Source organism: Bombella favorum, assembly GCF_014048475.1.
Classification (GTDB): domain Bacteria; phylum Pseudomonadota; class Alphaproteobacteria; order Acetobacterales; family Acetobacteraceae; genus Bombella; species Bombella favorum.
Window position 1 is genome coordinate 57175 of the sequence record NZ_NWUS01000003.1, and the last position, 57671, is coordinate 114845.

Here is a 57671-nt window from a genome sequence, read left to right on the forward strand (position 1 = left end):
ACGAGACTGCCCTACCCTACCGCCAACTAGCAGCGTTCCTGCCCGGCGAAGGAGTCGGCGGGGCTGGGCTGCATTGGTCGGGTTGCCACTTCCGTGTCACGGAGGATGACCTCCGTCTGCGTAGTGCCACCATCGAACGCTACGGGCAGAAGTTCATCCCCAAGGACATGCATCTTCAGGACTATGGCATCAGCTACAAAGAGCTAGAACCGTTCTTCGACAAAGCAGAAAAGGTCTTTGGCACCTCTGGAGAAGCCTCTTCCGTTCAAGGGAGAAAAACCGGGCAAGGCAACATCTTCGCACCAGACCGTTCCGACCATTTCCCCTTACCAGCCATGGCAGACACCTTCTCGGCTAGTGTCTTCCGCAAAGCAGCCAGTGAGGCAGGCTTCCACCCCTATAGTATGCCTGCTGCCAATGCATCCCAACCCTACACCAACCCCTATGGCTGCCAGATGGGCCCCTGCAATTTTTGCGGCTATTGCAGTGGGTATGCCTGCTACCTCTACTCCAAAGCCTCACCCAACGTGAACATCCTGCCCGCCCTGCGGCAGGATAAACGCTTCACCCTTATTACGCAGGCGCAGGTGCTGGAGATCATGCTGGATGATACCCGCAAGAGAGCCACCGGTGTGCGGTATATCGACCTGAAAACTGAATCCGAGCAAGTTATTGAGGCTGATCTGGTCATTCTCAGCGCATTCCAGCTGAATAATGTTCACCTCATGCTGACATCTGGTATTGGCAAGCCTTACGATCCAGTCAGCCAAACCGGGACCATTGGCCGCAACTTCACCTACCAGACTATTACTTCGTCCCGTGTCTGGCTGCCTGAAAATCGCTTTACCAATCAGTTTGTCGGTGCTGGTGGCGGTGGTGTAGCCATTGATGATTTCAACCATTCCGGGCTTGATCGTGGCAAGGCCGGTTTCATTGGCGGCTCCCCTATCTGGGTGAATCAGGCGGGCCTAAAACCTATTACAGCAGCACAGAACAGTGGTGGAAAAGGCGCACCTCGCTGGGGCAGTGCTTACAAAGCCGCCATGATCGACCAGTACAAACATTCCCTCGCTATTGATGCTCACGGTAGCAACATGGCCTATCGGGATGTCTATCTCGACCTAGACCCCACATGGCGCAATGCTTACGGCCAACCCATGCTGCGGATGACCTTCACCTGGAAGGACAACGACATCCGCATGAACCAATTTGTCGTCAACCATATTGGCGACATTGCTCAGGCCATGGGGGCCACGAAAACCAGCCTGAACAGCCTCCACCCCGGCCAACCCTTCGATAGCCGTGTCTATCAGACGACCCATCTCAATGGGGGGGTCATTCTAGGGAATAATCCAAAAACTAGCGCTCTGAACCGGTATCTTCAAAGTTGGGATGTCTCGAATCTGTTCGTCATCGGCTCCAGCGCCTTTCCTCAAGGGATGGGCTACAATCCGACCGGGCTGGTGGCGGCGCTGGCCTATTGGTCTGCCTACCATATCCGCCAGACCTACCTCCGTAATCCCGGCCCGATGGTACATGCCTGATGTCCTTGCTTCTCCCTTCCACCAGCACGAAACGCATGTTCTCCCTCCGCCCCCTGTTAATGGTAGGGTTAGGTTTGCTGGGCATCATGGCGACCGCCCTGCCAACCCGGGCTGCACGGGCTGACGATGCCCCTCTGCCTGCTGGGGTGATTGAAGAAGGCCATTATCAAGCCATTCTGGGCGACTGCGCTGCCTGTCATACCCAGCCGGGCCGTCCTGCCTATAGCGGCGGAATGCCCTTCAAACTGCCTATGGGGACCATCTACTCCACCAACATCTCGCCGGACCCCGTTCACGGTATCGGCCATTATTCCGAGGCAGAATTCGCCCGGGCTGTTCAGCTCGGCATCCGCAAGGATGGCAGTGCGCTCTACCCGGCCATGCCTTATCCATCTTACGCACGTCTAAGCAAAGCAGACATCCACGCCCTCTATGTCTATTTCCAGCGGGGCGTTACGCCGCAGCCGGTTGACCCGCCCGCCAATGGAATCATCTGGCCGCTCTCCATGCGCTGGCCGTTGCATATTTGGCGATGGCTGTTCTCTCCCTCCGTCCAGTCTGCCCAGCTACGCACCAACAACCAGTTTTCCGACCCTGTGCTTGCCCGTGGGGCCTATCTGGTAGAAGGCCCTGGCCATTGCGGCGCCTGCCACAGCCCCCGTAGCATTACCCTTAATGAGAAAGCCCAGACCGCCAAGGATGGGCCACTCTTTCTCTCCGGCGGCGGCGTGGTGGAGCAATGGGTTGTTCCCTCCATCCGGCAAGAAAACCGCACAGGACTGGGCCGCTGGAGCGAAGAGGATATTGTGGAGTTTCTCCGCACAGGCCGGGCACGAACAGGTGCTAGCTTTGGGGGTATGACACCTGTCATCCTTCATAGTGCCCATGCCTTTAAGGACGCCGACCTACACGCTATCGCCCGTTACCTCATGCTGCTGGCCCCCGCCCAGAAGGAAACACCTTGGGTCTACGACCCTTCAACAGCAGCCATGCTGCGCCGTGCCGACATGTCCCAGCCGGGTGCACAAATTTACATGGACCGCTGCGCCGCCTGCCATCGTACCGACGGAGCAGGCTATGGGACGGTCTTCCCCCCGCTAGCCGGGAATCCAGTCGTCATGACGGCAGATGCCACCTCGCTCATTCATATCGTCCTGGCAGGTGACAGCACTCACGCCCTACATACATCGCCCTCTGCCTTCACCATGCCGGGTTTTGCAGACACACTTTCCGACAAGGACATAGCCGACGTTGTCAGCTTCATACGGAAGAGCTGGGGCAATAACAGCAAGAGCGTGAAAGACAGTGCCGTACGGCGCATTCGCCGCTCCATGCCACAACCGGCAACTCCCGAGCAGCGTCCTAAGAACTGACACCCGAACAAACAAAACAACAGCCACGATCAGCCTCCTGCCGCTATGGTTGGGGGCTGGTTTGTTTTTGTGACCTTTTTGTAATCTGCAACACATGTCAAAGACTGCCTCACAAGAGCCTTCACCAGCAAGAAAAAGCCGCCTTGCAAGAGCCACAGCTACCCGTGGAATTCCTTACAGGGATGTCATAAAGCAGACTAAAACAGTATTTAATTCGCCTTATCGCCCTTTTTGCCTAAGTTGTTCCAACTTCCTTCTGCCTCTGGAATAAAACTGGAACAGTCAAACCCATGAATGCCATTGTCATCACCGCCCTGAAGCGGCCTCTGACCTTTGTGGTACTGTCCATCCTGATCGTGATGTTCGGGGTGATGTCAGTCTTCAAAACACCGACTGACGTCTTTCCGAATATCAAGATCCCGGTGGTCTCTGCCGTCTGGACCTATGGCGGGATGCTGCCTGAGGAATTTGCAGGCCGTATCATCTACAACTACGAGCTGATGGTGACCTCCACTGTGGAGGGCATCGAACATATGGAATCCAACTCCTATTATGGGCGTGGGATTGTAACCATCTTCTTCCAGCCCGGGTCTGAGATTGGCGAAGCAGAGGCGGAAGTAACCGCCATTTCCCAGACCGTCATCAAGCAGCTACCGGTGAACATCCCTGCCCCGATGATCATGCGGCTAGATGCATCTTCTGTTCCGGTTATCTCGTTGCAGATCACCTCGGACAAGCAGACACCGTCCGACCTCTACAAGCTGGCGATGATCCGTGTCCGCCCGCTTCTCGTCACTGTTGAGGGGGCCGTGGTACCGCACCCCTATGGCGGGATGGATAGCTTCGTGATGGTCACGCTGAATCAGGACCAGCTCCGGGCGCACCACCTCTCGGCCATGGACGTGCAAAATGCCATGCATGACCAGAACATCGTCCTCCCTGCTGGTGACCAGAAGATCGACGCTGTGGACTGGATGGTGCAGACCAACGCCACCCCCAAAAGCATGAAGGCCATCGGCAATATTCCGGTCAAGCGGGTGGGCAATGCGGTAATCTACGTTCACGATGTGGCGGATGTTTACCGAGGCGGCCATCCACAAACCAACCTTGTTCTCGTCAAAGGGCGTCAGGGTGTTGAAGTTGTCGTCATGAAGAGTGGCGAGGCCTCCACGCTGGATGTTGTGGATGGCGTGAAGAAAGCCCTCCCCCGCTTGCGGGCCGTCCTGCCGGATGACGTGAAAGTCAGCATCCTGACCGATGCCTCCATCTTCGTGAAAGATGCCATCAAGGACGTGGTGCGGGAGATGGTCACCGCCGCCTTCCTGACAGGTATCGTGGTGCTGCTCTTCCTCGGGTCGTGGCGTTCTACCGTCATCATTGCGACCTCCATCCCGCTGGCCATTCTATGCTCGGTCATCGGGCTGGGCTGGGCTGGTGAATCCATCAATGTCATGACACTCGGCGGGCTTGCTCTGGCCGTTGGTATCCTCGTAGATGACGCCACGGTGATGATCGAGAACATCGACACCCACCTGGAGATGGGCAAAGCACTTGAGCCTGCCATCATTGATGCGGCCAACCAGATCGTGACGGCAACCTTTGTCTCCACCACCTGCATCTGCATTGTCTGGCTGCCCCTGTTCGAACTGGACGGCGTGGCAGGCTATCTCTTCCGCCCTATGGCAGAAGCCATCATCTTCGCCATGATCGCCTCGTTTGTCCTCTCCCGGACGCTCGTCCCGACAATGGCAAAGTATCTGCTGGCCAATCACAGTCACGGCCAGAACATCCCCGACAAGGAGCAACACATCGCTGATGCCAACAATGCAGCGGCAGCAGCAGGGCACCCTATCCAGCGTGGGGATGGCACGGACAGCCACAACCGCCCCGCCCCCCTGCCGACACACAGCGGTGTCATGGGCTTCTTCATCCGCTTTCAGCAAGGGTTTGAAAAACGGTTCAACAGCTTCCGGGATAGCTACTACGCCCTGCTGGTCCGCTGTGTAGAACAGCGCAAAATATTTGTCGGCGTCTTCCTTGGCCTCTCGATCCTTTCACTAGGGTTATACTTCACGGCTGGGCGGGACTTCTTCCCAGAGACGAAGTCTAATGCGCTCCAGATGCATATGCGTGCTCCGCTAGGTACCCGTATTGAGGTTGCCGGACGCATTGCCGCTCTGGTCTCCGACCGCATCGAGCATGATCTACCCGGGCAGGTCGAAGAGATCGTCAGCAACTGTGGCCTGCCAGAAGGGGCGCATAACCAGGCCTTCATCCCCACTCCGACCATCGGAACACAGGATTGCGACCTGACAATAGCCCTGAAGGATGAAGCCTCCCCTGTTTGGGATTATCGTGCCCTACTGCGGAAGGACCTATCCGCCCGCTTCCCCGGCACGGTCTTCACCTTCCAACCGGCGGACCTGACAGCCAAAATCCTCAACTTCGGCTCTCCCGCACCGATCGACATTCAGATCAACGGGCCAGATATTGCGGATAATTATGATTATGCCCGCAAGATCATAACGCGTCTGCGCCATATTCCGGGTGCTGCCGATGTCGTCATCCAGCAAACGATGAAGACACCAACCCTGATGATCCGTGGCAACCGGACCTTCAGCCAGGCCACCGGCCTGACCGAAGCCGACCTCGCCAACAACCAGCTGATGACGCTTTCTGGCTCCAGCACGGTGGACCCACAGTTCTGGCTCGACCCCAGCAACGATGTCACCTTCCCGCTGAACACCTACGTCTCGCAGGACCAACTAACGCATCTGAGCGACCTGCTGACCATTCCGGTGGATAAGGGCGATGGCAACCCAACCGGGACGGGCGACCAGCTTCTGGGAAGCATCAGCACTGTCGTGCCGACTGGCACGCCGGGTGAGGTCTCTCACTTCAACTCCATGCCGGAGGTGGACATCTATGTCTCCACCGAAGGGCGAGACCTTGGTGCTGTCCTAACGGACGTCAAGAAGGTCATCAACGACACGAAACCCCTGCTGCCCAAAACGGCTGCGACGGAGATTCACGGGGCCGCCGTGACCATGTATGGGGCCTACAGCCAGCTTGTTATCGGGCTGATGGTTTCTGTCGTGCTGATCTATCTGCTGATTGTCGTCAACTTCCAATCCTGGATGGATCCATTCATCATCATCACGGCTCTGCCGGGTGCGCTGGCAGGGATCGCCTGGGCCTTGTTCCTAACCGGAACACGCCTGTCCGTCCCGGCCCTAACGGGTGCCATCATGTGCATGGGGACCGCCACAGCGAACTCCATTCTTGTGGTGTCCTTCGCCAGAGAGCGGATCGAAATGCATGGCGATGCCCTCCGGGCGGCAACAGAAGCCGGACGGGAACGTATCCGCCCCGTGCTGATGACCGCCCTTGCCATGGTGGTGGGGATGATCCCCATGGCTACCTCCAACTCCACCAATGCCCCACTGGGCCGGGCCGTGATTGGCGGGCTGATTGTCGCCACGCTTTCCACACTGCTCTTTGTTCCCTGTGTCTATGCAATCCTTCACAACCGTAATGCGCGTCATAAGGAGACCGTCTGATGGCCAGCATGTCCCGTAAACATAAATTACTGCTTGGCCTGATCGCCCTAGTGCTTGGCCTGTACGTCGTCGTGCTTCTGCTTGGCCGCATCACCCATAATGCCCATCTGCATGATGTCGCCGAGGAAAGTGCCGTGCCTAACGTGGCCGTCATCCTTCCCCACAAGGCAGACAGCAAAGTGAGCCTCACCCTCCCAGGCACAATTGACGCCTGGTATCAAGCCCCGATCTATGCGCAGGTCTCCGGCTATGTGAAAATGTGGTACAAAGATTACGGTGCCGTCGTCCATCAAGGTGACGTGCTGGCCGAGATCAACGCCCCAGCACTGGATGCCCAATACGCCCAGGCTCTGGCTGATCTAGACGCCCAGAAGGCCAAGTATAATCTGGCCTCCGTAACAGCCAACCGTTGGCGGGCAATGGGCCACTCCCAAGCTGTGTCTGGTCAGTCTGTCTCCGTTGCCACGGCAGATGAACAGGCCGCCTATGCCAAGATGGAGGCAGCCCAGCGCAATGTGGACCACTTCGCCGCACTGGAGAAGTTCAAGCAGATCGTGGCTCCGTTCGATGGCGTCGTGACGGCCCGTTCCATCAATGTGGGTGACTACGTCAACAGCGGGGGCGGGCAGCTCAACGCTGCTGGTGGGGCCTCCGAACTCTTTACCGTTGCCGATACACACCGCCTGCGTCTCTTCATCTCCGTACCGGAAATCTTCTCCTATATACTAACAGACGGGCTGACGGCGGAGATCCACGTGCCGCAGTATCCCGACCGCACCTTTACGGCCAAGTTCCTGACGGCCTCCCTCGGCTATGACCCCAACACCAGAACGGCCGTCTCTGAATTTACGCTGGACAATGCCGACCACGCCCTCTGGCCGGGGACCTTCGCCTCCGTCTCGCTGAAGGCCAACAACAATGCCGCCCATCTGCTGAAGATTCCCACGGGGTCCCTCGTCTTCCAGGAGAAAGGAATGCAGGTTGCCACCGTGGATCAGAAAAACACCGTTCATTTCAAGAACATCCGTGTCGGCAAGATGGCGGATAGCTCCACCGAGGTTCAAGCCGGCATTACGGCGGATGACCGCATCATCAACAACCCGCCTGCCGACCTGCTGGAGGGCGACCCCGTCCATATCGTGACACCTGCCCGGGGCTACAATCAGAGTGGCTGGGAAGAATCCGGAGATGATGACTAATGACCACCATGATCTCTGAACATGTCTCCTCCATAAAGAAGGCTCGCCACAAACTGAGCCGTCTGTCCCGTCGGGCTGCCTTAGGTGGCGGCCTGCTGGCCCTGACGAGCCTTGGTGCCTGCGACCTTGCCCCACGCTACGAACCGCCGCATTTTGTCGTACCGGATAGCTGGGAAGGGCAGGCTCCCTTCGCCGTTGCCAAACCGGCTGATACAGCCCTACCCAGCGACTGGTGGACCCTCTTCCGTGACCCACTACTGAACGAGCTGGAAGATAGAGCCATTGCGGAGAATGGCGACCTTCAGGCAGCGGCGGAACGGTTCCTTCAGGCCCGGTCTCTCGTCGCCAAAGCACGGGCAGACCTGCTCCCCCATCTCAGCCTTGATGCAGGCGGGTCGGATAACAAACAGTCGGCAGATAGGCTTTTCCGTAACGGGGCCACCCTAACCCAGACGCAGGAAGAATATGCCGGTCTAGCCTCGTGGGAGCCGGACATCTGGTCCTCCATCCGCAACCGTGTCCGCATGAACCGGCAGGCTGCCCAGCAGGAGGCCGCCCGCTTTGCCATGGCAAGGCTGAGCCTGGAGGCCGAACTGGCGACCGACTATATCCAGCTGCGTGGCTATGATGCACAAATCGCCATCTACCAGCAGTCCATCGCCTATTATAACCGAGCACTGGATGTCACCCGCACCCAGCTGAAATACAAGGCCGCCCCACGGCTGGACCTCGCCCGTGCGGAGGCCCAGCTCTACACCACGCAGGCGGCCCTGTACGACATTCAAGCTGCCCGTGAGGTTACAGAACACGCCATTGCCGTTCTAACCAACAGTGCGCCCTCCAGCTTCCATATCGACCCGGTCAAAGCACTGGACTTCCACCAGCCTGCCATCCCTACGGGTGTACCCTCCGGCCTGCTCCAGCGGCGGCCTGACATTGCCAGTGCAGAGCGTGAAATGGCACAGGCAAACCGGGCCATCGGCATTGCCCGTGCCGCCTTCTACCCGCATTTCTCCCTCAATGCGGATGCCGGGTTCGAGGCCAATGGCTTCAAGCTGGCTAATCTGGCCAACTCGCTCTGGACCTACGGTGCCCGCATGAACATCCCGCTCTTTGATGGCGGCGTGCATCGGGCAGAGCTCCAGCGGTCATGGTCAGCTTACCGGGAAACACGGGACCAGTACCGCACGACCGTTCTCTCCGCCTTCCGGGAAGTGGAGGATGGTCTCTCCCGCACCAACCGCCTGAATCTGGAAAACCAAGCTCTGGAAAAGGCCGTCAATGCTAATCTGGAAACACAGAACATGACCATGACGCTCTATCAGGGCGGCGTGGGCACCTATCTGGATGCCATTTTCAGCCAGGAAAACACCCTCCACAGCCGCATCACGCAGGTGGAAGTAGCCACGAGGCTGTATCAGGCTGACGTCTCGCTAATTCGCAGCCTTGGCGGCGGGTGGGACTCTAAGAACCTTCCCACAATGGCCGAGACGCTATCGGTCGGTGCCTTCCAATATGAGGGGCTGCACCACCCCAAGCAGGTTGGCGACGTCAATGCCTCCGAACATCCTGAAGCGCATGAGGACCTAACCCATGATGCCCCGGATGCCGTAGGCCGTGGCACTAATGCCCACCTCAAGCCGCTACCTATCGGGGCGATGCCCTGAAGCAGAAAACAGCTCCACCTGCCACATCCGGCGGGTGGAGTCTTCTGGTGCGACCATCCACTTTTCTTCCCGTCATTGGTGACATCTGATACAGCCTGAGGGCAAAGTTCCATCACCTGTTAGGAAGATCATCCCAATGGCACATTCCCCCCGCAAGGGCAGCCCAGCCCGCTGGGCTGCGGTCGTGCTGCCGCCACTTTGTCTGGGTGGCCTGATGGCCTGGACGGCTGGCGTTTTCAGTCCGGCCGCCATATCTCCTTCCCACTTCATGCAGCGTTTCCAGAAAGCCGGCGCACTGGACAGAGGCTTCCGCCGTGCCCACGCCAAAGGCATGTGTGCCACAGGCTGGTTCGACCCCACACCGGAGGGCCGTGCCCTGTCCCGCTCCGGTATATTCAAGGGGGAGCACCTACCTGTCATGGGGCGTTTTTCGCTAGCCCCGCCGCTGCCCTACCTGCCAGACAACCCGGCTGCAGCCCGCAGCCTAGCCATGCAAATACGCTCCTCAACTGGGGATGATTGGCGGATGGCCCTTGTGGATGCGCCTCTCCAAGTCATGCGGGATATTGCTGATGCCTTCGCTTTCTTCAAGACGGCACGGTTGGACCCTGCAACCAACAAGCCGGACCCGGCCGCCATCCGGGCCTATGCAGCCCAACGCCCCTGGCTAAAAACAGCCTTTGAGCAGGCTAAATCTCACAAGCAGGCGTCCGACCTGACCAACGACACCTACAACAGCCTCGACAGCTTCATTCTAACGGACGAAGCGGGAAAAAAGACGCCTGTCCGCTGGGCGGCCGTAGCACAAGAACCTTTCAGCCCAGCTGAAGGCAGCAGTGCCAATGATAAGAACTATCTCTTTAAACGGCTTGTGCAGACGTTAGACCAACGGCCTCTCCGCTGGGATATCGTCGCCACGATTGCCCGTGAGGGAGACCCCATTAACGACCCCAGCCAACCTTGGGACGAAGCCGACCAAAAAGTGACAGTCGGCACGGTGACGTTCACGAAAGCTTACAGCGAGGATGAAAGCCCCTGTGGCCCCATGGTGTTTGACCCCACCATCCTGCCGGATGGAATCAGCACCTCTGACGACCCGCTGCTGGCCCTGCGCTCGTCAGTCTACATGAAGTCCTATGCAACCCGATCTGCCGAGCACAAGACGCCCAGCATGGTTACACCGGGCGACATCACCCATCCCACCCTCACCCCGGACGGAAAAGGCCAGTAATCCATGTCATTTCCACAGAATACGGGCCATGCTGCTCCCTTCCCCCGCCTCTCTATCCTGCTGCACTGGGTGATGGCGGCTCTCATCATTGTTATGCTCTTTGTCGGGCTGTTCATGGCGCATAACTCCACCGTTCACTACGCCAGTCTCTTCACGCTGCACCGCACGGTAGGTTTCCTGCTCCTACTGCTAGTGATTGTCCGGCTCATCAACCGGTTTACCAACCACACGCCACCACTACCCAATGATCTGCCCGCCCCCATGAAGCTGGCGGCGCATCTGTCCCATATCCTGCTTTATGGCTTCATGCTCGCCCTGCCGCTGGTCGGCTGGGCTATGCTCTCGGCGGGCGGATACCCGATCACCCTGTGGGGTGGCTGCCACATCCCGTCCCTCATGGGCTTCCATCCCCATCTCTGGGGTGAACTACGCTGCCTACACAGCCTGCTGGCCTATGGGCTGATCCTGCTTATCCTCGCCCATATCGGGGCTGCCCTACTGCATGGCATCATCCGGCGAGATGGTATCATGGGCTCCATGCTGGGGCGGTAAGACCTCCAGACACGAAAAAAGGCGGCCCCCATGGTGGAGCCGCCTTTTTCATGACCAGAGATATGGACCAGCCCAGTTCTTAGAACGGAGCATCAATATCCACGACGTTGATGAGCTTGTGGTTCACAAACTCCTTGATGCCTAGGGCCATTAGTTCCCTGCCAAAGCCAGAACGGGCGATACCACCGAAGGGCAGTTCAGCCTTGGTACCCGTCGGATGGTTGATGAACACCATGCCAGTACGGAGCCTGGAGGCTACACGAAGCGCATGAGCCTCATCCTTGGAGAAGATGGAACCACCCAGCCCGTAAGGGGAATCATTGGCGATGCGGACGGCATCATCCTCATCCTTCGCGCGGTAAAGCTGCGTGACAGGACCAAAGAACTCCCAGTGACGGGCCTCGTTGTTCTCATCAAGTCCGGTCAGGATGACGGGCTGGAAGAAAGCCCCCTGATTAGGCACAGGTACAGGGATCGTCTCGGCCTTCGCACCCTGCTTGACGGCCTTCTGGACCAACTCCCGCAGATCATCCGCAGCCTTCTGAGAGGACAGAGGAGCAAAGGTAGTGTTCGGGTCCATCGGATCACCGGCCTTCAGCGCGGCGATGCCCTTCTTGTACAGTTCCACGAAACGATCATAGAGGCTGTCCACCACGATGATGCGTTTTGCAGACACACAGACCTGACCAGCGTTCCAGTGACGGCCAAACACAGCCCATTTGACGGTCTTCTCGAGGTCGGCATCATCCAGAACAATGAAGGCATCGCTGCCCCCCAGCTCCATCGTTGCCTTTTTGAGGGCCTTACCAGCCGTACCAGCCACGATGGACCCGGCTCGCTCGGAGCCTGTCAGCGCAACGCCGCAGGTGCGGGGGTCTTCCAGTACCATGTCCGTGAATTTGTGCGGCATGTAAATGTTCTGGAACAGGCCCTTCGGTGCACCGGCTTCCTCAACCAATTCTTGGCAGGCCGCTGCACACTGGGGCAGGTTACCTGCGTGTTTCAGAAGAACGGCATTACCGGCAGAAAGCTGCGGGGCAACGATGCGCAGCACCTGATAGTAAGGGAAGTTCCAAGGTTCAATGGCAAGCACGATGCCCTGCGGCTCGTACACCATGGTCGCACGGCCCACCTTCGGGTCGGAGACCTTAAGCTCTTCCGGCTTCAATAGTTCGGCAAGATTCTCTGCGTAATATTCGCAGATCTCCGCAGAGAGAATCACCTCTGCCTTACCTTCGGTCAGTACCTTGCCCATCTCCAGTGCAGCTAGACGGGCCAGCTTATCAGCATCCCGCCGCAGCAGAGCACCGATATTCTTCATCAGCTTGGCACGCTCTTCGAAACTGGTTGCCCGCCATGCCTCGTAGGCCTTATGGCCTTTATCCAGAGCGGCCTTTACGTCCTGCTCGGTTGCCTCTGGGAATTCTTTAAGAAGTTCGTTCGTATAAGGGTTAATAGTGGCGAATGCCATGATACACCTCGCTCCTCTCAGGACGCCAGCGGCGGAGCCTTATGTTATCTACGGGTAATTAAGGAATATTTACCCGTAGTTAGGCAGGGGGGAATGAGATGAATACATGAATCATCCCCCCTAGGTAGATATTGGTACCTTACAGACTTCTTTCCAGAACTTTGCGGCTAATTTCTGGTGTAATGTCTGCACCTTCCCCAAGGGCGGTCATGCCATGCTCTTTAAGCTGAGCAATAATGGGGTCTATGCCGGTCTGATCAATCTCATAGGCGGACAAGCGGACGGGAATATCCAGCCCCTCAAAGAAGGCCTCAACACGGGCGATGGCAGCATCAATACGCTCATCCTCTGTGCCTTCCGTTAGTCCCAGCACTCGGGTCGCATATTGCAGCAGCTTGGCCCGCTTCTGCTCCCGGCGTTCCTTCAGCATAGCCGGGAAGACAATGGCCAATGTCCGGGCATGGTCGATCCCGTATTTCGCTGTCAGTTCGTGACCGATAGCGTGAGTCGCCCAGTCCTGCTTCACCCCGGCACCGATCAGGCCATTCAGGGCCTGTGTTGCCACCCACATCAGATTAGCCCGCAGGTCATAATCATCGCTCGGGGCCTTGGTAATGCGCGCTGCAATATCATGCAGGCTAAGCAGAAGCCCTTCTGCGTAGCGATCCTGCACCATCGCATCCTGCGGCAGTGTCATATACGCTTCCATCACATGTACGAAGGAATCCGCCACACCATTGGCCACCTGACGAGCTGGAAGGCTGAATGTCCGTGTCGGGTCCAGGACCGAGAAAACCGGGAAAACATGCGGGTTTGAGAAAGCCAACTTATCACCTGTCTCCTTACGGGAGATCACGGCAATATTGTTCATCTCCGACCCAGTAGCTGGCAGCGTCACGACCGTGCCGAGCGGCAGGGCCTCTTTCACCGTTTCACCCTGCTTCAACAGAATTTCCCACGGTTCGCCCTGATAAGGCACAGCAGCAGCGACGAATTTTGTACCGTCCATGACGGAGCCACCACCCACGGCCAGCAGGAAATCCACCTTCTCCTTACGGGCAACATCAACGGCCTTCATAAGGGTTTCGTAAGTCGGGTTGGCTTCAATACCGCCAAACTCGCAGAAGCTACGGTTCCCAAGGGCTTTGCGCACCTCGGCAAGCGTACCACTCTTCTCCGCACTGGAACCACCATAGAGGATGAGAACCCGTGCTTGCTTACCCAGCTGTTCATCCAGCTTGGCAATCATGCCTTTGCCAAAAAGAATCTTTGTCGGGTTATAGAATTCAAAATTATCCATAACATCCTCTCTTTCACTCTACGGGTCGCACCATGTAATAGACTGGTCATCTCTAAGCTGGCGTTACCACTAAACTCTCTATCCCTTATGGCCGGGGCACCTTACGGAGTCTGCCACTCGTCTTCATTGGGATCAATTAAAAATAGACCGGTCATCTCTAAAATGAAAGGCCATTCTGAAAAAATACACAAACCCTTTAAAAAAGGGCAGAAAATCAGGCCGCTACGAGCCTTCTTGTTACTGCGAACGCTTCCTCAAACGGCACCGGCTGATGCGTCACCTTCACAAGCAAGGTGGCACCAAGCCATGTCTGATACACCACAGAAGCCATCTGTCGGGCAGGCAGCCCCTTTGTGATGGAACCATCTTTCTGGCCTTCCTCGATGATGCGAGCCAGACGATCCACAATGCCGGTCGTTCCTTCCTCAAGAATCAAACGCATCCTTTCGGAAAGGTCGGACACCTCAGCTGCTAATTTGACGACAAGGCACTTCCCGCTCAAGCGTCCATTATGTTGAGCATCTATCCAACACTGACAATAGATAGACAGCTTCTCGAACCCTGTTTTGCCCTTCTGGGCAATGAGGGCATCAAGACTCTCCATATACTGTTCGTTATAGAGCTCCAGCAGGGCCGCCCCGAAATGCTCCTTCGACTCAAAATAATGATAAAAGGAGCCTTTGGGGATATTGGCTGCCTCCAGAATCTGACTAAGACCCACGGCAGAAAACCCCCTCATCCCGATGAGAGGACGGGCGGATTCTAGAATACGCCGACGGGCCTGCACATGTTTCTCTGCAACTGTCATGCTACTTCTATAGCAGAGAGGTTCTAATCTGTCCATTAAAATAGACCGGTCATTCTATTTTTGCAGCCCTCAATGGACGGCATAACGCTAAACGGATTATCCTAACCCTATTTGGGATCAGACATGCCTTGAAATAATGCCATGCTTCTTTCTTCCTCTTCTCTGCTTTCGTCCGGGCCGCCATGGCATTACTGGCGGGCCAGCCACCCCGACATAAAAGAGATGAGCATGGCACAAGGCACTACCCTCGCCTTGCCTTTACATTTTCATCAGGAAGATCAGCTCGCTTTCCTACTTTCGGGCTGCCGTCATTTTCTCATTGCGGGCCAGTCGATCCGTCTCACGGCGGGACAGGCCTTGCTCATCCCCGCTAACACGCCCCACATCTCCCGTGATGACAACCCCACACAGGCCGGGCAAACTTTCTGCCTGAATCTCTATCTTATACCCGGCCTCTACACGGATCGAGCCGACTGTGCCGGGCTGATCCGCCATCATCTTGGGGAACAAGCTTCACGCATCCATCTGGCACCACCTCTGCCCCTCCCGCTGCCTATGCAGGATGCCCCCTTGATGGGTTCTATCCAAACGCTTGCCCGTCAGGCCAGAATGAGCCGGGAGGCCTATTCCCGCCGCTTTCAACGTCATTACGGGCTAGCACCGCAGGCCTTCCGGCTACTTCAGCAACTCAATATGACCAAGGCGCAGCTCCGTTCCGGTAGCAGCAACCTACAGGCTGCCATAGATGCCGGCTTTGCCGACCAAAGCCATATGGGCCGCCTCTTCCGCCGGACATTCGGCACAACACCGGGCCGTTACCGGGTCGGCCCTGCACCGCTCTAACCACCGCTAGACCCAAGAGCCAGAAAGATCACATTCCTTCTATACGGTCCGGCCTTTTTCCCGCCATCATGCCCAGACCGTAACGGCAAGGACTGATTTCCATGACTTTTTCCTTCAAAGGGCTAAGTGCCTTCCCCATCACCCCTATGCATCAGGCAGCTCCTGATGAAGCACGCTTTGCGACACTAATTACCCGGTTGGTAGAAGCCAAGGTGGACTCTATCGGGGCTCTTGGCTCCACCGGCAGCTATGCCTTCCTGACGCGTAACGAACGTGAAAAAATCGCCCGACTAGCTGTACAGCAAGCCGGTACAACGCCGGTTCTCGTCAGCATCGGGGCCATTAATTTGCGGGATACCCTCCTCCTAGCTGAGGACGCCCAAAAAGCCGGTGCTAAAGCTCTGCTCCTGCCTCCTATGAGCTACTTTCCTCTACGGGAAGAAGAAGTTTTCACCCTGTACGAGACCGTCAATAAGCACATTTCCGTTCCGCTGGTGGTGTACGATACCCCCGGCACAACGCAGTTCCATTTCTCCGATGCGCTGATGCAGCGCATCTGTGAGCTACCGCATGTCCGCTCCGTCAAGCTCCCTAGCGGCTCCCCCACGGTAGAGAAAGCCACAGCCCGGATGAAACGCCTGCTACCAACGCTACCTAAGAGCATTTCTCCCGGCATTAGTGGTGACCCAACGGCCGCCAATGCCCTGATGCAAGGTGCCCACATCTGGTATTCCGAATGGGGCGGCCTGTTCCCCCGTCTAGCCCGCCAGCTGACAGATGCCGCTCTAGCCGGGCAAAAAGACGACGTGGCCCGCATCAATGCCATCTTCACCCCTTTCTGGGAGATGAGTGCCCGCTATGGTGGCTCCTTGCGTGTCATCGCCTCGGCGGCAGAGATTATGGGCCTAGCAGGTGCCGATGCGCTCCCCAGTCCTCTGCAAAAGATTTCCCAAAACGACATGGAAAAACTCGCCTCGCTCATCAAAACGCATCAACCGAGTTAACCCCAACTACAACAGGCCCCACATTATCGGGGCCTGTTTCTTTTCAAGCCACATGGCTTTCCCATAGGCTGAACTATGATAGCGTTAGGGGGAGTTCTTCATTCCTTTTCATCCCATGACGGCCCCATGTTATTTCATTCATCATACCATCGTCAGACATCCCGTCTCTGGGCGCATAGCCTACGTGCTGGTGCCCTAACACTTATCCTTGGTAGCCTCTCCCTCTGTCAGGCGCAGGCTAACCCGGCTGAGTGCACACCGCTAGAAGCACTCCAGCCCCCACAGGCCAACACGACAGACCCACACAAACCATTCTTTATTGATACATCCGGACTTCAGAACGGTAGCGGCGCCATGCCTGTGCACGACCCGCACAACCCACTCTACCCACAGGCGATTGATCTACCAGATGAAACCCTGCCGCCAGCGAACAAAACAGGCAATTACATTCTTGGCCCGACTCATACCCTGCCCGCCCTATGGCAGGACATACAGCCTGCCCGGGGGCGGCTCATCAGCTTTACGCTAACCTCCTCCCCCACCAGTGGCTATAATCCCGGCACCATGCGGGACGAACCGGTGCCCTGCGCCACTGGAATGAAAAATGTATCCACCAGCCAGCCGGGTGATCCTTCCATCCTGAACGTACCCGGGGCCCATCCAGCACCATGGACCCGCACGGTGGATGTTTATGTTCCTCCCAATATCCCTACTGATCGTCCTTTACCGTTCCTGATCTTCGGTGATGGCGGCAATGATGGCATTTACCCGGGCCGAGACCTGTTCGCCTTGGTCGATAGACTCATAGAGCAACACCGGATTCCTCCCATGGTCATTATTGGCGTAGGGTCAGGCGGTGGCGATGCCCAAGGCAGTGAGCGAGGACGGGAATATGACACCATGTCCGGTGCTTATGCGGATTGGGTGGAAGCGCATGTTCTACCTCTCGTGGAACAAAAGGCCAGCATCACCCTCTCCCACAACCCAGAGGAACGGGCCACCATGGGGTTTAGCTCCAGCGGGGCAGCGGCCTTTGCCATGGCGTGGTTTCGACCGAATCTCTATCACCGGGTGTTGGCCTATTCGCCATCTCTGGTCAATCAGCAATGGCCGCATGACCCAACCCTGCCTGGTGGCGGTTGGCAGCTTCATTCCCCGTGGGCAGGCACACCGCACGCTGTGCCACCCCAGCCCGGTGCTGCCCTCATACCCGCCGCACAACGGGCCCCGCTACATATCTGGTACGAAATGGGAGATCAGGACCTCTTTTACCCTGTCCGCCCCATGCCAGACGGGATGCATGACTGGGTATTAGCTGGCGAGAATCTGGCCCGTGTGCTGGGAAACAAGGGCTATGACTATCAGTTCGTTTTCTCCCGCAATGCCCAACATGTAGACGCCCCCACTATTGAGCAGACTTTGCCTGAGGCTCTGGAATGGCTATGGCGACAGCACAACTAGCCGGCTTCCCCCTCTAAAGGGCAGATAACTGCATGCTATAAATAACACGGTCTCATCCCCGCACAGGCGGGGAACAGTGGGCCGGGTAAAACGCATGATAGCCTTAAATCGGTTCATCCCCGCATGGGCGGGGAACAGCTTGGGCATGAGGGTGGTACGATATTAGGCATCGGTTCATCCCCGCATGGGCGGGGAACAGCGGAAGCAGATCAGCGTAACATTCAACATCGCCGGTTCATCCCCGCATGGGCGGGGAACAGGCACGGTACATATCTTCTGCGCTGTCACCGACCGGTTCATCCCCGCATGGGCGGGGAACAGAGCACAGGCGATTATAATCAGCGCTATAATCCCGGTTCATCCCCGCATGGGCGGGGAACAGACTGACAGCGTGACGCTGGAAGGAGCACACCGCGGTTCATCCCCGCATGGGCGGGGAACAGTCTGGTGGCTTATTCTCGCCCATCATCTGCCTCGGTTCATCCCCGCATGGGCGGGGAACAGTGGAAGAGAAACGCCTCGAGAAAGGCATGAGCCGGTTCATCCCCGCATGGGCGGGGAACAGCTTCTCTGCCAGATCATCAAGCGGCCAGCCATCGGTTCATCCCCGCATGGGCAGGGAACAGTCTTTTTATCAGTACGGCCCCTCTTTTGGTGACGGTTCATCCCCGCATGGGCGGGGAACAGGCCGGTCCCCTCTGACACGATCTCCAGCTCGTCGGTTCATCCCCGCATGGGCGGGGAACAGTGGCCTGACCCGACAGCAAACGGACCTACTCGCGGTTCATCCCCGCATGGGCGGGGAACAGCATCCACCTCATCATGAGCAACCCACCGTCCCCGGTTCATCCCCGCATGGGCGGGGAACAGTCCAGAAATCGCTCGCCATGTCCGTCAAGCAGCGGTTCATCCCCGCATGGGCGGGGAACAGAGAACTGCTTCAACCGGGCGTCCATGTTTTCGCGGTTCATCCCCGCATGGGCGGGGAACAGGTGCGGAACATCGGTCTGGTGTCGCCCCCTCTCGGTTCATCCCCGCATGGGCGGGGAACAGTCCCGGCAGAGAGGATGAAAATGAAGCGAGGTCGGTTCATCCCCGCATGGGCGGGGAACAGACACGCCGAAACAAAAAAGGAGATCAGCCAGGCGGTTCATCCCCGCATGGGCGGGGAACAGATGATGAACTCGGCTCTACAGTGGCAGTTGGACGGTTCATCCCCGCATGGGCGGGGAACAGAACGAACCATTGTTTTCCATAGGTTGTCCCTCCGGTTCATCCCCGCATGGGCGGGGAACAGTTAACGTTGCCTTTTGACTTGTCAAGATGCGGCGGTTCATCCCCGCATGGGCGGGGAACAGCCATAAATCGTGAGCGGTACTCAATAATTCGGCGGTTCATCCCCGCATGGGCGGGGAACAGCACCCCAATCAGCACGGAGGACAGCCCCGGGGCGGTTCATCCCCGCATGGGCGGGGAACAGATTGAAATGTGTGGAGAGCGTTTCAATTCGCCCGGTTCATCCCCGCATGGGCGGGGAACAGTTTGCGAGCCTGGGCGGTGTCTCGTTCGCCATCGGTTCATCCCCGCATGGGCGGGGAACAGATGGGCGTTTTCTCATCGCTAGGCAGGTAGGCCGGTTCATCCCCGCATGGGCGGGGAACAGACCGCAGGCAAGTAAAGGAAAGCATCATGGCACGGTTCATCCCCGCATGGGCGGGGAACAGATTTTCCCCTCGAGGCAGCCCAAAAATGCCGCCGGTTCATCCCCGCATGGGCGGGGAACAGCGCCCGCAATTCTGCGGCAAGAGCGGCCTGTTCGGTTCATCCCCGCATGGGCGGGGAACAGCATGGTCAGTCATCGTTGCTCCCTCCCTCGTGCGGTTCATCCCCGCATGGGCGGGGAACAGGACGCTAGTCGGCGGTATAATATCCAGATACCCGGTTCATCCCCGCATGGGCGGGGAACAGTTTTGTGTGGACGCCGGCCATCCCCCGGCGTCCGGTTCATCCCCGCATGGGCGGGGAACAGCAAGTCGGCAGATGATGGTTTTTTTGAGCCGCCGGTTCATCCCCGCATGGGCGGGGAACAGACCTGCTGGATGACGGGGCCCAGCGCAACGGCCGGTTCATCCCCGCATGGGCGGGGAACAGTGTTCCCCATGGGTTTAGAGCGTCGTTTTCATCGGTTCATCCCCGCATGGGCGGGGAACAGCGCTTCCTCAATGGTTTTGATCCGCTCTTGGCCGGTTCATCCCCGCATGGGCGGGGAACAGTACTGCCAGACCGTTCGCACCGGCCCGAAACCCGGTTCATCCCCGCATGGGCGGGGAACAGTCTTCTTTGGCATCGTAGCGGTCTTCCTCTGCCGGTTCATCCCCGCATGGGCGGGGAACAGCCAGCAGCCAGGATGAAGATGAATCGGGACCACGGTTCATCCCCGCATGGGCGGGGAACAGGTCCCTGTCCTCTGCCTGCCTGCGGATCAAGCCGGTTCATCCCCGCATGGGCGGGGAACAGCGCTCCGTTTGATCGTGAATCAATCAAGTGGCCGGTTCATCCCCGCATGGGCGGGGAACAGATCCCAGAGACAAAAATCAACCGATATATTGGCGGTTCATCCCCGCATGGGCGGGGAACAGCGTCCACGAATTCCATTAGTGGAGTTCAGCCGCGGTTCATCCCCGCATGGGCGGGGAACAGAGTTAGCGGCGTCTCTGTCTCGCCCGTTTCGTCGGTTCATCCCCGCATGGGCGGGGAACAGCACGCTATGCCGCATCCTCCAGAACCCACGGCAGGTTCATCCCCGCATGGGCGGGGAACAGGGTTGTAGTGTTGAGGTCGCCCCATCCACGCCCGGTTCATCCCCGCATGGGCGGGGAACAGCAGCCATTAACGCCGTTAATAGGGCGCATCCGCGGTTCATCCCCGCATGGGCGGGGAACAGACTTCCTGTAACCATAAGTAATATAAGTCTTTTTTTTGTTGTCAAAGAACCTACCAACTTAAATATAATTTTAATCCTTTCCCCAGCGCAAGCCTTCCTCTCTGCTTGTAGGGATAAAAAAACCCTCTCACATCATTAGCCTAGCAAGGCAAAAAATAATTTTATCCACAGAGAACTCATGAACATAAAAAAAGGGAGGACTAAACCTCCCTTTTTTCATCTCATACTTACACACCGGTCATGCGCAGTGGCATCACACAGGCAAGCTAGACAGCACACCCTCCTTACGGATCAACTCCCGGTTATGTGCAATTTCTTTCTTGAGCTCAGGTGTCAGAAGATCACGCCAGCTATCAAAAGCCGGAAGATTGATCGACTCTGAGACGTCATCAGAGGCAGCAATCTTCAACTGCTCTTCGCTCAAGAAAGGCTCTTGAAGCGCAATTTTCTCACCCTTTTCGTTCTTACCACGCAGCAGCTCCAGCAGGAGAGCCATGCAATATACGATCCGGGTACGGTCCCGGCCTCCCTCCAGTACAGCACGCACTGTTTCCGTCCAGAACACCTGTGCCTTGGACGTTGCATCAGATGCAATACGGGCTACCTGATCCGCCATAGCCGCATTGGAGAAACGGGTCAGCAGGGTGCTTTTGTATTTGTGCAGGTCTACACCCGGGGGTGCCTTAAGGGTGGGGATCACGTCCTTTTCCAGAACAGAATCCACAAACTTATGCACACGTGGCTCACCCAGAACTTCATCAACCAACTTGAGATTCAGCAACATACCCGCTGCGCTGAGAATAAGATGGCTGGAATTAAGCATCCGGATCTTGGCATGTTCATAGGCACTGACCTGATCCGTAAACTCGACACCAACCTTCTCAAAAGCAGGGCGGCCCGCTGCAAACTTGTCCTCAATCACCCACTGGATGAAATCTTCAGAGAGAAGCGGCTGAAGGTCTTTTAGCCCGCTACGCTCATTCAGCTTGGCTTTGTCTTCATCCGAGACGGACGGAGTAATACGGTCCACCATCGCATTGGGGAACGTCACATTCTGGTCGATCCAGTCGGCCAGATCAGCATCCACAGCACGGGCATATCCAACAAAAGCCTTGCGGGACACATCCCCGTTATGACGCAAATTATCGCAAGACATGATGGTCAGGCCGCCATGCCCAGCCTCCCGGCGGCGACGGAGACCTTCCACCACAAAACCGAAGATGGTTCCGGGATTCTTCGGGTCAGCAAGGTCTGCCTGCACAGCTGGCAGAGACGTGCGGAACTCCCCTGTTGTCTCATCAATGTTATAACCACCTTCCGTGATGGTCATGGAGATGATCTTGGTGGCCTTGTCCGCCAAAAGGGCAAGCACCTTTTCCGGTTCATCCGGGGCCTGAAGATAATCTTTCAGACACCCCATAACACGGATCTCAGCCTTACCATCAGCGGCGATCTCCGTCAGGGAATACAGCCCTTCCTGCGCCCGAAATTCTTCAGCCTTCCTGTCGGAATTGCCACCAGAACGCAGACCAACCCCGGTGATGCCCCAATGATGCTGGTCTGGCAGAGCCAGAACACGATCCACATAATAGGCCAGATGGGCCCGGAAAAAATTACCCACACCAAAATGCACGATACCCGACGTCACCTTGCGTACATCGTACGAAGGGCCAGCCACAGTTTCCGGTAAGGATTTCAGATCATCATATGTCAGCATAACATGTCTCCAGAAGGCTCATGAATAAAACGGGCACCATGACCGGTCCGCTCCGACACATGCAGAGCGGATGCCACCCCCCAAGAGCAGCCTTTTTCAGCCCTTTTTGTGATGCTCTTTCTGTGCAGCGATGATCGTCTTCAGCAACGGCACAAACTCATCAAGATGAGCAATGCGCAGCAGGCCCGGCCATGAAGGGGCGGGCTTGTCGAGATCGCGCAGCAATACGCAGGCCATACCTGCCCGACGGGCTGCCTCAACACCGGCATCGGAATCCTCCAGCACCAGGCAATGGGCCGGATCAACACCTTCCTGCTTCGCCCCATGCAGATAGATATCCGGGCGGGGTTTGGGCATGTTCAGGTCCCGGCCGGAATGGATGCGCTCTTCCTTCAGGATCTTATCCAGACCCGTGCTAGAGAACTTAGCCTCCATTTCCGCTTCTGAAGAGTTGGAACCAACACGGATCGGCAGGCGAATTTCATTGACGACATCCCGCAGCATCTTCGTAGCACCGGGTACTTCCTTCGCCTTTTTCCGCATCATCTCTACGATGCGGTCCTGCATGATCATGTCCCAATTATCGGGCAGCTTGTCGCCAGTTTTCTCGGCGATCATCTCGCCAATCTTGGCCAGCTCGCCACCACCAAACAGCTTGTTGCCCTCTTCATCGCTGATGTTCCAGCCGTGGCTACGGGCATCCTCGGACATCAGGGCGGTGGAAAGATGCTCCCCCCCCACCAGCACGCCGTCACAGTCAAAAAGGATCATATCAAGGCGCCCTGTGGGCAGCACGGCAGCAGGGGCCTGATCGGGGATCGGGAAATTCGTATGCTTGCTCATGAATACTCCTTCCTTGCCTGGACCGGATTCGGTCTCTGAAAATTTCGGTGCCTGTTTTCTTCTCTCAAGAGTAACAGGCAAGAAAAAGATCGCAACATCTTGAAAAGCTGTTAACGAGCCTTATAGCCTTACACGTGAGGGATTTTCCCTCCTACACGAGGGCGGTGCATCCTCTTCGAAAGCCGCTCTCCTTATTCTTCCTCGCAAGGTTCCCCTGAATGCTTCACCAACTCTTCCCGAATCTCGCTCTTAACATCTGGATGTTCCTAAAGCTGGTAACCGGCTTCGCCATCATCATCGCTTATCTCAACATCTCTGGCCGCAGCCAGGTCTCCCAGATGAACGCCATCGACCTTGTCGGTAACTTCATTCTCGGTGGGCTCGTTGGCGGGGTCCTTTACACGACTAACATATCCTTTCACGAATATGTCATCGCCCTGCTCATCGGGGTCGGTATTCTGCTAACACTGACACGTTTCTGCAGAAAAATCAACATGTTCAGAAATGTAACCATAGGCAGACAGATACCGATCATCAAAGATGGTCGTTTTCTTATGGAAAATATCCGCGATAAAAACAACAAGATCGACATGCTCAATATTGCTTCACAGCTCAATATTCAGGGCATTTACTCGTTTGATGATGTTTACTTCGCACAGATCGAACCAAGCGGTGCCATCACTGCAATTACAGACAAAAAGAAGCTTCCTGCACTTATCATCTATTATGATGGCGTCGTCCGTGCAGATGACCTTGAAGATGTCGGCCTCTCTGAAGAGGACCTCCTGGAGGATATGAAAAAACGGAACATCGAAAAACTGGAAGATATCTTCCTCGCTGAGATCAAGGACGGCCAGTTCCGCTATGTCCTCATGGATGGGAATGTCATCCCGCACACACGACACGATAATCGGGACGGCGCCCCCACAAAGGCCCCGCACAGTCCCGGCGCAGCAGCAGCCCTCGCTAACGGCCTGACAAGCCCGAAGAAGGGCGGCTAATCAGAACAGCCAGTCCAGGAAGTTTTCCCACCAGCCGCCTTTTAGCCTGTCTTTGCAGGCATCATACTGCTGCTGGTACTGCTGAGCACGGTGGCCCACCTTACGGGCCACCGTTACCAGCCAACCTTTTGAGGCATAGGTACGGCGGCGATAGCCGGTCCATCCCTCATGGTAGGCAAGATACTGCCTCGTAGCATCCGTCACGGGGATGCCATCTACCTTCCGGGTATTGGTAATGTACCAATTCATGAAATTGAGAGCATCGGCATAATCTGTCCGGCTGCCACCGGCACCAGTCTGACGCTGATAATCATGCCAGATTTCATTTTTAGCCTGGGCATAACCGTAAGCCGTGCTGATGTGCCCCCACGGGATGATCCAGAGAATATAGGTCCGCCTGGTCCGTGCATTAGCCCGGAAGCTGGATTCCTGATTCATAATAGCCATAGGGACGGAGGCAGGAATATGCCATTTTTCCTCCTGTCGCATGGCCGTATGATACCAGCCACGCTTTTCCTGAAAAATATCGCAGAGGTTATTAGGATTGCGTGGAGGCGAAGTAGCACAGCCTGCCAGCATGCTCCCGACCAACACCAATAACGCACCGGCCCGCACACACCCTTTTACAGCCTGCCTATTCGCTGCTCCGCTCATCCCTAACTTTCCCACCCTCTGGCCGTATCTTTCTATGGCCCGATGCTATGCCGCCCCACCGGGCCCTTTGTTACGACACTACCGGATCAGAAAGGAATTTCGTCATCCAGCTCCTGGCCACCATGGTTCGGTGAGCTATCCCAACCAACGTTGGAACCACCACCCATGCCACCGCCCTGCTGCGGACCACGGCTGCCGCCACGACCTGAAGACATGCCGTTACCGCCGCCCCAGTTGCTACCACCACCGTTAGAGCCGCCATCATAACCATCATCGCCAAAGCCACCATCACCACCACCGCTACGCTGGCCATCCAGCAGCACCAGATTGCCACGAAAACGGTCGATCACCACTTCGGTCGTATATTTCTCTACACCCTGCTGGTCCGTCCATTTACGGGTGCGCAGTTCGCCCTCAATATAGACCTTGCGACCTTTACGCAGGTAGCGTTCGGCAACATCACCGACACGCTCATTGAAGATGACGACACGGTGCCATTCTGTACGGTCCCGCCGCTCACCCGTGTTGCGGTCATTCCATGTGTCACTTGTGGCAATGGCCAGATTGACGATCTTGCTACCGGACTGTGTATTGCGAACCTCCGGGTCACGACCCAGATTCCCTACCAGAATGACCTTATTCACACTGCCTGCCATGCGTCTTCTTCCACTTCTCTAAAGAACTTTTCATTGCCACGGTTCGATTCTGGCACCGTGTACCCATATTGCCTATATTGCACAGATAGACCGCCCATGCATCCACCACAGCCCGCAAGGCCGTCATTGAGGACATAGCGTGACAGATACAGCCACTCCCGCCAGCACAAGCCACATCATCGTCCGTGGTGCCCGTACACATAATCTACGGAACGTCAATGTCACTATCCCTCGGGATAAGCTAACCGTGCTGACGGGCCTTTCCGGCTCTGGCAAGTCCTCCCTCGCTTTCGACACCATTTATGCCGAAGGGCAGCGTCGCTATGTAGAAAGCCTCTCTGCCTACGCTCGCCAGTTTCTGGAGCTCATGGGTAAGCCGGATGTAGATTCCATTGAAGGTCTCTCCCCGGCCATTTCCATCGAGCAGAAAACAACCTCTCGCAATCCACGCTCCACGGTCGGCACGATCACCGAAATTCACGACTATATGCGCCTGCTCTGGGCACGGGCTGGCGTTCCCTACTCCCCGGCCACCGGCCTACCCATCGAGGCCCAGAGCATCAGCCAGATGGTAGACCGTGTCATGACTATGCCCACCGGCACACGGCTCATGCTTCTGGCCCCGGTCGTGCGGGACCGAAAAGGCGACTGTGCGAAAGAACTAGCCGAGCTGACCCGCCGTGGCTTCGCCCGTGTGCGGATTGACGGCACACTCTACGAAATCAGCGAAGCCCCGAAACTGAACCGCAAGACACGCCACAATGTGGATGTCGTAGTAGACCGTGTGGTGCTGAAAGAAGGTGTGGAAACCCGGCTGGCTGACAGTTTTGAAACCGCTCTGGAACTTTCGGACGGGCTGGCCTCTGTCGAGGAGGTCCTCCGCAATGGGAAGGACCGTGAGCCGCTGAAGGCCTCTTTCTCCTCCCGCTATTCCTGCCCGGAATCCGGCTTCATGCTGGAGAGTGTGGAACCACGCCTTTTCTCCTTCAACGCCCCAATGGGAGCCTGCCCAACCTGTGACGGGCTGGGGACAGAAACACATTTCGACCCCAACCTCATCATCCCCGATGACAGCCTGACCCTGCGTGAAGGGGCCATTGCCCCGTGGCGGAATGAGCAGGACCCGCTCTTCGACCAGACCCTCGCCGCCATTGCCCACCATTGCGGGGAAACGCTGGACACGCCCTGGAGCAAGCTGAAGGACAGCTCACGCCATTTTCTCCTACATGGTGCTCCTGAGCCTGTCAGCATCCCCTATCAAGATGACAAGGGGAAGACCTACACCATCAACCGGCCCTTTGAGGGCATCATCAACCATCTGCAACGCCGTCTGGCGCAAAGCAGCAGCATCCATGTGCGAGAAGCTCTAGGCCGGTATCAATCCGCCATGCCCTGCCCCGCCTGTCATGGTGCCCGCCTGCGGCCGGAAGCCCTCTGCGTGAAGGTTAATGATAGCAACATTGCTGAAGCTTCAGAACTAACCATCAGCGAGGCTCTTGCATGGTTCAACACTGTGGAAGCCAGCCTGACACCCCAGCGGGCCGAGATCGCCCGGCGCATCCTCAAGGAAATCACCGAACGGCTACATTTCCTCGACCGTGTGGGCCTGGACTATCTCACTCTCTCACGCAGTTCCGGCACGCTCTCCGGCGGGGAGAGCCAGCGCATCCGGCTGGCCTCGCAGATTGGCTCCGGCCTGACAGGCGTCCTCTATGTGCTGGATGAACCCTCCATCGGGCTACACCAGCGGGACAATGCCCGCCTGCTCACCATGCTGGAGAGACTGCGAAATCTCGGCAATACCGTCCTTGTCGTGGAACATGATGAAGATGCCATCCGGCAGGCGGACTATCTCATCGACATGGGGCCAGGAGCTGGAACGCAAGGCGGGCATGTCATCGCCTACGGCACACCGGAAGAAGTTGCCCAGAATCCCGACAGCCTAACCGGCGCATGGCTAGCGGGCCGCCGGGGCATCCCCGTCCCCGCCACACGCCGCACAAGCAAACGCTGGGTAAGTATTCATGGGGCCAAGGGGAATAACCTCAAGAATGTCAGTGTGAAATTCCCGCTCGGCACCTTCATTGCCGTTACGGGTGTTTCCGGTAGCGGAAAATCGACACTGATTACCGATACCTTCTATAAAGCCCTGGCCCGGCAGATCATGAAATCCGCTGCTGTTCCCCTCCCTTATGGGCGGCTAGAAGGCACCGAACAGCTCGATAAGATCATCGAGATTGACCAGTCCCCCATCGGGCGGACACCACGCTCCAACCCCGCCACCTATACGGACCTCTTCGCCCCTATCCGGGACTGGTTTGCCGAACTGCCAGAAGCCAAGGCACGAGGCTATAAACCGGGGCGTTTCTCCTTTAACGTCAAAGGAGGACGCTGCGAGGCCTGCCAAGGTGACGGTGTGCTGAAGATTGAGATGCACTTCCTGCCGGATGTGTTCGTCACCTGCGATACCTGCAAGGGCGCCCGCTATAACCGGGAAACACTGGAGATCAAGTTCAAGGGCAAGTCCATTGCGGACGTTCTGGCCATGACGGTGGACGAGGCCGTGCCGTTCTTCAGTGCGGTGCCCCGCATTGCGGACCGTCTCTCCATTCTCCAGCAGGTGGGTCTAGGCTATGTAGCCCTCGGCCAACAAGCCACGACCCTCTCCGGTGGTGAGGCCCAGCGTGTGAAGCTCGCCAAGGAACTCGCCCGCCGTGCCACAGGCCGGACCCTCTACGTGCTGGATGAACCCACCACCGGACTCCATACCGAAGATGTCCACAAGCTACTAAATGTCCTTCACGCTCTGGTAGAGCAGGGCAATACGGTGCTGGTCATCGAGCATAATCTTGATCTCATCAAGACAGCGGATTGGGTGATCGACATCGGGCCGGAAGGTGGCGCAGGCGGTGGGCAGGTTGTCGCCACTGGCACACCGGAGGACATTGCCGCCTGCAAGGAGAGCCATACCGGGCAGTTCCTCGCCCCCATGCTGGCCACCGGGAAGACAGAACCGACACCAGCCACACCGCAGCAAGGTACCAGCAAGAAAGGTGGCAGAAAAAAGAAATCCTGATATAGGACATTGCCATGACGCCTTTTCTTGCCTGGCTCTTCCTATTCGGGGCTATCCTTCTGGAGGTTCTGGCAACTAGCCTGCTGAACATCTCCAACGGGTTCCGCAAGCCCCTGCCCACCATCGGCTCGCTCCTGCTCTATGGGGCGGCCTTTTTCTGTCTGGCACAGGCCCTCAAATGCGTCCCCCTCGGCATTGCCTATGCTGTCTGGTGCGGGGTGGGGATCGTCTGCATCGCTGTCATCGGCGTGACCATCTTCCGTCAGCCGCTCAATCTAACGGCTTATCTAGGAATCGGGTTAATTCTACTCGGAACGCTGCTAGCCTGCCTCTCCGGTGGGGTACGGCACTGACCCATGAAGGCCTTCCCCACCCACAGCCTGATGACCTCTACCCTGCTGCGCTGGCATCCGCTGCGCTACCTCATGGTGCTGGTCATGCTGCTGGGCTTTGGGGCACAGACTCTTCTCACAGCATCTAGCCTGCCGGATGAAAACCCCCGGGCTGCCATCCTACGGCTGACGGGCATCGATATTGCTCCCGCAGCCTTTATACAAGCTGCATCCTCCATGCCCGACATGGACCATGCCAGCATGATGCAGGAAGAACAGCAGCCCCATTACCCGCCCCAACCTTCCACTCCCCACATGAAGAGCCACCATCATTCTGGCGGGCATCATCATCACGGACTGGACTGCCCGCTCTGCCCCCTGTTGGGCCATGTTCTTCTAGCTCTGACAGTCCTTACCGTTCTGCTCAGCTGCATCCGGCTGGCTCGGCAGGTTTGGCAAGAAACACCCCCTGCACACGCCCCGCCGGAACAGACCCGGCAACGCCCCCCTAGCCGTGGGCCACCCTCATTCATCCTGAATCACGCACTCACTTGACCGATCCAGCCTGAGGAAGGCTGCGCATCGGCCTTTCCGCATGTTTTCTTCAGAATGGATGAGTTTTGTCTATTTTCCACCCTTATGAAGGCGGGCGCAGCATGCGTCCGGCCTATGTGTTTCGTCATCTACCGTCCTTCTCGGCTCTGACCACCCTGCTGCTGGGCAGCCTGATCCTGCCAACCAAAGAAACAGAGGCCCAAACCACACCGAAAAGCCATATAACCCCCGCCAGCCAGCCACAGCTCTCTCCCATCCAGCAATTACCCACCTCATCGCCTAGTACACAGCCTATTGAACAGATCAACGTCATAGCTACACGACGCCCCTTCACGCAGGCAGCCGACACAGCAGCCCTGTTTCGGGACGTACCGGGGTTCAGCAGTTACAAAACGGGAGGCATTGCCAGCCTGCCGGTCCTCAACGGCATGGCGGATGACCGGGTCGCCACCTTCGTGGATGGCATGCCCCTAATGGCGGACTGTCCCAACCACATGAATCCCGCCCTCTCACAAATCAGCCTTGATGAAGTATCCCACAGCGTAGCCATTGCCGGAATAACGCCTGTTAGCCTCGGCGGGGACAGCACGGGAGGCACCATCTCCGTAGAACGAAAAGACCCGCAGTTCGCCAAAGAAGGCAACATCCTCGTAACAGGCGATGGACGGGAAGATTGGCGCAGTAATGGGGGGGGCTCCGGTGCTGGTGGTTCCATCACAGTGGCTAACGACATGCTCAGCCTGCGCTACAGCGGCTCCTACACCCATGCCAGCGACTACACCGCTGGAGGGCGTGGGGGGCGGGTTCTCTCCAGCAACTATCTCAGCTTTAATCATGACGTAACAGCAGGCCTGAAGCTGAAAAACCATCTCTTCAGCCTAACATTCGGCCAGCAGGACACACCTTATGAAGGCTTCCCCAACCAGTATATGGATGAGACCAACAACCGCTCTACCTTCGTGAATGGCAAATATGTCGGCACGTTCAACTGGGGTACGCTAGAGGCCCGGGGCTACTGGCAACGTGTAACCCACGCCATGAACATGCTAGCCGACAAGGGTGGCCACAGTGCTACCACCGGCATGCCCATGAATAGCGATGGCCGTACGGCAGGCTACAGTCTGGTTGCCACCATACCGCTCGGGCAACGCCATCAACTCAAGGTCGGCAGTGCCTTCAGCCATGATGGCCTCAATGACTGGTGGCCGCCTGTCATGAGCAGCATGATGATGGGGCCGGGTACGTTCCACAGCCTGAACAATGCCCACAGGAACCATCTCGGCCATTTCATCCAATGGAATGCCCAATGGACGCCCCGCCTCTCCACCGAGCTTGGTATGCGCAGTGACGTCATCTTGATGAATACCGGCCCGGTCTCCCCTTATCAGGGCCTATCCCCCATGAGTGGAATGGGCAGCATGGGCATGGGAGGAATGTCTGGCATGTCCATGATGAGTATGGGCCACATGTCGGATATGGGCATGTCCGGTATGGGAATGGGGAGCATGAGTATGGGCAGCACCAATCAGGCGGCCGCCCGTACCTTCAACAGTGCCCGCCGGGGACGTACAGACGATAATTTCGATGTCACAGCTCTGCTACGCTACAAAGCCAGTGCCTACCTGAACATCGAGGGCGGCTATGCCCGCAAGACACGCTCCCCCAACCTGTATGAACGCTATGGCTGGAGCCGGGAAAGCATGACAGCCCGGATGATAAACTGGTTTGGTGATGGTAATGGCTATGTCGGTAATCTGAACCTGAAACCTGAAGTCGCCAACACCGCAAGCGTAACGTTCCGCTTCCATGATGCGGATGATCATCAGTGGGAGGCCATGATCCAGCCTTTCTACACCTACACGCACAATTACATAAACGTTGTGCGCATCGGTGCCCTGTCACGCGGTTTCAACTTGCTCCAGTTCGTCAACCACAACGCCCAGAGCTACGGCATCAACGCCTCCGGCCGGACGACCCTGTGGGACAATACGCACTGGGGCACGGGGGAACTTTCCGCCAATCTGAATTGGGTGCGGGGGCAGGACTTCAAAACCCATTCCGGCCTGTACCAGCAAATGCCGCTCAACGGGACTATCCGCTTGCATGAGCATTTCGGCCCGTGGCACGGCATGGCAGAAGTCGTGCTTGTCAAAGCAAAACATACGGTGGACTGGGTCCGCAACGAACCCCGGACACCCGGCTATGCGCTGTTCAACCTCGGGGCTGGGTATCACTGGTCCCGCTATCTTCAGCTGGATGTGAGCCTCGACAACCTGCTGAACCAGCGTTACGCCCTGCCGCTAGGAGGGCGGGCCGTCAGCACGGCGGGCAGCCCGCCCGGCCCGGTTCTGGGCATGGGCCGGTCGGTCAATCTGACCCTACGGGAACATTTCTGAACATAACAAAGGCGTCCCCCCTTGCGGGAGACGCCTTTTCCACAACACATCAGGATTTGAAAAACAGGTCAGCCCTGCGCCTCATCCCCTAGATGAGCCTGCCCTCGTTCTGCTGCTAGCTGTGCCTGACGCTGCCGCTCACGATAACGCTGTCGCTGAGCATCCGTTCTCTGTCCGTAACAGTGCGGGCAGCTCACACCTTCCTCATACTGGGGCGACTCTTTATCTTCCACACTGATGGGTGCACGACAGGCATGGCAGAGGTCATACTTGCCCAGTTTCAACCCGTGCCCAACTGACACACGCTGGTCGAACACGAAACATTCCCCATCCCACAGGCTTTCTTCCTCTGGAATCTCTTCCAGATATTTCAGGATGCCACCCTTGAGATGGTACACATCGTCCACCCCTTCCTGCCGGGCAAAGGCAGTGGATTTTTCGCACCGTATGCCCCCCGTGCAGAACATGGCGATCTTCGGTGTACGGCCCTGTGCCTCCACCTCTTTCCGCCAGTTGCGGAACCACTCGGGGAAGGCACGGAATGTCTTCAGGTTCGGGTCCACAGCGCCGCGGAAGGTGCCAATGGCTACTTCGTAGTCGTTGCGGGTATCCATCACGACCGTATCAGGGTCAGAAATCAGGGCATTCCAGTCCTTCGGCTCAACATAACGGCCAACACAGACATGGGGGTCAATATCCGGCTGTCCCATCGTGACGATCTCTTTCTTCAGCCGCACTTTCATACGCAAGAAAGGCATCGTCTTCGCACGGGACTTCTTGTAATCGAACCCGGCACAGCCTGGCAGGCTGTCGATATAAGCCAGTACGGCATCAATGCCCGCATCTGGCCCGGCGATCGTGCCGTTAATGCCCTCACGGGCCAGCAGCAAACTGCCTTTGACACCCTCCTTCTGGCATATCTCCAGAAGCGGTTCACGCAGGGCTTTATGATCCTCAAACGCCGTAAAATGATAAAGAGCGGCCACACAGACCGGCAGAGATGTTATCGTCATTCAGTCAACCATTCTCGCAAAGAAGGAACCTGACTGCCCTTCTAGCAGGCTGCCCCATAAATGACACCCTGCCGGGCATGATGGGAGGGTGGGGATGCCACCCTCATTAGTGGTTAAAGTTTCCAGTAAACTTCATGCCGATGCTCATACCCTTGCCGCCCTGCCACTTCTGCGACCTCTTTCACCCGCTCCACATCGTCAGGCCACGGCTCACCAGCCGCCACGGCGGGCGGAACAAGGTCATGATCCCGACAAAGCTTCTTAATGACAGACAACACATAAGACGTGCTGATATTCCGCGTACATTCAAAAGCACGCTCTGTCCCTTTATGACGGGGGCAGAACAGATAGTCGTTATGCTGGAAAGGCGTCCGCAGATCGTGCCAGCAGCTATTACAACCATGATTACTGAACACACGGTACGGCGTCTGGAACTCATTGATCGGGTCTGTAAAACCGCTGATCATGACAACAGGTGTTCCAACAGCCCAAGCCAGCCATGAAAGGCCGGAAGACAGGCCGACAAAAAAATCAGCATGTTTTATCCAGCGGGCCCGTTCTGCTAGCGGACGCTCCCCGGTTTCATCCTCCACACCGTTGGGCATATGGTTCCATGTGATGTTATGGCCGACCACGGGGTCCTTATCGATACAGATAACACGATAGCCCATCTTTTTCAGATACTGGACCGTATCCAGCCATCCTAGCGGGTTCTGCCACATCTTGCAGGCACAGGATGCCTGTACGGCCACCACCACATAAGGCTCCTCTATCGGGCGGGTATCGGCTTTCTCGATAGCCACCCGGGGGCGGATCTCTGTCGGGTCCACACCCATAATCCATCCGGCTGTCCGATGCAGGCCAACAGCACGGAAGTCCCGTGGCTGCCAAGCCTGTTCCTCATCATGGAAAAACAGTCCGATATAATAGCTGGCGTAAAACTCGCCTTTCACTCCGACAAACTCCGCCTCCTTCAGGAAGCGAATATGCGGGTAGGCCGGCCCCATGAGGTCGACAATCACTTCGCTCGTCACGACGGTCATGTCGCAGTCATGCTTCTGTCCGAACCGATCGATATACGGTACCCACCCCAACGGGTCCCCTAACGTCCCGGTCGGCATGATGATGGCGACTTTCTTCCGCCGCGCATCATATTCATGCGTCCAGACAAGTTCATCACCCTCAAACAGCTCGATCAACACCTGTAGAAAGTATTTCTTACGGGAAGAGACATATTCTCCTCCAGATTTACCATCATACAGGCAGGTATCTGTCTCCATATCCCAGAAGCGCACACGCCACTGCTCACCTTCTGGCATCTTGATCCGGATACCGAGGTTGAAGTCATAGCGCAGGCCGTAGGGCCCCTCCTGTGTGGGCTCCATCTCCGGTGCTGGGAATGGGAGGTTGGGCAGCCGCTCTATGCCGTCATCTTTCTTATTCAACGGCCCTTTGCCACTTGCCTCGAGAGAAGCAGACGGCAGTTCAGCCGCAGAGAAAACCATGCGGTCCTCTTGCCCTTCCACACCGGAATCCACTGTTTCTTCCGTAAAGGGTAGTATGGAGGCAGAGGAAGGTGGCCTCAGGGCGACGATATCCTGCAAGACACGTTCCGTTTTCTTCTCAGTCATTCTGTGACAGCTCCCCAAACCCCGGAATCTGCTCAATGGTTGTTTTCACCTGTGTGAAGGAAATCCCTCGGGAACATTCAAACATCTTTTCTGTCCCCTTATGACGCGGGCAGAAGAAAGGATCGCTCGGTTTCAACTCGATATTCACATCATTGGCACAGCCATTGCAGACATTCCTATTAATGATGCGATACGGCGTATAGAACTCGTTATATGGCTCGGTATAGCCGCTGATCATGACCACCTTGGCACCAGCAGCCCAAGCCAGCCACGCCAGACCGGAAGAGGTTCCCACGAAGAATTCAGCATGCTGCAACCAGCGGACACGCTCTGGCAATGGGCGGTTCCCGGTCTCGTCCTGCGCCCCATGAGGGATGGTCCGGATGGCTGTGATAGGCCCAGATACACGGTCCTTATCAATACAGACAACCTTGTAGCCTTTCTCCTTCAGGAAGCGGATCAGATCATACCAGCCGCGAGGGTTATTCCAGTATTTACTAAGCCCTGATGCCTGCGCCCCGATGCAAACGTAGGGCTCTTCCATCGGGCGGCCCCCTGGCTCAACAACGACACGGGGCTTCCGCTCCTGCGGCGACAGCCCCAATATATAGGCACCCATGTGGGAAAGACCGGTCTGCCGGTAATCATTAGGCTGGCACGTAAACTCCGTATCCCCAAAAAAGACCAGCACCTTGTAATGGGCGTAATATTGCCGGTCGCTCTGATCATCCTCATCAATAAACCGAATATGGGGGTAGGCATCCTCAAAAAGAGGAATCATGGCCTTATTTACGAAGAAACTCGCACGACAGCCATGCTTCTCCACAAAGCTAGCGGCCTGCCCAATCCAAGCGATATGGTCACCCAGCCCGCCCATATACATCGTTATGAGGACTTCACGATCCTTCAGATCGCAAACATGGGTGAAAAACTCTTCCCCATCCTTCCAAATGGTGATCTCAAAGCGGACATAATACCGCTTCAAGCTCTGCACCATGCCAGCCCCGTTGATCTCCTGAAAGAATAGGACCGTATCTGTATCCAGGTCCCGCAACCTTACTGCCCAAAGGGCTCCCTCCGGCACACAGACACGACAGCCATCATTGAAGTCATAGCGGATCCCTCCGGGACCAGCCTGCGTCAAAACAATCTTGTCATTGTCACTCACGGCCACACTCCTGCACACATGCCTCCTCTTCTCTCTCCCGGGCGAGCATGCACCCTGCACCGCAGTTTCTGCTCATAGCGGTGTTTCTCCCCATGCCAGAATCTCGACCCTCTCCAGTTCATCCAAGCCGAAGCACTGCTCCTGCACGATAGGAAGACGCCCCGCCACAAAAGCCTCGGACGTTGCAGAAAGGCGAATCTTACCACTTGGCGTACGATGCACACCGCCCTGCCGCACCAGAACACAACGCAATTTTCGGGCTGGACAGGCTTGCCGTATGGCACGGGCCATCCCAGCCAGAAGCTTCTCATGACCGGTTTCCTGCCTCACTTGCGCCAGAGACAGCTCACCCATCACACACAACTCTCCCTCGTGCCGAAACACCGTCACACCCCGGCTGCTGAAGACAGGACAAGCCTGCCGCACGGCCTGTGCCAGATCATCCGGGTCATAACGCTGCTCACCAATAAGGAGACTATTCTCCATACGGCCCGTCACGAAGAGATGTCCCTTCACGAGGAAGCCTGAATCCCGGCTGCGGAACCACTTGCGGCCCTCTGCATCGGTGCTGAAACGCTCCCGATTTTCCTGCTCCCGGTTCAGATAACCCGGTGTCACACAGGGGCCGCTCAACCACAACTCACCAACCTGACCATCCGGTAGGCTATCACCGGTCTCGGGGTCCACAACAAGGATGGCATGCTCTTCTATCACGCAGCCACAATCGGCCAGAACACGCCTGTCATGCTCATCATGCGGTGGTTCAGCACGTCCCTCCGCCAGCCCGGCCCGAGAGAATGTTGCGAAGGACACGGCCTCCTCACCATCCCGGCTACCACTCGTGATCATCAAAGTTGTCTCGGCCATGCCATAACCCGGCCGAAGGACGGAGGGATCCAACCCAAGAGGGGCATACCGTTCCAGAAACCGGTTTACTGTCCCCCGTTCGATCATCTCAGCCCCGATGACGGACCATTTCCAGCAGGACAGGTCCAGCCCTTTCAAAGCAGAGTCCGGCACATTGCGCGCTAAAAGCTCATAAGCGAAATTGGGACCAATGGAGAAATTGACCCGATACCGGTCTATCGCCTGCACCCAACGTTCCGGGCGAGCAATAAAATGCTCCGGTTTCATCAACCATGTAGGCCCGCCCGTTGCTATCCCGAACATGAGGCTCACCAGTCCCATATCATGAGACAAAGGCAGCCATATCAGCCCCAGCCTACCAAGCCAAATATCGCTACGAATCACCAACAGGTGCAGGTTGGTCCCCAGGTTACGATGCGTGATCTTCACCCCACGGGGCCGCCCGATGGAGCCGGACGTATATTGCACAAGGGCCACGTCATCCAGCTCTGCCACGCAACGGCGGTGGAGCGGCTCGGCACTTTCGGCCCCCTCAATGGGAATCCATTTCACCTTGCGAGCCCGGCCTGCGGCCTGGCGCCGAAACCCCATCAGGACCTCCCGCGGCCCCAGCACAGCCACAGCCTCGGAGTCCTCCAGAATATCGAACAGCCGGTCCACACTACCAACCATGCTGGGACAGACACCCGATACCGGCACGGTATTGGCGTAGACACAGCCAAAGAAACCAGCCACGGCCGCCGTGTCATTCTCAAAACAGAGCAGAACCCGCTCCCGTTCCGACACAAAGCGATCCAAAAGCCCCGCTACCCGGCAGGCCCAATCATGGGCCTGCTGAAAGGTCAGGGTGTCGGCCACTTCCAGCGTCTCATCCAGCACGACACACTGTAGCTGCTCCGGCCTTTCCATGGCCCGGAAGCTTAACATCTCATCCAGCCGATGGCTGTGCCGGTCCAATATGGTGAAGCCCTGCTCGTATTGCTCAATCACATAACCGGACTGATGGACGATGCGACATGTCCGGGCGGTCATGCCTCCCCTCCAGCGGCCTGCACCCCTTCCAGAGCAACAGTACCACCCTGCTGGGCCATCACCACCGCCTGCCGCAGCAAGCTGCGAGCCATTTCGATGATGGTTTCATTCCGAGCCAGCAACACAAGGGAGACATCGACACCAAATTCCGAGCGAATGGCTGTCTGAAGCTCCACACCAGCGAGGGAATCAATCCCCAGTTCGGAGAGACGGGCACCATCCTCAATCGTCTCCGGCTCCACCTGCAGGACGGACCCAAGCTGCTGCTTGAGACGCAGCAGAACATAATCCAGACGCTCATTCTCTGGCATGTTCATCAGCAGCTGGACAGAGTCCGATATGCCGCCTTTATGGCTTTCCTGCTGCAAAAGTGCGAAGCGTGCAGAGTTTTTCAGCCACGCCAGTGCCCCAAAGACCTGCACCCAATTAAGGTCCACTAGAGACACATCGCTGCGGTCCACGCCGTAAAGCACCGGCAAATAAGCCAGAGAATCCGCCGCTGTCATGGTCTTAATCCCGGCAACATCAAACATGCGCCCGGCAGCATCACTTTCGGTCAGCATCCCCACGTCGCCGATGGCACCCCACCCCACAGCCAAAGCAGGTAGCCCCTGCTGACGCCGATTTTCTGCCAAAGCATTCAGGTAGCTATTAGCCGCCATGTAGCTGCTCTGCCCGAGATTACCAATCTCCGCCGTAAAGGAGGAATAAAGCACGAAGTGGTCCAGCTCCAGCCCACGGGTCGCCTCATCTAGCGCCTGTGCGCCCAGCACCTTAGGTGCCATGACGGTGGCAATATTGGCCGCCCCCACCTTGCTGATGAGCTGATCATCCACCACACCGGCAGCATGGAAGACACCCCGCAGCGGCACTTCATCCCGAGCCAGCTTTTTGACCAGATCGTGCACGGCCTTCCGATCCGTTACATCCAGACGATGGGTCACTACCTTGCCGCCGACACTCTCGGCCAGCTTTTTCAGGGTAGCGATGGCATGTTTCCGTTCCGGGTCCTTCGGCAGAGACCGGCCTACCAGATGAAGCACCCCTGCCCCCCGAGACAGAAGATATTCTGCCGTCTTAAGGCCAAAACCACCCATGCCACCTGTGATCAGGTAAGAACCCTGACGACTGAACCCCGGCTGAACCCGTGGCAGCGGACGAGCCTTGATGCCACTCATATCCTCATAAGAGAGCATAATCTTGCCAATATGGCGTGAGGACATGAGGTAGCGGAAGGCCTCGGAAGCCTCAGCAGCTGGGAAGATGCGTGTCTGCGGGAAGGAGAACTTCCCCTGACGGGCCAGAAGCAGAATCTCGTCCATGACGCCATAAAGCTTCTTATGCGGCATCATCCGGTCCATATCGAAGGAGAAATAGGCCAGATTTTCATTGAACGGCATCAGTTCCAACGCCCGATGCTCTACAATATCTCGCTTACCGATCTCCAGAAAACGGCCCATCGGTGCCACAAGCCGCAAGCTGTGGATCATCGCCTCGCCGGGCAGGGAGTTCAGCACCACATCAACGCCTCGGCCATTCGTGGCCTCACGGATGCCATCCACAAACTCCAGCGTTCGGGAATCCCAGACACCGGCACATCCCTGCTTACGCAGATAGTCCCGCTTCTCTGGATTACCAGCTGTACTGTAGATCACTGCCTTTTTCAGCTGGGCAATTTGGATGGCAGCCTGCCCCACACCACCAGCCCCGGCATGGATGAGAACACTCTCCCCTTCCTGAAGCTGAGCCAGATGAATCAGCGTGTAATAAGCTGTCACGAACACCAGCGGCAGGCCAGCGATCTGCTCCAGTGAGAAAGGCAGCTCCTCTCCCGACAAAGGCAGGGCACAATAAGCCAACTCGCTCGCCTTCACGATGCGGCGGGACGTAAAGCTATCCGGGTAGACAAGCGCCAGCAGGTCGCCGGGCTTCATGTCCTCAACCCCTTCACCAACCGCCTCGACCTCTACAACACATTCCAACCCAAGGGCATCGCCGCTAAAGGTCCCTTCTGTCACGCTCTCCGGCAGGAGAGACATGGCCTTCAGCACGTCCTTGAAATTAAGACTGGCCATACGTGTGCGCACCTTGACCTCACCCGGCCCTGGCTCCGACACAGCAAAAGCCTGCCATGTGACCCCTTCCAACGTACCGGAGCGGCTGCCTTCAAGACGGACACCGATAGTGCCATCATCCGCACCACCCATGATCTCTTCCAGCGGGACGGGCTGGGGTTCTGGCTCCAACGGCGGCGACACCAGCCGCTGGACCATACGTTCTACCCCTTCCCCTGCGGCATCCTCTTCTGCCCCCTTGGTGGCCGGACGCAGCCAGACTGTATCTTCTGACGTATCCTCAAGCACAAGCTCGGCAGCAATATCGTCTAGCAGGGCCTCTGCCCCCTCAGCCGGCACATCGACATAACGAATAGCGAGGTCCAAAACACGCTCGGCTGCGGCACCACGGAACAGACCCTGAAACGCCCGCTGAAGTGCCTGTGCGTCCCCGTCCCTGCCATAGGCGCCACGGGTAACAATAATGACCGGCAAACGCCGTTTACGGTTTCGTGTTGGTACACGCTGGAGCAACGCCACGCAGGCGGCCATGTCATCAAGACACTGCTGATAATCAGCACCAGCCTGCGGGAACAGGACCAACGCCCGCTGCTTGGACAAGAATGGTTCGTGATCCAGAACATCTGCAAGCTCGGCACCATCCAGCTGGGAGCTAACAGTCAGCTCTGCACCATTATCCTTCAACACATCAGCCAACTGGGCAGCCAGACCACTCCCTTCACCCAGCAGGGTAATAGCCTGCGGTTCGCTCAACAGGATCTGACGCTCTGCGCTCATCCAGTTCGGCGCATAGATCAGCCTAGCCGCAGAAGAAGCCTCATGCCCGCTACGCGCCACACGGCGGCAGCACAGGCCCAGTACCTCACAAAGCAGTTCCCCTTCCGGCGTGAACAGGCGCATATCGGCCATAATCTTGCGCTGTGTCCGCAAGGTGGGGGTCACCTTTACATAGGCCCGTGATACTTTCTGGCCCATATAGCTGACACGGTCGATTGAGGCCGGAACATACACATCCTTCTGCTCCTCAAAGGGGAAGGCCCCAATGAGCGCATGCATAGCACCATCCAGCAATGCCGGATGCAGGTGATAATCCTCCAGCGTGGCGACCTGTTCATCCTTGAGGGCAATCTCCGCTACAGAATAGCCATCCCCCCGGTACAGGTACTGCATAGTTTGAAAGGCTGGACCATAATTCAGCCCCATAGCGGCGAGAGCCTCGTAAACTTCGGCCCCTTCAAAGCGGGTTGCCCCTTTACACAAGGCCTCGAAATCGAACGTTTTATTTTCCGTCGATATCGTGCACCATGGGGCAGCCTGAAGAACGGTCGCCTGACCATGTGTCTGCCAGTCGCCATTCCACGCCACTGTTTCGCTATCGAAAACAAGACGGCGGGTCGCCATGTCAAACCGCCACATGACAACCGGTGCCTGTCCCTCCTGCACCATCAACGGCGTGCTGATCGTGATGTCCTCCACCACGGCCGGGGTCTTAGCCTCCAACTGGAAATGCGCCGCAAGAGTTGCCTCGACATAAGCAGCAGCTGGGAATAGGGCCATACCGTGGACCTTATGGTCCATCAGCCATTCCATCAGAACCACCCCAATGTCAGCCCGCCATGCCCGGCTTTCCAGCAGGCTCGGCGTACCCAGAACAGGATGAACCTGTTCATCCAGACGGTCACGGCGGGAGGCTTCGGTCTCCAGCCACATCTTGCCACCTTCTTCCCAACGGTAATAAGGCCGCTCAATCAGTTCCGGCTTCAAAACATAACGCCAGTCCCATTCAGCACCGGCAAGAGCCAGACGGATCAAGGCACGCAGAAGCCCATCTGCATCGTCTTGCTTGCGGCGCAGAGACGGTATGACGGCAACCTCATAGCGGCCTTCCTCCGCACAGCCCGTTACAGACGTACCCAGAACCGGATGAGCTGCGAGCTCAAGGAAAATAGCGTGACCATCATTCAGCATGGCCCGCATAGCATCATGGAAGAGGACGGGCTCCCGAGCATTGGCATACCAATAAGCAGCATCATGCCGTTCATCTTCGCCCCACAGCTTACCCGTAACCGTAGAGTAAAGCGGAACTTCCGGTGTTTTCGGGCTAATATGAGCCAGAGAGGACAGCATATCCTTCTCAATCGCCGCCATTTCCGGGCTGTGATACGGCACTTCCACTTTCAGAAGCCGTACGAACACGCCTTCCTTTGCGCAGTCTGCCTCCAGCACCTTTAGGTCCTTAAGAGGACCCGCCACCGTGCAGGAATCGCCACTATTGATAGCCGCAATGGCAAGCCTGCCCTTAAAGCCTTCCAGCCGCTCTTCTAGCAAGCTACGGCCCATCCCAACGGCCAACATAGTGCCACGGCCTGCCAATGTGGCCTGAAGACGGCTACGATGATAGATGACCGTCACGGCATCTTCTAACGTCAGCGCACCGCTGACATAGGCAGCAGCTACCTCGCCCACGCTATGGCCGACAATGGCACCGGGCATTACGCCATGACGGGTAAAAAACGCCGCCAAACAAATCTGCACGAGGAAGATGGCAGGCTGGGCGACCTCCGTCTCCTGTATGCGGGACTTGGACTCCGGCTTCAGTAACTCTTCCTGCAGAGACCAGCCTGCCAGTTTTGTGAACAGCTCATCACAACGCTGCGCCAGATTGCGAACCTCTACCGGCCCTTTCCGCAGGAGGTAACGGCCCATTCCCCACCACTGGGGCCCCATGCCGGAGAAAAGGAAAACCGGCTTTGCAGCATCATCCACAACGGCCTTGCCGGTAAACAGAGCCGGGTGTGCCCTGCCTTCAGCCAGAGCATGCAAGGCATCACGGGCCTGTATAATTTCTTCTTCACCCTGTGGCGGAAGAATCACCGCCCGATGGCGGAACCACGTCCCATAGCGTGCTGCAGAGAAGCAAAGTGCCTCCCACAGGCTACGTTCAGCGGGACCAGCCTCCAGCCGTTCCGCATAGGCTTTGGCCATAAAACCAAGAGAGGCTTCCGAGAATGTGCTGAGCAGCAGAGGCACCCGCCGCATAAAGCCGGCAGGCCGCACTCCCTTCAACTTATTATCACGCACCGTTCGGCGCTGCGCTGCGGTCCGCTCTTTTTCGGTCGGGCGGCGCAACAGGGCGACAGCATTTGTTCCGCCATAACCAAAGGAATTGACGACAGCATAAAGCCTGTCACGCTCTGGCAAGGCGACTGCTTCCCCCTGTGCAACCTGCACGCGGTATTCATCAAACGGAATGACCGGATTCAGCTCTTTCAAATTAGCCTGTCCGGGCACCTTACCATGCTCAAGACACAGCATGGTCTTTAGGACAGCCGCAGCGCCAGCAGCAGCCTCCATATGACCCAGATTGGCCTTTACGGAACCAATAAGAACCTTCTGCCCTTCTGGTTGATACTGCCCAATGGCCTTTGCAATGGCTTTAACTTCGATCGGGTCGCCAACAGGTGTTCCCGTCCCATGCGCTTCCACATAGACCACATCCTGCGCCGAAACATCAGCCCGATGCAGCACATCACGGATCAGCGTTTCCTGCGCATCGGCGTCCGGCATGGTTAGCACAGGGGTGCGGCCGTCCTGATTCACGCCAGAACTACAGACAACACCTTTAATATCATCACCATCCCGCATGGCATCTTTCAGCCGTTTGAGCATGAGAATGACACAGCCTTCCCCACGCCCATAGCCGTCTGCATCTGCAGCGAAAGACTTGGAACGGCCATTCTTGGCAAGGAAGTGCCCCTTCGTCATAAGCATGGCTGTCTGCGGGGAGGCCATGAAATTCACACCACCGGCCAGAGCCACGTCACACTCACCAAGACGCAGGCTGTTACAGGCCTGATGCAGAGCCACCAGAGATGAAGAGCAAGCCGTATCCATGGCGATGGCCGGCCCTTTTAACCCGAAGACATGGGCAATACGGGCCGCATACATGGTCATACCGGCAGAGACTGCGGCAAACTGATCCCGAATTTGCGGCTGCATGAAGGGGCTGCCACACTGGACAAGCTGATCCTGCGTGAAGCTACCTATGAAAACGCCCGTTTTGGTCCCCTCGAGCGTGCGCGCAACCACATTTGCATTTTCTATAGCGCGCCACGCCACACCCAGAAGGAGACGCTGCTGGATGTCCATCACCATCCCCTCACGGGGAGAAATACCAAAGAACAGCGGCTCGAACTGATGGTCCTCCTGGTGCATGAAGTGACCATATTCCATGGTTGTCTTGCCCGGGGTCTGGTCGACCGGGTCATAAAACCGTTTACGCCCCCAACGGTATTCCGGAATAGCCACGCAGCCGTCCCGGCGCTCCAACAGGAACCGCCAGAGGGAGTCGCCATCCGCCAGTCCAGCCGGCAGAACACAGCCAACGCCAATAATGGCAATTTCATCGGGATTATATGTTTGACTCATTCCTGTCCTATTTCCTGTATCCGAGCGTCTCGGCATTTATCCTGCACTATAAAAAATCAGCTCTTCCGGGCGCCAAGCTCGTTCCGGATATAATCTTTCAGCGCCATTTTCAGCCGGTCCCTATCCACGTGCCCTTCTGATGTCCGTGGTATTGTGGGCACCCATATCATGGTAACGGGCGGCAAGGCGGCATAACGCTTCCGTAACTGAGCCGACAGTGCCTGTCCGTCAAACGTCTCATGCGAGACAATGGCGGCGTAGAAATGCTCCTGCCCCTGCTCATCCGTCATCACGAAAACGCCAGCGTCACGGATACGCTCTTCGGTACGCAGGAGGTCCTCCAGCACGCCTAGATCAAATTTGGCACCGCCCATATTGACCAGCTCATCCGTTCGCCCACACAAATAAAGCACGCCTTTATCGGACAGGTATCCCCGATCCCCCGGGTAAAACCAGCCGTCTCTAAAACGCTGTGCCGCATCGGAGTTTCCATCAACATAGCCATGCACGACACCACCACCCCGGATGCGAATATTACCGACCTTCCCAGCCGGGAGCCTACGCCCTTCAGCATCCACGATATCGACATCCACCCACGGCAGAGGCGCACCAACCTCATCCTCGGTCTGGCGCAACTCGGCAGGCATCGCTGCAACAAGCCCGCTTTCATCTGTGCCGTAGACGACCTGCACTTGTAGCGTAAAACGTTCCCTCGTTTCCTTCAGAACCGCATCGGAAAGTTTGCCACCCACAACGCTAAGATAAATGTGGTTCATGGCCCGCCCCTGCGGGGGCAGAGAGCGCAAAAGATGCTCAAGATGAACCGGGGTCATGACAATCATAAGAGCAGAAGCCTGCATAACCTCCGCCCCAATACTCTGGGCATCACTGCTACGCAGGGTCGTGCCACCCGCAAGGGCAGCCCCAGTCATAAGGAATCCGCTCAGGGACTGAGGGCCGACCGTACAAAGCAGCTGTGGCTTTCCCACCATCCGGCCGCGGCCTCTGGTATTGCGGAAGAAATACTCCACCATGTCATGATAAATGATCCGGTGCAGCTGCCCCTCTACCTCACCGAAGCTAAGTTCCAGCAGGTGCATATCCCGTCCCGTGCCGCTAGCCAGCGCAGCACGACAAGGCGCAGACCGCTCCACCGGAACAGGAGGATAATAACAGGAGGCATCATCTTCCTCCACCTTGGCAAGGGCACGACTGAACCAGTCTTCACCCAGCACAAGCCGCCCTTCACCAGGTGCCAGCCCACTCTCCCCATGCAGGATGATAAGGTCTGGCTGCAATATGGCCAGCTCTTCATCCGAAACTTCCCCGTTGGACAAAGAGGCCGAGGCAAGCCCCAACCGGCCCAGAGCCAGTGTCAGGCACCAGTGCCGCCATGTATCAGGACATTGCACCGCAACACGGCGAAGGCCCAGGGTTCGCAACCCTTCCAGCTTATGAGCCAGACGGCTAACTGTTGCCTCCAGCAAGGCATAAGACCGCTTACGGGAGAGGCTGCCAAAAGCCACCTCGTCACCCATAGTCCGGGCATTATAGGCCACAAACCGATCCAGCATCGTTATCCCCCCACACGGCCCTGCTAGAAGCCCACCAGCACACTTCCCCGACTGGTAACCAGCAGGCCCATATATTAACAGATAACTATTATATCGTTGATGCGCAGCGAACGCATCCCTGCATCACAGCTTTTTGCCCGCCCAACGACTTAATCCCAAAGCTGGCTATACACCTGCTGCAACCGCACACTGACCTTATCTGGAGTATAAGGCTGCGCTGCTGCCTGTCCCTGCGCTACCATCTTCCTGATAACAGCACTACCGGAGGCACAGCCCTCCAACGCCATTGCCAGGGAGTCCACCATACCTTCCACATCTTCGGGAGAATGCCAGAAACCATTCTGCGAGGTGGCATAGTCGCTCCCCCCACCACCGTGGCACCCCACAACGAGACACCCCGCCGCCATGGCCTCCAACGCTGTGATGCCAAGGGCCTCCAGCCGTCCCAGCGATAGACAAACAGCCGACTCACCCATGAGAGCCGCCACTTCCTCTTCCTTTCTCTCCTGGAGTAGCACCCATGGAACAGAAGAAAACTGCGGGTATTTAAGTTTCAGCATATCTTGAAGCAGCGTAGCATAACGCGGCAGCCCGCCCTGCTGGGGCCACTTCCATTCAGCACAGACAATCTGAAGTTTCTTCTGCCTTGGCCTGAACAGATTACCATCCACCACAGGCGGGGTAACCTGAACATTCTCCAGCCCTAGAACACGCTGCAACAAATGCGCCGCCCCTACCCCCGGGGCTAAAACCTGCGTCACCCCCAATTCCGCCAATTTTTGGGCTGATGGGCCATATGTGAAGAAATAATAAGGATTCTGGCAGAAAATGACCTTCTTCCCAATCATGGGCGTGCTGATCATATCCGCATACCATTCCCTCAACACCTCAGGGAAAACGAATATATCCTGCCTCGTGAGGTTAGTGACTGTCTCGCACATCAAAGGGTGCATCTCTTTACCCAGCCATGAAGGCACACCCTCTGCCTGAAGAACCTGCACATGAAACCCCGCCTGGCGAAGCAACAAAGCATGACGGTACATTGTCTTGATGCCACCCGAGACAAGGTCCCGCGGAAAGCAGTTCAGAAAAATAATGCGCCTCACCAGCCGATAACCCCCATTTTCCGTTACGCTATACCACTCAAGGCGACCACCGAGACGAATGGCATGCGTAAAATTGGCAAAATACTAATATTAAGTAAACGTAACGACCTATAAAATCGTTTCTCCGCTTTAATATTAGTCTGTTTCACTTCCCCGGTTAGGGAACAAAAATTTCAGCACAAGGCCAGGTGTCAAAATCTGCGGCAATATTTGCTCGGTCTCATGGGGGGGATAATACAGATAGAGGGGAACACCATCACGGCCATGATCCCGCAAAAATGCGGTAATCCGCTCATCGCGGCGGGTCCAGTCCCCTCGCAAAATGGTCACCCCATGCTGCCGGAAAGCCTGCCGGACAGAAGGAACATCCAACGCCACATGTTCATTAACCATACAGGTCACACACCAAGAGGCGGTCATATCCACAAACACGGCCCGCCCCTCTGCCCGCAGAGCCGCTAACCGCTCTGCCGAAAAAGGCTCAATGATCGGACCATCCGAGGCCTGCACTCCGGCTCCAACCTTTTCTGCAGTCATGGAGGACACGTTAGACGCTTCCTCTCCCGCCATGACACTCCGCCCCAAGCCGGCAAGACAGACCAGCAAGCACAATAGAGCCAGCACACGGCAGACCAACACAGATCGGAACGCCTGACCAAGAATAGCCCACTGCTGGGCGAGCCCGTACAACCAGCCCCCCAGCCCCAGCAGTACAGCCCCTCCGGCCATCAGCACTACAGCGTCTCCTCCACGCTGCAGCACAGCAACCCAGAGCAGCCACACACAGCTTGCCAGCAGAGGAAACGCCAGAAGCTGCTTCAGCCGTTCCATCCATGCCCCCGGGCGAGGAAGACACCGAGCCAACCCCGGTACGAGTGCCAGCACGCAATAAGGTGCCGCCAACCCCAACCCCATAGCCAAAAAGATCAACAGCCCTGCCCATACGGGCCCACCCAAGGCGGCGGCAATCGCTACACCCATAAAAGGTGCTGTACAGGGGGTCGCCACGATAACAGCCAACAGACCTGCCAGAAGGTCACTCGCTGGACCATGCCCAGCGGCCATCTCCCCTGCACGCCCAGCCAGACGCCCCCCTGTGATCTGGAACACCCCCAGCAGGTTGAGTGCCATGACAAATAACAGCCACCCAACCCCGACCACAAAAGCCGATGACTGGAACTGAAACCCCCACCCTACAGAGGCTCCTCCATAACGCAGAGCGATCATCAACGCACCGAGAGCCGCAAAGCATCCCATGATCCCCCCGCTATAAAAGGCCGCACTCCGCCAGCGTGTCCGCCAACTTGCGCCCCCCATATGTGCGAAGGACAGAATCTTCATGGCCAGTACGGGAAACACGCAAGGCATGAGATTAAGAATGATACCACCCAGAAACGCCGAAAGCAGGCTGCCCCATATAGCCCGCTCCGTTTTACCCCCACCGGGTGCGGCAGGCTGCTCCACCTGCGCACTCCCAGAAACAGGCACAACCCCTACCTGAAGGGCCGACCGGTTACCTGCACCATCCACAAGCACAACGACACCAGCCATCGGCTTTTGCCAAAGAGGCGGATGAGCGGCGTAGGAATCTGGCTTCAGCTGCAAGGCTAACTGCCCAGCCTGAACGGAGAGAGCCTGCGGTACATTCTGGGCAATCACGCCGCCTTCTTGTGGCATAAACCACGCCTGCCGCACCGTAGCAGGTGAAAGACCAGCACCACGCAAGGTCAGCACACCATCAGGGCCGATCTGCGCCGTGAAAGGAGACGCTTGAGGCATGGCCGCATCCGCCCGACGGAATAGCTCTGCCTCGGCCGCCTGCGGCACAGGGCCGGAAGAACGGGCGGGTAATGTGAGCGAAAACTCACCTTTTTCCGGCACGCAGACATCGGCACAAACAAGCCAATCTGCTTTGGCTGTAATCTGCACCTCGCCCGTATCCCGCCCCTGCACGGGCACCCGCACGGGCAGCACGACATCCCCCTGATAGGCATAGGCCATTAGCCCACCTTCCGAGACACGTTCTGGCACGGGCCATTCCACACCGTCCGCTGTCCCGGTCCGGCTACCGCTCACCGTAACATGAATATGCGGAGCCTCACCGGCATCACCGGGATTCTGCCAATATGTATGCCAACCAGACTTTAGCTGGAGCCTTAGAGCAACACGCAGGCTACCTTTCCCGGGATCATCACCTGTTGGCGTTCCAACTGCATCCACCTCGCTGATGAGCGTCGCTTTAGTATGGCTGGTCTCAACCGGCGTACTTTCTGCCGCCCAAGCCGGAGCCGATAATAATATCACCCCGCCCATCAGGGCCAGAACAGCCCCCATTGCCATACCACTATACCGCTTCATCTACTCGTCCTTCTGCTTATCCATGCTGGACAGGCCCGCAAACCACAGCTGTGTCCAACGGGCCATAACACCGCCTCCCGCCCGTCTTAAAGACATAATTACCTCCTAGTATCGTCCGCTTCTTTTCTCACAACTTACGCCTAACCATGACCACTCATCCCCCTCCCTCTTATCCCAAAGCCGGCATATGGGCCCGTTTGATAGCCCGTATCATTGATCTTGCCGTCTATGCGTTTTTCCTCTCACTGCCCGTTTATGGCCTTATTCATGGTCTGGAGACATTCTTCCCCAGCCTGAAGATCATCGGCACACTAACACCTGGCTTCACGCTACCCATCATGAATGCCGCCATTGCCGATCTACTGTTCATCCTTCCCCTCTCCATGGTGCTGGATGCCCTAATAGGGGCCTATTATGGTAATACATTGGGTAAGTATCTTCTCGGCATCAGGCCCCTGCGCACTAATGGTCGAAAACTCGACCTCTCTACCTGCTTGAAACGCAATTACCTCATTTATGTCACTTGCTATACAGGAGGCATCTACTTCCTGACGCCCCTAGCAGAAATCATCCACTACATACGGTACAGACGCACCGGTACAACGTTCTGGGATCAGGAAGTGGGCACGATGGTTCTAGCTCCTAAGGGGAGCCCGCCCCGCACGGTCATCGTAGCTATTATATGGTTTTTCGTCTCAATCCCTCTCTCCATGTTGGAGGACAGGCTCTTCCAACATTTCCTGGCCGATACCAACACACCCCCCCGGCCATTAGCAAAGAAATAACGGGTATCCGGAACAATTGGTTGATATCTCCCATTTGCGGCACTGGCCCCGCCACGTTCTGGGTTAACTAGTTGTCAGGATCTTTTTGTATCGCTATTAGAAGATTGACTGGCTCAGTCCTTACAAGGGAAGCTGGCAATAAAGTCCTACTTTTTTCCTGGCCTGGATACAGCGCCTTTAAAGGCTGCTGCCGACCAGATCGGGATTCTGAAAGTTGGATTAACGCCGGCCAGCCCAAGGAAAATTAATGCAGATCAGTATCATTTACTTCTATTTCCAAATGTCGCTACAGAGAAATCTAGGAAACTGCGTAGTTTAGGAGTCATCCGGCGGTCTGGAGTATATAAAATATGCAAAGGTGACGCAGGTACAGCATATTGACTAAGTAGTCTCACAAGAGACCCATTTCGCAGTGCATCCCCGACCAATTCTAGTGGCTGCAGAATTACACCTAGCCCAGCTATGGCGGCCGCGAGTAACGGGTAACCCTGATTAATCGTCAATCTGCTTTTAATTGGTACATCTATTCGTCCTTCAGGACCGTCAAAACTCCAGCTCGAACGACCATCGGAATAGCCAAAGCCGAGGCATTCATGTTGCTGGAGGTCCCATGGTGTTTTGATGGGGAGCCTCCGCTCCAGATAAAACGGAGCGGCACACAAAACCAGCTGATAGGGCATGAGCGGAATTGCCTTGAGGCCGCTGTCTTGCAGCACACCGATCCGAAAAACGGCATCGTAACCGTCATCAACCACATCGACCAGTTCGTTCGATAGTGTCAGGTCCAGTGACACCTGGGGGTACTTGACCATGTACTCAAGAAGACGTGGGGACAGGGCATGCATGCCAAAGGTGACGGGGGCGTTGATGCGCAAGCGACCGCTGGGTACGCCACGGGCCTCAGCAGCTAAGCTCTCTACAGCGTACATGTCTGCCAGGATCATCTTCGCGCGTTGGTAAAATGTCCGGCCGAAATCAGTGAGGCTCTGCCGACGTGTCGTTCGATTCAGCAGAGAGACTCCCAGATGCTGCTCAAGCATTTTTACCTGTTTGCCAACCAGTTGGGGAGACATGTTGAGGTCGTCAGCAGCGGCACTAAACGAGCCCAGCTCCACTGCTTTGACGAACGTAGCCATCTGAGACAAACGATCCATTATAAACTTCATGTTTCTAATCTTGAGCCGACATAGGCCTTTATCCATTAGCTAGCAACACCTAAATTGTCGATCACGCCTTGAGAGCATAACGGATCAGCGACGAAGAAATGGAAGTATTCCCATTAATTTGTCCAGTATGCCCTAAGTACCTGACCCTAACGACGAAAGAGGTAACCACTATGGCACGAATTGTAAGAATCCATGAATACGGTGACGCTAGCGTCCTCAAGTTGGAGGAATTGGACGTACATGCACCGGCAGCAGACGAGATACAAATTGGCGTTAAAGCCATTGGCTTGAACCGCGCCGAAGTGATGTTTCGTAATCATGCTTACCTGCAAGAGGCCGACTTTCCCAGTCGCCTTGGCTACGAGGCCGCAGGCCTTGTAACGGCTGTTGGTAGCGAGGTAACGGATATCAAGGAGGGAGATTCCGTCGCCTTGATTCCCCCACTGGATATTGCCCGTTGGGGTACATACGGAGAATTGGCCAATGTGCCGGCTCACCTTGTGGTCAAGAACCCAGCGAACCTGTCCTTCGAAGAGGCCGCTGCATCTTGGATGCAGTACGTTACGGCCTGGGGCGCCCTTATTGAGCAGGCTAAACTGCAGGAAGGCGACTTTGTTCTAGTCACTGCCGCTTCCAGTAGTGTCGGCTTGGCTGCCTTCCAGATGGCTCGCATGGTCGGCGCTACACCAATAGCGATTACGCGTACCCGTGCAAAGAAGCAAGCACTTCTGGATGCTGGAGCCGCTCACGTCATCGTTAGCGATGAAGAAGATATCGTCGAGCGAGTCATGGCGTTGACTAACGGTCAAGGTGCCCGCGTAGTGTTCGATCCTGTTGGAGGCCCATCTTTCGAGCCGCTCACACAGAGCATGGCCCGAGGCGGTATTCTTCTGCAGTATGGCGCACTAAGCACAGAGCCAACCCCGTTCCCACTGTTTACCGTTCTGGGGAAGAGCCTGACTCTCAAGGGCTACCTTTACGCAGAAATCGTTTCTGACCTTGCAGCTCTCGCGCGAGCCAAATCATTTATTCTAGAGGGTTTGGAATCTGGAGGTCTCCGCCCACTCATAGCAAAAACCTTTGCGCTAGACGACATTCAGGAAGCCCATAAGTTTCTGGAAGCTAATCAGCAGATCGGAAAGATTGTAGTTACGGTCTGATCATTAAAAAAGTGAGGCTGGCATCAGCTCCTCGCGAATAAATTCAGCTTTATAGGCGAGGGCTGCGTGACCAGCCTACCCAACAACATCCTTCACCTACCGGAGTACCACCTCCTGGACTCCAAGGAAGAGGAGCACGACTTCCACTTCCAGCTAGAAGCTCCCACCCCCGTCATCTGCGAGGAGTGCGGAGTTCAGGGTGAGTTCGTCCGGTTCGGCAAGAAGCAAAGCACCTACTGCGACCTGCCGATGTACGGTAAGCGGGTCACCCTGTGGATGATCCGCCGCCGCTATATCTGCCGTGCCTGCGACCAGACCTTCCGGCCTCGCCTGCCCGAGATCGTGGACGGTTACCGCATGACTCGCCGGCTTCACACTCATGTCGAGAAGGCGCTGGCTCAATGGATTAACGACATCCCGCGGGGGCAGAAGGAGGTCTGGAAGGATCTCGTCAAGGCTGTCAGCAACTGGCGCGAAGAGATACTGACCTACTTCGAGACCGAAATCCCGATCACCAACGCCCTCACGGAGTCGATCTATCAACCTTCTGGGAAGAATAAGGTTTTGGTGGATCAGAAGAGAACGTCAACCACTTAATCCGGATACCCGAAATAACCCCAAGTAACGGTTACATCCCACCCTAATGCGGAGGTGAATTTTTCTCTGCTACCGTAAAACAGACATAAAAAAAGGGGGCCAAAGCCCCCTTTTCCTACAAAACACCATGAGACAGATGCGATCTCCTAACCAGAGAATTTAGCGCATAATGCCCGTATGGCCGATGCTGTACCGACCCGGCTGAGGCCAGACGGTCAGGCCATGAGGCTCAGCACCAACGGGGATAATCTTCATAGCCCCGGTCTGGGTATCAATGGCATAAACGACATCATCAAACCGGCCAGAGAGCCAGAGCATTTTGCCGTCTGCACTGACATTCCCCATGTCCGGGCTGCCACCACCGGGAATGGGCCATGTCTTCAGCACCTTGTCCGTTGCCACATCCACAACGGAAACACTGCCCTTGCTGTGGCGAGGACCATGCACCATGTGGGACCCACGGTTAGCCACATAAATCAGCTTGGCATCACGGCTCGGATACAGGCCATGTGTCCCCAGCCCTGTGGGAATGAAGCCCGTCTCCTTGAAGCTATCACCATCAATGATGAACACGCCATCTGCATGCATGTCAGCTACATAGAATTTGTGGCCATCCGGTGCGGCCAGAACATCCTGCGGCATCCCCCCTTTGGAGAGTTTTAGCATCCCCAGCAACGTACGGTTGACCGTATCCACCTTGGCCAGGTACCGCCCAAACTCGCACGTAAAGATCGCATAGCGTCCATCCGCAGAGAAGGCAGCGTGGTTGATTCCCTCGCACAGAGGTGCCTCAACAGAGCTTTTCAACGCCATGCTATGCGGGTCCCGGAAGTCCAGACGACGATGAGCTTCCGCCACAACGATCGCATTCTGCCCATCCGGCGTGAAATACATGTTGTACGGGTCATCCACGGCAACAGCCTTACCGGGTTTACCCGTTAGCGGGTCGATCGGTGTCAGGGAGCCATCCGTATGGCCCTCACTGTTATTCGTCACCCATAGCGTCCGCAAATCCCATGAGGGTACAACATGCTGAGGAGACCGCCCCACCGGGAACGTATCCACAACCTTATAGGTTTTGGGGTCGATCACGGAGACACTATTGCCACGCAGATTAGGCACATAGATACGCTCCAGATCATGCGCCACAACGGGAGAGAGCTTATCCGGACCGCTTGCCTCGCTATAGATATTATGAATATCCGGCACGGGCGGCATACCCGGAATAGTCTGCACAACCAGTGCCTGCTCTGTCACTGTGCCAGAAGCAGATGATGAAACCTTGCCATCTGCGGTAGGGTCACCATCTGGGAACGGCTTTGGTGAATCGGCAACGATCGGTTCATCCTGCGGGTCAGGATGATTGGCTGTCTGCTGGGCCTGAGCTGCCCCCGCAGCTAGTAACGCCCCCATCGCCAAAAAAGAAACTTTAAGCCTCATGGGTGTCTCCTGTTGAAAGACGAAATGGCCTCAGCAGCGGCCTGCACTTGCATGGCTGTGCCGGCCCGGCCAAGTTCAGCCGTTGCCTGCCGCGGGTCACCACCATAGACACCATCGGCAGAATCTGGTTTGTCAGCCTGCCTCAGAAGCCCCTCCAACACAAGGGACGGGTCCACAGCAAGCATGAGTGACGTATCGCTTATGTCGGCATGTTTCCCTAAAGCCACACCATAGCCCCGCTGCCGCAGATAATCCCCATACTTCCCGGCCACGACCTCATAATACGCCCCGACATACAGGGCTCTCACCGCCCCCTCCGCAGCCCACCGCCTGTTCAGCTTTTTGGCCAGAGCCGCCAGCTGGGTTTGATAGCCCCCATGATCCCCCAACAACACGATGGTCGTGAATCCTTGTGCCTTCAGGCTTTCTGCGGTGCCTTCCACCAATCCGGCGAACACTGCGGGAGGGATGGAAAGCGTCCCTGCAAAACGCATATGCCCCGTACGCGGGTGGGTTGAACCTTCCGGCACATAAGCCAATACGGGGGCTACCAGCGTCCGCCCCACCTTACGGGCGATCTCATCCGCTAAAACATGGGCCCGGATATTATGTTTTCCCACCGCCATGTAAGGGCCACTCTGCTCCGTGCCACCAACAGGCAGAATAACCGTTCTGGTGCCCGCCTTCATGGCAGCGTCAATCTCCGTCCAGCTCTGGCAGGCCAGTTCCACCTGCCGGGCAGGGGGTGGGCAGGCCGGGGCTAGGTTCTCCGGCTCTTCTGCTCTGGCAGGGGCAGACAGGCCAGACAGACCGGCCAAGAGCAGCCCGCAAAGCCAAGACCGACCCAACAAGACGCCGTTCCCCCTCATAGTTCTGTTGCCCATCCAGCTCCCCTTGTGCATTATCGCCTCTCTATGAGGTCTCGATGTTCCGGCGATGGTTCCGCTCATGCCCATAGCGTGAACAGACCTTATCCGGCATACTGCCCTAGCGTACAACCCACCCAGAACCATCATGACCGTGCCCCTGCTGAACCCCCTGCCCTTCCTGAGCCAGATGAACAATATCGACGATGCTGCCCACATCATCCAGATGGCCCTAACCCCCGTCTTTATGCTCTCGGGTATCGGTACGCTGATCAATATTTTCAATACGAGGCTGGCCCGTGTCTCGGACCATCTGGACAATGTCAACCGCCTACTGGCCGCTCCACCTTCCGAGCAAGACCACCAGTACAGCTATGATACGCCACAAAGATTGAAGACCCGTCAGAAACGCCTGACCCGCCGCATTGTCGTGCTGGACCTCGCCATCATCCTCAACGGGCTAGGCGGGGCTATGACCTGCGGCGCCGCCATAGCCCTCTTTGTCGGCTCGCTCGGGGACGCCACAACGTCTCTCTGGCTGCTCGCCCTCTTCGGCACTGCACTAGGCTGCACCGTAGCCGCCCTGCTGGCCTTTCTGGCCGATACACTCCTCAGCTGGCACGGCCTACGGCATGAAGGGCAGGTCTCCCTACTTACTTCCCTGCTGCGCTCGAAGGCCAGCCACGCAAAACGGCATCACTAACGGATGCAGGCAGCCCCACATAGCCAAGCCGGGCATTAATCTCCGCCCCGTGAGTAAAGCCCCAACTAAAGAACCGCTTCACGCCCTGCCCCTCAGGCCGGTTGACGGCATCTTCAGGCACTAGAGCGTAAGTAGCAGACACGATAGGCCAACTCGTTGCCCCGGGCTGATCCAGCAAACTAACAGCGAAATGGTCTTCCGCCTTCCACTCCGCCGCTGAAGCTGCTGCAATGAAGCCCTTTAGAGACGGCAGCACGAATTGCCCATCATGATTCTTCATTTGGACAATGCCTAAGTGATTCTGAGCGGCATAGGCATATTCTACGTAGCCGATGCTCCCTTCCGTCTGCCGGACAAGGGCGGCAATGCCATCATTGCCTCGGGCACCGGCCCCACCGGCCCACTCCACAAGCGTGCCTGCTCCAATCTTAGCTTCCCACTCTGGGGATGTTCGGGAGAGGTAGGAGGTGAATACATAGGTCGTCCCAGCACCATCCGCCCGATGCACGGCTACAACCCCCATATCTGGCAGCTTCACCCCGGGATTGAGGGCCTGAATACGAGGATCATCCCAATCCGTAATGCGCCCATCATACAGAGCTGCCAGTGTCGGGCCATCCAGCCGCAGAGCGTCTGCCTCGATACCCGGCAGATTGACCACTAACACCACACCGCTCATGACGGTTGGGAACTGATAAAGATGCGTTTCTGCCAGACGGGCCGGGCTCATGGGCTTATCAGATGCCCCGAAATCTACCGTTCGAGCCACGACCTGATCCTGCCCTGCGCTGGAGCCGACCGTCTGATAATTGACCTGTAGACCCGCCTGCTCCCCGGCTGGAACGCTCCAGCTCTGATAAACCGGTGCGGCGAAGCTAGAGCCCGCCCCTGTTATCTCTACATCCTCTGCGTGGGCCACTCCCATGAGAGCGGATGAAACGGACAGCACCAGCATGCAAGCCCTGCCGTATTTCCTCCAATGGAGAAGACCTTTGTCTATCGGACGCATAAACCCCTCGGCACACGCAATGATCACCTGTCTGCCGTTATAGCTGCGCCACCATCCCAGACAATAAAAATATACAAAGACACAAAGAAAAGTCTTTTTAAACACAACAAAATGAGTAAATAGACACGTTAAGCCATGTGCTCTGCAGGAGTTATTCGTGAAACTGACAAAAAAATGTAATATAACTTCCTTTTGTTACAGTTTTATGACAGTAATATTTCTGTCATACAGTGCATCACACTTCATTTCATCCGCCTATGCAGCTGGGTCTGACGATGCCATCACTCTGATGGAAAGACAGATACACGCCATGCAAGCCCAGCTTGAGGCCATGAAGCAGAAACAAGCCGCCGAGAATCGGCGTGTCCGGGCTGAACTTGCCCGCCAGAGAGAACTCATCGAGGCAGACCCTTATGCCTCCAGAGCACGGGTTCTAGGCCAGCCCACCACCGTAGGGTACGGGGTACCATCATCACACCCTCAGGCTGGGGCGTACGATGATGTCT

At 56.8% G+C, this 57671-nt stretch carries 39 protein-coding genes and 1 CRISPR repeat array (2 of these 40 only partly in view); of the genes, 20 read left to right on the top strand and 19 right to left on the bottom strand.

Annotated elements, in window-relative coordinates; translation table 11 throughout:
- The 7 genes from CPA57_RS07285 to CPA57_RS07315 all read left to right on the top strand — a co-directional run.
- Positions 1–1544, top strand: the 3' portion of a protein-coding gene (locus tag CPA57_RS07285; RefSeq protein ID WP_182082165.1) for a GMC family oxidoreductase. The gene continues 250 nt to the left of window position 1, outside the view; 1544 of the gene's 1794 nt are visible here — the last part of the coding sequence; the start codon falls outside the window, past its left edge; it ends in the stop codon at positions 1542–1544.
- Between the two features lie 59 nt (positions 1545–1603).
- A complete protein-coding gene (locus CPA57_RS07290) occupies positions 1604–2917 on the top strand; it encodes a c-type cytochrome (protein WP_182082323.1) in 1314 nt (437 codons plus the stop codon).
- A gap of 290 nt (positions 2918–3207) precedes the next feature.
- Positions 3208–6477 carry an efflux RND transporter permease subunit gene (locus CPA57_RS07295; RefSeq protein WP_182082166.1) on the top strand — a complete coding sequence of 1090 codons (3270 nt, stop codon included), beginning with the start codon at positions 3208–3210 and terminating at the stop codon, positions 6475–6477.
- Complete coding sequence (locus tag CPA57_RS07300; protein WP_182082167.1) at positions 6477–7676, top strand: efflux RND transporter periplasmic adaptor subunit; 1200 nt, start codon at positions 6477–6479, stop codon at positions 7674–7676. The genes CPA57_RS07295 and CPA57_RS07300 overlap by 1 nt, the downstream gene beginning before the upstream one ends.
- 8 nt (positions 7677–7684) lie before the next feature.
- A complete protein-coding gene (locus tag CPA57_RS07305) occupies positions 7685–9343 on the top strand; it encodes an efflux transporter outer membrane subunit (protein WP_182082324.1) in 1659 nt (552 codons plus the stop codon).
- Between the two features lie 136 nt (positions 9344–9479).
- Positions 9480–10574, top strand: coding sequence for a catalase (locus CPA57_RS07310; RefSeq protein WP_182082168.1), 1095 nt, complete (start codon positions 9480–9482; stop codon positions 10572–10574).
- 3 nt (positions 10575–10577) lie between these two features.
- Entirely contained in the window at positions 10578–11126 is a 549-nt protein-coding gene (locus CPA57_RS07315; protein WP_182082169.1) for a cytochrome b, read from the top strand.
- Between the two features lie 79 nt (positions 11127–11205).
- Here the strand turns inward: CPA57_RS07315 and CPA57_RS07320 are convergent, their stop codons facing one another.
- The 3 genes from CPA57_RS07320 to CPA57_RS07330 form a co-directional block, all read right to left on the bottom strand.
- Positions 11206–12597 (bottom strand): NAD-dependent succinate-semialdehyde dehydrogenase, encoded by a 1392-nt coding sequence (locus tag CPA57_RS07320; RefSeq protein WP_077396729.1) that lies wholly within the window; start codon positions 12595–12597, stop codon positions 11206–11208.
- Between the two features lie 139 nt (positions 12598–12736).
- The gene (locus tag CPA57_RS07325) at positions 12737–13897 is read right to left on the bottom strand and encodes an iron-containing alcohol dehydrogenase (protein ID WP_182082170.1); all 1161 of its coding nucleotides are present in this window, start codon (positions 13895–13897) and stop codon (positions 12737–12739) included.
- Positions 13898–14111: 214 nt separating this feature from the next.
- A complete protein-coding gene (locus CPA57_RS07330) occupies positions 14112–14705 on the bottom strand; it encodes a TetR/AcrR family transcriptional regulator (protein WP_182082171.1) in 594 nt (197 codons plus the stop codon).
- A gap of 228 nt (positions 14706–14933) precedes the next feature.
- Between CPA57_RS07330 and CPA57_RS07335 the strand changes: the two genes are divergently transcribed.
- From CPA57_RS07335 to CPA57_RS07345, 3 genes are all read left to right on the top strand, one after another.
- Positions 14934–15548: an AraC family transcriptional regulator gene (locus CPA57_RS07335; RefSeq protein WP_182082172.1), complete on the top strand. Its 615-nt coding sequence runs from the start codon at positions 14934–14936 to the stop codon at positions 15546–15548.
- Between the two features lie 101 nt (positions 15549–15649).
- Positions 15650–16552, top strand: a complete 903-nt coding sequence (locus CPA57_RS07340; protein WP_182082173.1) for a dihydrodipicolinate synthase family protein — start codon at positions 15650–15652, stop codon at positions 16550–16552.
- 126 nt (positions 16553–16678) lie between these two features.
- Positions 16679–18013: an alpha/beta hydrolase gene (locus CPA57_RS07345; RefSeq protein WP_182082174.1), complete on the top strand. Its 1335-nt coding sequence runs from the start codon at positions 16679–16681 to the stop codon at positions 18011–18013.
- Positions 18014–18061: 48 nt separating this feature from the next.
- A CRISPR array of direct repeats spans positions 18062–20957; the repeat unit is 29 nt; unit sequence CGGTTCATCCCCGCATGGGCGGGGAACAG.
- A 253-nt stretch (positions 20958–21210) separates the two neighbouring features.
- On the opposite strand, the gene CPA57_RS07350 is transcribed toward CPA57_RS07345, so the two are convergent.
- A complete protein-coding gene (locus CPA57_RS07350) occupies positions 21211–22674 on the bottom strand; it encodes a mannitol dehydrogenase family protein (RefSeq protein ID WP_182082175.1) in 1464 nt (487 codons plus the stop codon).
- Between the two features lie 96 nt (positions 22675–22770).
- Positions 22771–23445 carry an HAD family hydrolase gene (locus CPA57_RS07355; protein ID WP_182082325.1) on the bottom strand — a complete coding sequence of 225 codons (675 nt, stop codon included), beginning with the start codon at positions 23443–23445 and terminating at the stop codon, positions 22771–22773.
- Between the two features lie 290 nt (positions 23446–23735).
- Here CPA57_RS07355 and CPA57_RS07360 point away from each other — a divergent pair, with 290 nt between their 5' ends.
- Positions 23736–24518 carry a DUF421 domain-containing protein gene (locus CPA57_RS07360; protein WP_077396736.1) on the top strand — a complete coding sequence of 261 codons (783 nt, stop codon included), beginning with the start codon at positions 23736–23738 and terminating at the stop codon, positions 24516–24518.
- On the opposite strand, the gene CPA57_RS07365 is transcribed toward CPA57_RS07360, so the two are convergent.
- Complete coding sequence (locus CPA57_RS07365; protein WP_182082176.1) at positions 24519–25172, bottom strand: transglycosylase SLT domain-containing protein; 654 nt, start codon at positions 25170–25172, stop codon at positions 24519–24521.
- An 86-nt stretch (positions 25173–25258) separates the two neighbouring features.
- Positions 25259–25828, bottom strand: coding sequence for a single-stranded DNA-binding protein (gene ssb, locus CPA57_RS07370; protein WP_182082177.1), 570 nt, complete (start codon positions 25826–25828; stop codon positions 25259–25261).
- 139 nt (positions 25829–25967) lie between these two features.
- On the opposite strand from ssb, the gene uvrA reads away from it, so the two are divergent.
- The 4 genes from uvrA (at position 25968) to CPA57_RS07390 (ending at position 32187) form a co-directional block, all read left to right on the top strand.
- Complete coding sequence (uvrA, locus tag CPA57_RS07375) at positions 25968–28904, top strand: excinuclease ABC subunit UvrA (RefSeq protein ID WP_182082178.1); 2937 nt, start codon at positions 25968–25970, stop codon at positions 28902–28904.
- A gap of 14 nt (positions 28905–28918) precedes the next feature.
- Positions 28919–29257 carry a DMT family transporter gene (locus tag CPA57_RS07380; RefSeq protein ID WP_077396740.1) on the top strand — a complete coding sequence of 113 codons (339 nt, stop codon included), beginning with the start codon at positions 28919–28921 and terminating at the stop codon, positions 29255–29257.
- 3 nt (positions 29258–29260) lie between these two features.
- Entirely contained in the window at positions 29261–29791 is a 531-nt protein-coding gene (locus CPA57_RS07385; RefSeq protein WP_182082179.1) for a DUF2946 family protein, read from the top strand.
- A 101-nt stretch (positions 29792–29892) separates the two neighbouring features.
- Entirely contained in the window at positions 29893–32187 is a 2295-nt protein-coding gene (locus tag CPA57_RS07390) for a TonB-dependent receptor plug domain-containing protein (protein ID WP_182082180.1), read from the top strand.
- A gap of 68 nt (positions 32188–32255) precedes the next feature.
- Here the strand turns inward: CPA57_RS07390 and trhO are convergent, their stop codons facing one another.
- The 8 genes from trhO to CPA57_RS07430 all read right to left on the bottom strand — a co-directional run bounded on the left by trhO (position 32256) and on the right by CPA57_RS07430 (position 49439).
- Positions 32256–33200 carry an oxygen-dependent tRNA uridine(34) hydroxylase TrhO gene (gene trhO / locus CPA57_RS07395; protein WP_182082181.1) on the bottom strand — a complete coding sequence of 315 codons (945 nt, stop codon included), beginning with the start codon at positions 33198–33200 and terminating at the stop codon, positions 32256–32258.
- A 113-nt stretch (positions 33201–33313) separates the two neighbouring features.
- On the bottom strand, positions 33314–34831 hold the full coding sequence (locus CPA57_RS07400; RefSeq protein WP_229709332.1) for an autotransporter strand-loop-strand O-heptosyltransferase: 1518 nt from the start codon (positions 34829–34831) through the stop codon (positions 33314–33316).
- Positions 34824–35999 (bottom strand): autotransporter strand-loop-strand O-heptosyltransferase, encoded by a 1176-nt coding sequence (locus CPA57_RS07405; protein ID WP_326831370.1) that lies wholly within the window; start codon positions 35997–35999, stop codon positions 34824–34826. Before CPA57_RS07405 ends, CPA57_RS07400 begins: the two co-directional genes overlap by 8 nt.
- A 72-nt stretch (positions 36000–36071) precedes the next feature.
- On the bottom strand, positions 36072–37898 hold the full coding sequence (locus CPA57_RS07410; RefSeq protein WP_182082183.1) for an AMP-binding protein: 1827 nt from the start codon (positions 37896–37898) through the stop codon (positions 36072–36074).
- Positions 37895–44401 (bottom strand): type I polyketide synthase, encoded by a 6507-nt coding sequence (locus CPA57_RS07415; protein WP_182082184.1) that lies wholly within the window; start codon positions 44399–44401, stop codon positions 37895–37897. The genes CPA57_RS07410 and CPA57_RS07415 overlap by 4 nt, the downstream gene beginning before the upstream one ends.
- Before the next feature lie 56 nt (positions 44402–44457).
- Positions 44458–45975 (bottom strand): class I adenylate-forming enzyme family protein, encoded by a 1518-nt coding sequence (locus tag CPA57_RS07420; protein WP_182082185.1) that lies wholly within the window; start codon positions 45973–45975, stop codon positions 44458–44460.
- Positions 45976–46124: 149 nt separating this feature from the next.
- Positions 46125–47081 (bottom strand): glycosyltransferase, encoded by a 957-nt coding sequence (locus CPA57_RS09035; protein WP_182082186.1) that lies wholly within the window; start codon positions 47079–47081, stop codon positions 46125–46127.
- Between the two features lie 135 nt (positions 47082–47216).
- Positions 47217–49439 carry a protein-disulfide reductase DsbD family protein gene (locus CPA57_RS07430; protein ID WP_229709333.1) on the bottom strand — a complete coding sequence of 741 codons (2223 nt, stop codon included), beginning with the start codon at positions 49437–49439 and terminating at the stop codon, positions 47217–47219.
- Between the two features lie 146 nt (positions 49440–49585).
- Here CPA57_RS07430 and CPA57_RS07435 point away from each other — a divergent pair, with 146 nt between their 5' ends.
- Entirely contained in the window at positions 49586–50224 is a 639-nt protein-coding gene (locus CPA57_RS07435; RefSeq protein ID WP_268235223.1) for an RDD family protein, read from the top strand.
- Between the two features lie 260 nt (positions 50225–50484).
- On the opposite strand, the gene CPA57_RS07440 is transcribed toward CPA57_RS07435, so the two are convergent.
- Positions 50485–51378, bottom strand: a complete 894-nt coding sequence (locus tag CPA57_RS07440; protein WP_077396971.1) for a LysR family transcriptional regulator — start codon at positions 51376–51378, stop codon at positions 50485–50487.
- Between the two features lie 182 nt (positions 51379–51560).
- Here CPA57_RS07440 and CPA57_RS07445 point away from each other — a divergent pair, with 182 nt between their 5' ends.
- Together CPA57_RS07445 and CPA57_RS07450 are read left to right on the top strand one after the other, a co-directional pair.
- Positions 51561–52550: a zinc-dependent alcohol dehydrogenase family protein gene (locus tag CPA57_RS07445; RefSeq protein WP_182082188.1), complete on the top strand. Its 990-nt coding sequence runs from the start codon at positions 51561–51563 to the stop codon at positions 52548–52550.
- Between the two features lie 66 nt (positions 52551–52616).
- Positions 52617–53147, top strand: a complete 531-nt coding sequence (locus tag CPA57_RS07450; protein ID WP_182082189.1) for a transposase — start codon at positions 52617–52619, stop codon at positions 53145–53147.
- Between the two features lie 159 nt (positions 53148–53306).
- Here CPA57_RS07450 and CPA57_RS07455 read toward each other — a convergent pair whose 3' ends face one another.
- Positions 53307–54587, bottom strand: a complete 1281-nt coding sequence (locus CPA57_RS07455) for a YncE family protein (protein WP_229709334.1) — start codon at positions 54585–54587, stop codon at positions 53307–53309.
- Positions 54584–55471 carry a creatininase family protein gene (locus CPA57_RS07460; protein WP_229709335.1) on the bottom strand — a complete coding sequence of 296 codons (888 nt, stop codon included), beginning with the start codon at positions 55469–55471 and terminating at the stop codon, positions 54584–54586. The genes CPA57_RS07455 and CPA57_RS07460 overlap by 4 nt, the downstream gene beginning before the upstream one ends.
- A 130-nt stretch (positions 55472–55601) precedes the next feature.
- Between CPA57_RS07460 and CPA57_RS07465 the strand changes: the two genes are divergently transcribed.
- On the top strand, positions 55602–56156 hold the full coding sequence (locus CPA57_RS07465; RefSeq protein ID WP_229709336.1) for a DUF2721 domain-containing protein: 555 nt from the start codon (positions 55602–55604) through the stop codon (positions 56154–56156).
- Here CPA57_RS07465 and pstS read toward each other — a convergent pair.
- Positions 56107–57111, bottom strand: coding sequence for a phosphate ABC transporter substrate-binding protein PstS (pstS, locus tag CPA57_RS07470; RefSeq protein ID WP_182082190.1), 1005 nt, complete (start codon positions 57109–57111; stop codon positions 56107–56109). The genes CPA57_RS07465 and pstS overlap by 50 nt on opposite strands.
- Before the next feature lie 259 nt (positions 57112–57370).
- Between pstS and CPA57_RS07475 the strand changes: the two genes are divergently transcribed.
- Positions 57371–57671, top strand: partial view of a hypothetical protein gene (locus CPA57_RS07475; RefSeq protein ID WP_182082191.1) — the start only. It continues 1433 nt past the right edge of the window; 301 of the gene's 1734 nt are visible here — the first part of the coding sequence; it begins with the start codon at positions 57371–57373; its stop codon lies beyond the right edge, outside the window.

Bases quoted from the DNA above. Each gene is read 5' to 3' on its own strand.
- ssb (WP_182082177.1), bottom strand. From the start codon at position 25,828: ATGGCAGGCAGTGTGAATAAGGTCATTCTGGTAGGGAATCTGGGTCGT.
- CPA57_RS07335 (WP_182082172.1), top strand. From the start codon at position 14,934: ATGGCACAAGGCACTACCCTCGCCTTGCCTTTACATTTTCATCAGGAA.
- trhO (WP_182082181.1), bottom strand. From the start codon at position 33,200: ATGACGATAACATCTCTGCCGGTCTGTGTGGCCGCTCTTTATCATTTT.
- CPA57_RS07350 (WP_182082175.1), bottom strand. From the start codon at position 22,674: ATGCTGACATATGATGATCTGAAATCCTTACCGGAAACTGTGGCTGGC.
- CPA57_RS07390 (WP_182082180.1), top strand. From the start codon at position 29,893: ATGCGTCCGGCCTATGTGTTTCGTCATCTACCGTCCTTCTCGGCTCTG.
- CPA57_RS07465 (WP_229709336.1), top strand. From the start codon at position 55,602: ATGACCGTGCCCCTGCTGAACCCCCTGCCCTTCCTGAGCCAGATGAAC.
- CPA57_RS07310 (WP_182082168.1), top strand. From the start codon at position 9,480: ATGGCACATTCCCCCCGCAAGGGCAGCCCAGCCCGCTGGGCTGCGGTC.
- CPA57_RS07330 (WP_182082171.1), bottom strand. From the start codon at position 14,705: ATGACAGTTGCAGAGAAACATGTGCAGGCCCGTCGGCGTATTCTAGAA.
- CPA57_RS07325 (WP_182082170.1), bottom strand. From the start codon at position 13,897: ATGGATAATTTTGAATTCTATAACCCGACAAAGATTCTTTTTGGCAAA.
- CPA57_RS07445 (WP_182082188.1), top strand. From the start codon at position 51,561: ATGGCACGAATTGTAAGAATCCATGAATACGGTGACGCTAGCGTCCTC.
- CPA57_RS07385 (WP_182082179.1), top strand. From the start codon at position 29,261: ATGAAGGCCTTCCCCACCCACAGCCTGATGACCTCTACCCTGCTGCGC.
- pstS (WP_182082190.1), bottom strand. From the start codon at position 57,111: ATGCTGGTGCTGTCCGTTTCATCCGCTCTCATGGGAGTGGCCCACGCA.
- CPA57_RS07320 (WP_077396729.1), bottom strand. From the start codon at position 12,597: ATGGCATTCGCCACTATTAACCCTTATACGAACGAACTTCTTAAAGAA.
- CPA57_RS07400 (WP_229709332.1), bottom strand. From the start codon at position 34,831: ATGACTGAGAAGAAAACGGAACGTGTCTTGCAGGATATCGTCGCCCTG.
- CPA57_RS07415 (WP_182082184.1), bottom strand. From the start codon at position 44,401: ATGAGTCAAACATATAATCCCGATGAAATTGCCATTATTGGCGTTGGC.
- CPA57_RS07365 (WP_182082176.1), bottom strand. From the start codon at position 25,172: ATGAGCGGAGCAGCGAATAGGCAGGCTGTAAAAGGGTGTGTGCGGGCC.
- CPA57_RS07345 (WP_182082174.1), top strand. From the start codon at position 16,679: ATGTTATTTCATTCATCATACCATCGTCAGACATCCCGTCTCTGGGCG.
- CPA57_RS07460 (WP_229709335.1), bottom strand. From the start codon at position 55,471: ATGGGCAACAGAACTATGAGGGGGAACGGCGTCTTGTTGGGTCGGTCT.
- CPA57_RS07440 (WP_077396971.1), bottom strand. From the start codon at position 51,378: ATGGATCGTTTGTCTCAGATGGCTACGTTCGTCAAAGCAGTGGAGCTG.
- CPA57_RS07360 (WP_077396736.1), top strand. From the start codon at position 23,736: ATGCTTCACCAACTCTTCCCGAATCTCGCTCTTAACATCTGGATGTTC.
- CPA57_RS07315 (WP_182082169.1), top strand. From the start codon at position 10,578: ATGTCATTTCCACAGAATACGGGCCATGCTGCTCCCTTCCCCCGCCTC.
- CPA57_RS07290 (WP_182082323.1), top strand. From the start codon at position 1,604: ATGGTAGGGTTAGGTTTGCTGGGCATCATGGCGACCGCCCTGCCAACC.
- CPA57_RS07340 (WP_182082173.1), top strand. From the start codon at position 15,650: ATGACTTTTTCCTTCAAAGGGCTAAGTGCCTTCCCCATCACCCCTATG.
- CPA57_RS07435 (WP_268235223.1), top strand. From the start codon at position 49,586: ATGACCACTCATCCCCCTCCCTCTTATCCCAAAGCCGGCATATGGGCC.
- CPA57_RS07295 (WP_182082166.1), top strand. From the start codon at position 3,208: ATGAATGCCATTGTCATCACCGCCCTGAAGCGGCCTCTGACCTTTGTG.
- CPA57_RS07305 (WP_182082324.1), top strand. From the start codon at position 7,685: ATGATCTCTGAACATGTCTCCTCCATAAAGAAGGCTCGCCACAAACTG.
- CPA57_RS07455 (WP_229709334.1), bottom strand. From the start codon at position 54,587: ATGAGGCTTAAAGTTTCTTTTTTGGCGATGGGGGCGTTACTAGCTGCG.
- CPA57_RS07380 (WP_077396740.1), top strand. From the start codon at position 28,919: ATGACGCCTTTTCTTGCCTGGCTCTTCCTATTCGGGGCTATCCTTCTG.
- CPA57_RS07430 (WP_229709333.1), bottom strand. From the start codon at position 49,439: ATGAAGCGGTATAGTGGTATGGCAATGGGGGCTGTTCTGGCCCTGATG.
- CPA57_RS07420 (WP_182082185.1), bottom strand. From the start codon at position 45,975: ATGCTGGATCGGTTTGTGGCCTATAATGCCCGGACTATGGGTGACGAG.
- CPA57_RS07410 (WP_182082183.1), bottom strand. From the start codon at position 37,898: ATGACCGCCCGGACATGTCGCATCGTCCATCAGTCCGGTTATGTGATT.
- CPA57_RS07355 (WP_182082325.1), bottom strand. From the start codon at position 23,445: ATGATCCTTTTTGACTGTGACGGCGTGCTGGTGGGGGGGGAGCATCTT.
- CPA57_RS07300 (WP_182082167.1), top strand. From the start codon at position 6,477: ATGGCCAGCATGTCCCGTAAACATAAATTACTGCTTGGCCTGATCGCC.